Genomic DNA, 43,970 nt, shown 5'->3' with positions numbered 1-43,970 from the left:
TGGGCAAATATCATCACTGCACGATAAATCGTGCCGCTACGGGTTGGGCAAATATCATCACTGCACGATAAATCGTGCCGCTACGGGTTGGGCAAATATCATCACTGCACGATAAATCGTGCCGCTACGGGTTGGGCAAATATCATCACAGCGCGATAAATCGTGCCGCTACGGGATGGGCAAATATCATCACTGCACGATAAATCGTGCCGCTACGGGTTGGGCAAATATCATCACTGCGCGATAAATCGTGCCGCTACGGGATGGGCAAATATCTGTAGCGGCGCGATTTATCGCGCGATCCGGTTCAGGATTTATCGCGCAAAAAAAAGCGCCGGTTAAGGCGCCTTTTATTATCGCGTTAGCGCAATTACTTCGCCATACGCTTGTACTTGATACGCTTCGGCTCCAGCGCTTCTGCGCCGAGGGTGCGTTTTTTGTACTCTTCGTATTCGGTGAAGTTACCTTCAAAGAACTCCACTTTACCCTCATCCTGGTAATCGATGATGTGGGTAGCGATACGGTCAAGGAACCAACGGTCATGCGAGATAACCATCGCACAGCCAGGGAATTCCAGCAGGGCGTTTTCCAGGGCGCGCAGGGTTTCGATGTCGAGGTCGTTGGTCGGTTCATCGAGCAGCAACAGGTTGCCGCCAACCTGCAACAGTTTCGCCAGGTGCAGACGACCACGCTCACCACCAGACAGCTCGCCCACGCGTTTGCCCTGGTCGGTGCCTTTGAAGTTAAAGCGACCAACGTAAGCGCGGCTTGGCATTTCGGTGTTGCCGATACGCATGATGTCCTGACCGCCGGAAACTTCTTCCCACACGGTTTTGCTGTTATCCATCGCATCACGGAACTGATCGACGGACGCCAGTTTCACGGTTTCGCCCAGCTCGATGGTGCCTGAGTCCGGCTGCTCCTGACCGGACATCATACGGAACAGGGTAGATTTACCCGCGCCGTTCGGTCCGATAATCCCGACAATCGCGCCTTTCGGCAGCGAGAAGGAGAGATCGTCAATCAGCACGCGATCGCCGTAGGATTTACGCAGGTTAGCGACTTCCAACACTTTGTCACCGAGGCGTGCGCCTGGCGGAATAAACAGTTCGTTGGTTTCGTTACGTTTCTGGTATTCGGTGCTGTTCAGTTCTTCGAAGCGAGCCAGACGGGCTTTGCCCTTCGACTGACGGCCTTTCGCGCCCTGACGCACCCATTCCAGCTCTTTCTCAATGGACTTGCGACGTGCCGCTTCGGCAGAGGCTTCCTGCGCCAGACGCTGATCTTTCTGCTCCAGCCAGGAAGAGTAGTTACCTTCCCACGGAATACCCTCGCCACGGTCCAGTTCCAGAATCCAGCCCGCCACGTTATCGAGGAAGTAACGGTCGTGGGTGATCGCCACGACAGTACCTTCGAAGTCGTGCAGGAAACGCTCCAGCCAGGCCACGGATTCTGCATCCAGGTGGTTGGTGGGTTCGTCGAGCAGCAGCATGTCTGGCTTTTCCAGCAGCAGACGGCACAGCGCAACGCGGCGGCGTTCACCACCGGACAGGTTAGCGATTTTGGCATCCCACTCTGGCAGACGCATGGCATCCGCCGCACGGTTCAACTGGGTTTCCAGGTTGTGACCATCATGGGCCTGGATCACTTCTTCCAGACGGCCCTGCTCAGCGGCCAGTTTGTCGAAATCGGCATCCGGGTCAGCGTACAGCGCATAAACTTCGTCGAGGCGCTTCAGCGCACCGACCACTTCAGACACCGCTTCTTCTACGGATTCACGCACGGTGTGTTCCGGGTTGAGTTGCGGTTCCTGCGGCAGATAGCCGACTTTGATACCCGGCTGTGGGCGGGCTTCCCCTTCGATATCTTTATCGATGCCCGCCATGATACGCAGCAGGGTTGATTTACCCGCACCGTTCAGGCCGAGGACACCAATTTTGGCTCCAGGGAAAAAGCTGAGAGAGATATTCTTCAGAATATGACGCTTCGGCGGAACCACTTTGCCGACGCGATGCATGCTATAGACGAATTGAGCCACGTTGTAATGAGCCTCTTGGTCTGTGGAGGTGGACGTCAGATGCTGAAGTTTAGCCGTTTTCCCGATCCAATCACAGCGACACAGCGGGGAAACTTCTGGAGCTGGCGCGATAAACGGATAACTGTTTGATTCTCACTCAGCCATCGGACTATGCTGGCTTTTTGCCTTAAAACGGGAGGAGGTGCGATGAGAGTGCTGATTGCTGCGGATGAACAGGCCTGGGGCGGTTTAATCCCGTCGATTCGTCAGATGTTACCCGATGTGGAGTTTGTTGCGTCAGCGGGTCATGCGGCCGAGAGCCTCGCCGGGTTTGATGCATTGGTGCCCGGTATGTGCCGGGTCGATGCGCGGCTACTGGCAACGGCTGATCGCCTGAAGCTGATTCAGCAGGCAGGCGTCGGGCTGGAAGGCGTTGATATCGCTGCGGCAAAGAAGGCCGGCATCATGGTGGCAAATGTCCCCTCTGATCACTCCGGCAACGCCGATTCTGTCGCAGAGCTGGGTATCTGGATGATGATCGGCCTGGCGCGCCGTCAGCAGGAAATCGCGCAGTGCCTGGCGCAGCAGTTGCTCGGACAGCCGATAGGCATGGGGTTGATGGGCAAAACCGTCGGCCTGGTCGGGTTGGGCGGTATCGGTAAAGCGCTGGCAAAACGCCTCGCGCCTTTTGGTATGCGGATGATTGGTGTGAAACGCGAAGCAGATGCAGCCTTTGCCCGTGAGCATCAGCTTGACTGGGTAGGCAGTATCAGCCAGTTGCCGCAACTGTTGGCCGAGTCTGATTTTGTGGTGTTAAGTCTGCCGCACAGCGCGGAAACCCATCAGATTATTGATGCGGCGGCACTGGCGCAGATGAAGTCCACCGCTTTCCTGGTAAACCTTGGGCGTGGCGGGCTGATCGACAAAGCGGCGTTTCTCTCCGCGCTTGAGAATCAAACGCTGGCCGGAGCCGGTTTAGATGTGTTCTGGCAGGAGCCGCCTGATCCCAACGATGCGGTGTTTCAGCATAACGTGATTGCCACACCGCATATTGGCGGTGTCACCGATATCTCGCTGGCAGGGAATATCAAAGGCGTGTGCGATAACCTGCGCCGTCTGCGTGACGGCGAGGCGGTGATTGATCGCTGGGCCTAACCGCAGCACAGCTTAACCCCGGCCACCTGCATCACCTTCAACAACGCAGGTGGCGGCGGGCTGTCGCTCAGCAGAATATCGAATAACGAGAAATCGCCGATCCGGGCGGGCAGCACTTTGCCATATTTGCTGCTGTCGCCCACCACGATACATGTCTGCGCCCGTTGCAACGCCAGATGTTTAATCGGTAACTCATTCAGGTTGTAGCAGGTGGCACCCTGACGTACATCCATTCCGGCGGCAGAGATAAAGGCCTTGGTCGGACAAAGCGCGTCCAGTACCGTCACTTGTTCCAATGGCGTGAATACCGCGTTGTCGGCATGAAACTCCCCACCCGATAAAATCACCCGGCAGTTAGGCTTCTCTTTCAACGCCAGAAAGGTATTGATGGCGCTGCAAATGGCGGTAAACGGCAGCTCGTCATCAATGGCATCAATCACCAGCGGCAGCGTGGTGCCACAGTCAAAAAAAACCGTGTCGTTGGCCTCAATCAGGGCCGCCGCATGCTGCGCCAGCTGCTGTTTTTTGCTGACGTTGAGATTTTGCTGGTCGCTGACAAAGTAATGCGCGATGTTCTGACGCGGATCGCGCATGATGTAGCCGCCCAGCAGCACCACGCCGTTTGCCGGTTCGGTCAGATCGCGGCGGATGGTCATCTCGGACACGCCCAGCAGCTGTGCCGCTTCCTTCAGATGCAGTTTATCGGTGCGTTTCAGCGCCAGCGCCAGGCGGGTGATACGATCAAAGCGGCGGGTTTCCATCTCTCGGTTTTTCCTGGAAAAAACATGCGCCATGTTAACCAGAAATCACCTCAGATCGCCACCAGTCCACGCACCCCATCCGCTTCCATTGTTTCCCCACGGCCACGCTGCACGATTTCACCGCGTGACATGACGAGGTAGTTGTCGGCCAGCTCAGCGGCGAAGTCGTAAAATTGCTCCACCAGCAGGATCGCCATATCACCGCGTTGTGCCAACTGACGGATCACCGCGCCGATCTCTTTGATCACCGACGGCTGGATCCCTTCGGTGGGTTCATCAAGGATCAGCAGTTGTGGTTTGGCGGCGAGAGCGCGGCCAATCGCCAATTGTTGCTGCTGTCCCCCGGAAAGATCGCCGCCGCGTCGCGCTTTCATCTCCTTCAGTACCGGGAACAATTGATAAATCTCCTCCGGCACCGCTTTGGCCTGTGCACCTGAGAAGCGCGCCAGTCCCATTAACAGATTCTCTTCTACCGTCAGACGCGGAAAAATTTCCCGGCCCTGGGGAACGTAGGCGATGCCAGATTGCACCCGCTGATGCGGTTTGCGCTGGTTGATCACCTTATCTTGCCAGCGGATCTCGCCGGACTTAGCCGGTATCAACCCCATCAGGCACTTCAGCAACGTGGTTTTGCCTACGCCGTTACGTCCCAGCAGACAGGTGATTTCGCCGGGTTTGGTTTCAAACGACAAGCCGCGCAGAATGTGGCTGCCACCATAATATTGATTCAGATCCGATACCTGTAACATCTCAGCGCCCCAGATAAACGTCGATTACCCGATCGTCGGCCTGTACTTCGCGCAACGATCCCTCGGCCAGCACCTGGCCCTGATGCAGCACCGTCACATGGTCGGCAATGGTTTCGACAAACCCCATATCGTGTTCCACCACCATCAACGAATGCTGACCGGCGAGGCTGCGGAACAATTCTGCGGTGTACTCGGTTTCCGCATCGGTCATGCCCGCTGCCGGTTCATCCAGCAACAACAGGTGCGGGTCCTGCACCAGCAACATGCCAATCTCCAGAAACTGTTTTTGTCCGTGCGACAGCAGACCGGCTTTGCGCTGACGTTCGCCGCCCAAACGCAGCAGCTTCAGCACCTCGTCGATGCGATCCTGCTGCTCACCGTTGAGACGGGCGCGCAGGCTGGCCCACACCGATTTGTCATTTTTCAGGGCGATCTCGAGATTTTCGAACACCGTCAGCGCTTCAAATACCGTCGGCTTCTGAAATTTGCGGCCAATCCCGGCGCGGGCGATCTCCACCGGAGACAGGGCGGTCAGATCGGTGTCCTGATCGTAAATCACTCGTCCATTATCGGGTCGTGTTTTACCGGTGATCACATCCATCAGCGTGGTTTTACCCGCGCCGTTAGGGCCGATGACGCAACGCAATTCGCCAACGCCGATCTGTAACGACAGGTCGGTCAGCGCGCGAAAACCGTCAAACGACACGTTAATATTTTCCAGCAGCAGCACCGGATCACGTTGATCGCGATGGCGATCCGCCGGATGCGGTTGGGTAAACAGTTGTTCAGTCATCTTTCCTCCGGCGCAGCAGGCCAATCACGCCACGCGGCAGGAACAGCGTAACGAGGATAAACATCAGTCCCAGGAAGAACAGCCAGTACTCCGGGAAGGCGACGGTGAACCAGCTTTTCGCGCCGTTGACAATCGCCGCGCCGAGCAAGGGGCCAATCAGGGTGCCACGCCCACCCAGCGCCACCCAGATAGCGGCTTCGATGGAGTTGGTGGGGGACATTTCGCTTGGGTTGATAATGCCGACCTGCGGGACGTAGAGCGCGCCCGCCAGCCCGCACAGCACGGCGGAGAGGGTCCAGACGAACAACTTAAAACCACGCGGATCGTAGCCGATGAACATCAGGCGGTTTTCTGCATCGCGCACCGCCGTCAGCACCCGACCAAACTTGCTGCGCGCCAGGGCAAAACCGACGCCGATGCTGACCAGCAACAACAACACGGTGGCGACAAACAATCCGATGCGCGTACCGGTGGCGGTGACGTTAAAGCCGAGCAGGGTGGTGAAGCCGGTGAAGCCGTTGTTGCCGCCAAAGCCGGTTTCGTTGCGGAAAAACAGCAGCATGCCTGCGTAGGTCAGCGCCTGCGTCATGATCGAGAAATAAACACCTTTGATCTTCGAGCGGAAGGCGAAGAAACCGAACACCAAGGCCAACAGTCCTGGCACCAGCACGATCAGGCATAGTGCCCAGGCGAAGTGTTGTGTCCCGGCCCAGAACCACGGCAATTCATTCCACGACAGGAACGACATAAACGCAGGCAGGCCATCGCCGGACGCCTGACGCATCAAATACATCCCCATCGCATAACCGCCGAGGGCGAAAAACAGGCCGTGGCCGAGCGACAGCAGCCCGGCATAACCCCACACCAGGTCAAGCGCCACCGCGACAATGGCATAGCAGAGGATCTTGCCGACCAGCGTCAGCGTATAGGTCGAGAGCGCCAGCGGATGGCTGGCGGGCAGCAGCGCAAAGAACGGCATGATCAACAGCAGCAGCGCGATAAGCACGCCCAGGCTGAGTGTCAGACGCGGCGCTTTGCGCGCGGCGGTTAAGGTCAGTGGCTGGCTCATCAGTCAATCACCCTCCCTTTAAAGGCAAACAGCCCCTGGGGACGTTTCTGAATAAACAGAACGATCAACACCAGAATCAGGATCTTACCGAGCACCGCACCAATCTGCGGTTCCAGCACCTTGTTGAGAATGCCCAGCCCGAACGCGGCCACCACGGTGCCTGCCAACTGGCCGACGCCACCCAGCACCACCACGAGGAAGGAGTCGATAATGTAACCCTGACCGAGTTCAGGGCCGACGTTACCCAGCTGCGACAACGCCACGCCGCCCAGCCCGGCGATACCGGAACCGAGGCCAAACGCCAGCATATCGATGCGCCCGGTAGGAACGCCGCAGCAATCTGCCATCGCCCGGTTTTGCGTCACGGCACGCACGCTGAGGCCGAGGCGGGTTTTGTTCAGCAGCAGCCAGGTCAAACCCAGCACGGCGAACACGAACACGATGACCGCGATACGGTTATACGGCAGCACCAGGTTTGGCAGCAGCTGCATCCCGCCGGAGAGCCAGTCCGGGTTGGCGACTTCCAGGTTCTGCGCGCCGAACAGCATCCGCACCAGTTGAATCAACATCAGGCTGATGCCCCAGGTGGCGAGCAGGGTTTCCAGCGGGCGACCGTACAGATGACGGATAATGGTACGTTCCAGCACCATCCCCATCACAGCGGTGACCAGGAAGGCGACTGGCAGCGCCAGCAGCGGATACCACGCCAGCCATTGCGGCGCGAACTGCTGAAACAGGCTTTGCACCAGCCAGGTGGCGTAAGCACCCAGCATCAGCATTTCACCGTGCGCCATATTGATCACGCCGAGCAGACCATAGGTGATCGCCAGGCCGAGCGCCGCCAGCAGCAGGATCGAACCGAGCGACAGGCCGGTAAAGGCCTGGCCGAGCAGGTCGCCCCACATCAGGCGATGCTTGATTTGTTGCAGGCTGTCGCTGGCGGCGGCCCGTACCTGCGCATCGGGTTCGTTCGCCGCTTGCGTCAGCTGTTGCAGGCTGGCCTGCATATTAGGATCGCTGGATTCTCCCAACAGTTTTACCGCTTTCAGGCGTACCTGCGCATCGGGGCTGGTGAGTTGCAGGTTGGCGGCAGCCATCGCCAGGGTGGCGTGCACCTTGCTGTCTTTTTCGCTGGCGAGACGTTGTTCAATCAGCGGTAATTGGTCGGCAGCGCCGTCGTTTTGCAGTTGCTGCGCGGCACGCAGGCGAATGGCAGGGTCGGCACTGACCAGCTGATGTGCGGCGAGCGCACTGGCGATCAACACGCGCAGCCGGTTGTTCATAAAGAGTTTTTTGGTTTCGCCACTCGGCTGTTGCGCGCTGTCGAGCGGCTGGAATTTATCGTCCTGTTTACTGAACGGTTGTTTGTGTTCATCAATGACCACGGTTTCATTGCGCAGTGCCTCCAGCAGCGGCAGGCGACTGGCCTGTGGCGCGGCGGCCCATTGCTGGAGCAGCGTGGCCTGCTGCGTACGACTGGCGGCAGCGAAATCTGCGCCATCGCCCGCCTGGGCCAGCCAGGGCAGGAGCAACAGCAGACAGCAGAGATAGCGGCGAATTGTCATGGTTCTGGCCCTGTGGTTGGGGTGGGTAATGGGGGGAAGGTGCGTGCTGTTACCCTCACCCCGGCCCTCTCCCATAAGGGAGAGGGAGGTGTGCTACATGCAAACGCTTGCTCGATCTGTCCCCTCTCCCGCTTGCGGGAGAGGGTTAGGGTGAGGGCACAGGCCGCACCTTACTGCGTTGATTTCACCGGATAATCAGGCTTCTTATCGTTACCGGCGATATACGGGCTCCACGGCTGGGCGCGAACCGGTTTGTCGGTCTGCCACACCACGTTGAACTGACCGTTCTCTTCGACTTCACCGATCATCACCGGCTTATGCAGATGGTGGTTGGTTTTGTCCATAGTCAGGGTGAAACCGTCCGGCGCTTTAAAGGTTTGTCCGGCCATCGCGGCACGTACTTTATCCACATCGGTAGTACCGGCTTTCTCTACCGCCTGCGCCCACATATGGATGCCGACATAGGTCGCTTCCATCGGGTCGTTAGTCACTACGGTGTTGGCGTTCGGCAGGTTATGCGCTTTGGCATAGGCTTTGTAATCGGCGACAAACTTCGCGTTGGTCGGGTTATCGACTGACTCAAAGTAGTTCCACGCCGCTAACTGGCCGACCAGCGGTTTGGTATCGATACCGCGCAGTTCTTCCTCGCCCACCGAGAAGGCGATCACCGGAATATCGGTGGCTTTGATGCCCTGGTTCGCCAGCTCTTTGTAGAACGGCACGTTGGAGTCGCCGTTGATGGTGGAGATCACCGCAGTTTTGCCACCCGCAGAGAATTTCTTAATGTTGGAGACGATGGTCTGGTAATCGCTGTAACCAAACGGCGTATACACTTCCTGGATATCTTTGTCCTGTACCCCTTTCGAATGCAGGAAGGCGCGCAGGATCTTGTTGGTGGTGCGCGGGTAGACGTAGTCGGTGCCCAGCAGGAAGAAGCGTTTAGCGCTGCCGCCGTCTTCGCTCATCAGATATTCCACCGCCGGAATCGCCTGTTGGTTCGGTGCCGCACCGGTGTAGAACACGTTCGGCGACATCTCTTCCCCTTCGTATTGCACCGGATAGAACAGCAGGCCGTTCAACTCTTCAAACACCGGCAGCACCGATTTACGCGATACCGAGGTCCAGCAGCCAAACACCACCGCGACTTTGTCCTGCGTCAGCAGCTGACGGGCTTTCTCGGCAAACAGCGGCCAGTTGGAGGCTGGGTCAACTACCACCGGTTCCAGCTTTTTGCCCAGTACGCCACCTTTGGCGTTAATTTCATCAATGGTCATCAGCGCAACATCTTTCAGCGGTGTCTCCGAAATGGCCATGGTGCCGGAGAGCGAGTGCATAATCCCCACTTTGATGGTATCGGCAGCCTGGGCACCAAAGGCAAAGCCCATGCTGACAACGGTAGCGGAGAGAGCGAAAGCCTTAAGCAACGAACGTCTTTTCATCGTTTAAACCCCTAAATGTGTAATGTGTTGTTATTCAATGGGTTGAAGCCGGGCCTGCTGTAACATGTGTAAAGTGATTTTTCTGACCTCTGCTTTGCTGACGGCGATATGGTCGGTCAGAATGCGCTGTGCCTCCTCGGTATGTTGCTGAAATATCGCCCGTAAAATCTGAGCGTGCTCGCGGTACGTGGCATCGACCCGGTCGTCGCGCGTGAAGTCGAGACGACGGATGATGCGAATTTTTTCGGTCAGTTCGGCGTGCACACGGGCCATTTCCCGGTTGCCAGTGGCGCTGACCAGCGCCATATGAAAGGCTTCGTCGTGCAGCGACACGGTTTTGCCATCTTCCAGACGCGGGTTATCGATCCAGAAAATTTTCAGCTCGGTCAGGGTTTCCGCGCACTGCAACGGCGGCAGCGAGCAGAGACGGCGCACCGCTTCGCGTTCCAGCACGGTGCGGAAATCGTATAGCTCCTCGAAGTATTCAAAGTTGAACGGCTTAACCTGCCAGCCGCTGCGGAACCAAACCTCGACATAACCTTCCCGCTCCAGCCAGAAAAGCGCCTGACGCACCGGCGTGCGGCTGACCTCCATCCGTTCGGCGATTTCGCTTTCGCTAAAGCGGTCGCCGGGCATCAGGCGAAACTCGAAAATATCGTTCTTCAGCGCCTGGTAGACTTTCTCTGCCAGCGCTTCCGGACGGCCTTTGCTGCGTTGCGGGCTGGTACTCATGGGCATTCCTTATTCCAGCCACAGCAGGGTGTCGCCCGGACTCACCGGACGCCCCGCCTGGCAGGCGATACGTTTCACGCGACCCGCCTCGGGTGCGACAATAGCCAGCTCCATTTTCATCGCCTCGACGATGATCAGCGTCTGACCGGCGGCCACTTCATCACCCGGCTGCACCAGCACTTTCCAGATGTTGCCGTTCATATCGGCGCTCACCGCCAGTGCGGAGTCGTCCTCTTCCGCCACCACCAGCGTCTCTTCACTGGTCAGCGGTGCGTTCTGCTCCTCCTGCGCCCACAGCGTCACTTCCTGTTCAAAGGCGGCGGCCTGGCGGGCACGGAACTCGGCGATTGAATCGGCGTGCTCAACCAGGAATTGCTGGTGGGCAGCGAAGTCGAACAGCGTCTCCTCGATGCGGATACGTGCACGACCTTCGCGGAAGTCGTCGCGTAACTGTGTCAGTTCTGCTTCGCTTACCGGGTAGAAACGCACCTGATCGAAGAAGTGCAGCAGCCAGGGCTCGTCGGCCGCGAACTGATCGTTTTTCAGGAATTTGTTCCAGATGGGCAGCGTGCGGCCGACCAACTGGTAGCCACCGGGGGAGTCCATGCCGTAGATACACATGTACATGCCGCCAATGCCTACGGTGCCTTCAGCGGTGAAGGTACGCGCCGGGCTGTATTTGGAACTCAGCAGGCGATGACGCGGATCGACCGGCACCGCGCAGGGCGCGCCGAGATAGACATCGCCCAGACCGAGGATCAGGTAGCTGGCATCGAAAATGGTATCGCGCACTGCTTCACGGCTCTCCAGGCCATTAATACGCTGGATAAAGTCGACGTTGTTCGGCAGCCACGGCGCAGTGGCGCGCACGGTTTCTTTGTAGCGTTCCACCGCGCCGAGCGTGGCGCTGTCTTCAAATGCCATCGGCATCCAGACAATGCGCGACGGCACTTTCAACTGGCTGACATCACCCAGTCCGGCTTCCAGTTCCAGCAGCAGCGCCATCAGTTGCGGCTGGCTGAGGATCAGGCTGTCGTAGCGCACCTGCAACGAACGCACGCCGGGTGACAACTCTTCCACACCAGGCACGGCGCGATCCCGCAGTGCTTGCATCAACAGATGCACGCGCAGGCGCAGTGCCAGATCCAGCACGTTGTCGCCGTACTCAATCAGCACGTATTTATCACCGGCCTGGCGATATACCACTGCCGGGGTGCTGGTGGTGGCGGGTAATGCCGCCAGCAGCGTCGCCGAGCCGATGTCGCTGGCCGCCAGTGACGGTACGTCAAACGCAGGTGCATGGGCAGAACGCAGGGTCGCGACGCTATGGGCCTGGGCTTTCTCCAGCGCCACCGCTTCGTCGGCGCTGATCGGGTGGAATCGGATACGATCACCCGGCTTCACCTGACCAACTTTCCACAGCTCGGCTTTGGCGATGGTGACCGGGCAGACGAAGCCGCCGAGGCTTGGGCCGTCATGGGTAAGGATCACCGGGAAGTCACCGGTGAAGTTCACCGCGCCGATGGCATATTCACAGTCGTGCACGTTGGAAGGATGCAACCCGGCTTCGCCACCGTTGGCACGCGTCCAGCTCGGTTTCGGACCTACCAGACGCACACCAAGACGGTTGGAGTTGTAATGTACCTGCCAGTCGCTGGCGAAGAATTCATCGATAGCGGCCTGGGTGAAGAAATCCGGTGCGCCGTGCGGTCCGTAGAGTACGCCGATACGCCATTCGCTGCCGTAGTGCGGCACCAGTGCGTGATCGAGCGCCTGGGGTTCGCTGACCGGGGCAGGCGTGGTGCAGGCCGCAAGCAGAGGTTGGGAGATTGGCAGCATATCGGCGACGCGTAACGTACGTCCGGCATGGCCGCCAAACTGGCCGAGTGAGAAGGTTGAACGGCTGCCGAGATACTCCGGTACATCAAAACCGTTACGCACGGCCAGATAGGTGCGACAACCGCTGTGGGCGCGGCCCAGTGTCAGTGTCTGTCCTGCCGTGACCTTAACCGGTTGCCAGTAGCTAACCGGCTCACCGTCGAGATCGGCCGGACAATCGGCACCGGTCAGGGCAATCAGCGCGTCGCTGTGAAAACGCAGCGTCGGGCCTTGCAGGGTGAATTCCAGACCGGCAGCGGCTTCGTGGTTGCCAACAATACGGTTGGCAAGACGGAAGGCGAAATCATCCATCGGGCCAGATGGCGGCACGCCGATATCCCAATAGCCGAGGCGACCCGGAAAATCCTGAATGCTGCTGAAGGTGCCGGGTTGCAGCACTTCAATCACGCTGGCCGCCGGGGTGAAGCTGTCGAGGTAACGTGTCCAGACCTTGCCGCTGCGGAACGCCTCGGTGGCAACGATCTGACGCAGATAATCCAGGTTGCTGGCGATACCGTGCAGTTGGGTGGCCCCCAGCGCCTGCTGCATTTTCGCCAGCGCGGCATCACGGGTGTCGGCATGGACGATCAGCTTGGCGACCATCGGATCGTAATACGCGGAGACTTCGGTGCCGGTATCGATCCAGCCATCAACGCGCACATCGTCCGGGAAGCTGACGCCGGTCAGCACGCCAGGGCTGGGCTGGAAGTTTTTCAGCGGATCTTCCGCGTACAGGCGCACTTCAATGGATGCGCCTTGCGGTGCCTGCTGCATTCGCGCCCAGTCGAGGCTGTCGCCCGCCGCCACTTGCAACATGCACTCCACCAGATCAAGACCGGTGACGCACTCGGTGACCGGATGTTCTACCTGGAGCCGGGTGTTGACTTCGAGGAAATAGAACGCGTCCTGTTCGGCGTCGTAGATATATTCCACGGTGCCTGCACTACGGTAGCTGACCAGCTCGCCGAGACGCACCGCTGAGGCCAGCAGCGCTTCACGCGTGGCCTGCGGTAGGTTTGGCGCTGGAGTTTCTTCCACCACTTTCTGATTACGACGTTGCAGCGAGCAGTCGCGTTCGCCCAGAGCAATTACTTTGCCGCTGCCGTCGCCAAAAATCTGTACTTCAACGTGGCGGGCGCGATCGATGCAGCGCTCAAGAAACACGCCTGCGTCACTGAAAAATTGTTCGCCGAGACGACGCACGCTCTCCCAGGCGTTGCGCAGCGCATCGGCGTCGGCGCAACGCGTCAGGCCGATACCACCACCACCGGCGGTGCTTTTCAGCATCACCGGATAACCGATGCGATCGGCAGCGCTCAGGGCTTCTTCCAGCGAGGTCAGCAACGCGGTGCCCGGCGTCATCGGCACGCCAGCACTGGCTGCCAGTTCACGGGCGCGGTGCTTGAGGCCAAACTCGCCAATCTGCTGCGCGGTCGGGCCAACAAAGGCGATACCGGCTTCTTCGCAGGCGGCGGCAAACGGCAGGCTCTCAGAAAGGAAACCGTAGCCCGGCCAGATGGCTTCTGCGCCGGTTTCTTTAGCGGCAGCAAGGATTTTGTCGATTCTCAGGTAGCTGTCGCTGGCTTTGTCGCCGCCAAGGGCAATCGCCACATCAGCCTCTTTCACATGGCGTGCGTTGCGGTCAGCGTCGGAATATACCGCCACACTTTTTACGCCAAGACGTTTCAGGGTGCGGATAGCGCGGCAGGCAATTTCGCCACGGTTAGCAATCAGAACGGTACTGAACATGATTATTTACTCCCCAGGGATGTCAGCCAGTTGCGCCAGCCGCCAAATTCGGTGATCTCCAGTGCCTGTTTCAGCACCATCGGTTCACAGATAAAACCTTTCACCACCCGGCCATCGGCCAGCGTCAGCGAGCCAATTCCCAGCGGCGGCGGGATTTCCGCCACAAACTCGCCAAAGCGTGCCAGCGGGATATCCCACAGCTCGACGGTGATCGCTGCCCCATGTTCATCGCGCAGCAGGCCCGGTTTTTTGATCGGCCCATCCAGCAGCGCAAACAGACGGTAATGGCTGGCGGTGGTGGTTTCCTCCACCAGCACCGCCTGGCGGGTGGTGAGCTGGAAGTTGAGCGGCATACCGGTGAGGTGAGCACCAACGACTGCGACGCGCACATGATCGGCGGAAGGCGGCAGGGCGCGATGCTGCATTGGCTGCGCTTTGCCGGTGGCACCGAGCGGCAATGCCAGCTGCTGCTGCCAGCGCAGGCCGAATTCCACCAAGGCACGATCATGCCAGGCGGGGGCGATCAGGGTGATGCCCGCCGGCAGGCCATCGGCACGGAACGGTGCCGGTAGCGCCAGCGCGCTGAGGTCGGCCAGATTGGTGAAGTTGGTGTAGGTGCCAAACTGCGAGTTGTAGCGCACCGGCTCCTGCTTCATCTCTTCAATGGTGTGGATGGTGGGGGAGGTCGGCACCACCAGCGCATCGAACTGCGCCAGCGTTTGCTGAATTTGGCGCGTCAGTTCCGCGCGCAGATATTCGGCTTTGAAGGCATCGACCGCGCTGTAATCCAGACCGCTTTTCACGATGCCATAGACCACCGGGTCCATCTCTTCCGGGCGGTTGATCATCTCGCCCACCGCCACGGTGCGCTCCGTTACCCACGGGCCGTAGTAGAGCTGCTCGGCCAGTTGCTGGAATGGGGTAAAGTCGATGGGGTGCAGCGTAGCACCGCTGGCGAGCAGGCGTTCCAGTGCACTGTCCCAGGCGGCTTCTGCTTGCTTGTCATCAAAGAATTCCGGGTTGGCCGGAATGGCAAAGTCGGGGTGCGCCTTGATGCTGGCGGGCGCAGTATGCGGATTGCTGCGCGAATAGGCATCGGCCGCGTCATAACCGCCAGCGGCGCTGGCGACGGCAAAGGCATCTTCCACCGTCAGGGCAAATACGGAAATGGTGTCGTTCAGGCGGCAGGCGGGCAGCAATCCACTGGCCGAGAACCAGCCTTTGGTCGGTTTCAGGCCCACCACATTATTGAAGCCAGCCGGTACGCGACCGGAACCGGCGGTATCGGTGCCGAGCGAGAAGCCTACCAGACCGCGTGCCAGTACCGACGCCGAGCCGGAACTGGAGCCGCCGCTGACGTAGTCGGCATTAAAGGTATTACGCACCGCACCATAAGGGGAACGGGTGCCGACCAGACCGGTGGCATATTGGTCGAGGTTGGTTTTGCCAATTACCACCGCGCCGGCGGCTTTCAGTTGGGCGACGACAAAGGCATCTGCGCTGGCGGTATAAGTCAGCGCCGGGCAGGCGGCGGTCGTCGGCCAGCCCGCGACATCGATATTGTCTTTGACGGCAAAAGGTACGCCAAATAACGGCAGTGCCGCCGGGTTGCGCAGATAGCTGGCTAACAGCGGCTCAATTTGTGCCTGAAGTTGTGCCGGGGTGGCGAGATACAACCACGCATTATCCTGGTTATCGATAGCTGCGAGGTGTGCTTCCAGCAGGGCGGTGATCTGCTGCGGTTCCTGTTGGTAACGCTGTTGCCAATCCTGAAGCGTGTAGCCAAAAGTCGATGCCATGAGTGAATTCCAACTGGTATACAAGATGGAATTCAACAGAGCAAAGGCCGTGCCATATTTGTAACAGAATGATTATGCGAAATTAGTTCCAGTACGATAAGTTTTTGTGATGAATAAGTGCACAATGGCGGCGCAGCATCTGGTCGATAGCGGTGCATGATCGTAAATTTTATGAAGAACATGGCAAGAGCGTGTTGGCCTGGTTAGCATGAAGAAAGTCTGGCATGCAGCTGGATCGCAGCACAAAGAGGAGAGTGAAGTGGATAAGTGGCGTAACTGGATTATAGGGATCTGCCTGGTCAGTGCGGCCAGCAGCGTGTGGGCCGATTCGCTAGACCAGCAACGACAGCGTTATGCCCAGATAAAACAAGCCTGGGATAACAAGCAGATGGACACCGTGGCACAGTTGATGCCAACGCTACAGGATTACCCGCTCTATCCTTATCTGCAATACCGTATGCTGGCGCAGGATCTCGATCAGGAAACGCCGCTGGCGGTGAAGAATTTTATTCAACAATACCCGACGTTACCGCCTGCGCGTGCGCTCTCCACCCGTTTTGTCAATGTGCTGGCACACCGTCAGGCATGGCAGGAATTGCTGAATTTCAGCCCGGAAGCACCGCAACCGGTACAGGCGCGTTGTAACTGGTATTACGCCAAGTGGGCCACCGGCCAGCAGCAGGTGGCGTTTGATGGCGCGAAAGACATCTGGCTACGCGGGACATCGCTGCCTAATGATTGCGACCAGTTGTTCTCAGTGTGGCAATCTGCCGGGCAACTCTCGCCGATCACCATCCTTGAGCGTATTCGCCTGGCGATGAAAGAGGGTAACGATAGCCTGGTCAATTATCTGGCAAAGATGTTGCCAGCGGATTATCAAACCATCGCCACGGCAGTGATGACGTTGCAGCAGAACCCGCAAACCGTCACCAGCTTTGCCAGCAGCGTTGGGCCGACGGATTTTACCCGCCAGGCCACCAACTTTGCTTTCGCCCGTGTGGCACGTCAGGACGCAGAAAATGCGCGCCTGATGATTCCGGGACTGGTGCAGTCGCAGAAGATGGGACCGGCAGATGAGCAGGCGCTGAAAGAGATCGTCGCGTGGCGTCTGATGGGCAACGATGTGACTTCTGAGCAGGCGCGCTGGCGCGATAACGTGGTGATGAACAGCGAATCCACCACGTTGATTGAGCGCCGGGTGCGACTTGCGCTGGGTAATAACGACCGGCGGGGACTGAATACCTGGATTGCTCGCCTGCCGGTCGAGGCCAAAGAGAAAGATGAGTGGCAATACTGGCAGGCCGACCTGCTGATTGAGCAGGGACGTAAAGATGAAGCCGACGAAATCCTGCGCAAGTTGATGCAGGGACGGGGTTTCTATCCGATGGTGGCGGCCCAGCGGTTGGGCGTCGACTATCCGTTGCAGGTGAATCCGGCTCCGGCACCGGAGAGCAATCTGGTGCAGGGTGCGGAACTGGCACGGGTGCGCGAGCTGATGTACTGGGGGCTGGATAACCTGGCGCGCAGCGAATGGGCTAACCTGATTTCCAGCAAAACCCGTCAGCAGCAACAGATGCTGGCGCGCTACGCCAATGAGCAGGACTGGTGGGATCTGAGCGTGCAGGCCACCATTACCGCCAAAATGTGGGACAGTCTGAAAGAACGCTTCCCGCTGGCATGGCGCAATCTGTATCAGCAGTACACCAGCGGCAAAGCGATTCCGCAAAGTTATGCCATGGCAATTTCGCGTCAGGAGAGTGCGTGGAACCCGAAAGCGCGTTCGCCGGTGGGGGCCAGTGGGCTGATGCAGGTGATGCCCGCGACCGCCACGCATACCGTGAAGATGTATAACATTCCCGGTTATGTGAACAGCGGCCAATTGCTTGATCCACAAACCAATATCCAGATTGGTACGCAATATCTGGATTATGTCTATCAGCAGTTTGAGCAGAACCGTATCTTTGCCTCGGCAGCTTACAACGCCGGACCGTCGCGAGTGCGTAGCTGGCTGAACAACAGTGGTGGACGTCTGGATGCGGTGGCGTTTATTGAAACCATTCCCTTCTCGGAAACTCGTGGCTACGTGAAGAACGTGCTGGCGTATGATGCCTACTATCGTTACTTCATGGGACAACCCGATAAGATTCTGGCAGATAGCGAGTGGAATCGCCGCTACTGACTGTGCTATGCTTCCGTACTCGTTAATGAGTACGGAAGCCCTTCATGAGCCAACCCCTTTCTTCCCAGCCTGTTGAAGATAACTGGCTGCGTTTTGTTGACCTGATGCAAAATGCCTTCGCCGATGGCGTCGCCTTACCGTTGCTGCAATTGATGATGACCCCGGATGAGCGGGAGTCTTTTGGCACGCGTCTGCGCATCATTGAAGAGTTGATGAACGGAGAGATGAGCCAGCGTGAGCTGAAGAATGAGCTAGGCGTTGGTATTGCCACCATCACCCGTGGCTCCAACAGCCTGAAAGAAGCCCCGCCGGAGCTGAAACGTTGGCTGGAAGCGCGTCTGGGACGCGCCTGATCACTGCTGGTACAACGGATGGGTGAACGGGCAAAGCGCCAGAATCAGCGCCTGATGATAGACGCTGGAACGCGTCAGCAGCCCGTGGGTAAAGGCACCAATCGCTCCGCCTTTCTGTTTGATATTTTCCACGCCGGTTAAGCGCGCCATTTCATCACCCAACTCATGACCGGCGCTCAAACCTGCCATCACCACCGCTGGTAGCGTAAAGCTGGCGGAACGTGATTCACCGCGCTGCTGCGCATTTTCCACCACCATCCACGCGAAGGCGCTGTCGCCTTCAATTCCGGCTTCAATGGCCACCCAAAAATCGGCATCCGCTTTTTTGGCGCGTGCGTTGGCAACACGCTGACGTGCGCCAGTTCGCGTTTCGACATCCGTCAGCGGCTGGGCTGCAACGCCGCTCTCGACCTCGACCCCTTCAATATGGCAGGATCCTTCGCCGAAAACGTCGTTGAACGCTTGTGCAATCGCGCGGATTTTTGCCGGATTGATGGTGGCTGCGACAACATGGTACATAATTGTTTGAACCCTCAAGGCAAATTTGTCGCAGTATAACGGAAATTAAGCATGCTACAGGTCTATCTTGTTCGTCACGGTGAAACGGTTTGGAATGCGGCCCGACGCATTCAGGGGCAGTCCGACAGTCCGCTGACGGAGAAAGGTGAGCAACAGGCCCATCAGGTGGGTGAGCGCGTTAAATCGCTGGGGATTACCCATGTGATTGCCAGCGATTTAGGACGTACTCGTCGCACTGCGGAAATTATCGCGGATGCCTGCGGTTGTGCGGTAACGCTTGATGCGCGCCTGCGCGAACTCAATATGGGGGTGCTGGAACAGCGCCCAATCGAAGGGTTGACGGCGGAAGAAGAGAGCTGGCGGAAAACCCTGGTGGATGGCACCGAAAACGGTCGCATTCCTGGCGGTGAGTCGATGGCGGAGATGGCGGCGCGGATGCACGCGGCGTTAAATGATTGCCTCGGATTACCGGCAGGCAGCCGTCCACTGATTGTCAGCCACGGTATGGCACTCGGCGTGCTGGTCAGTACCATTCTTGGTTTACCGGCACATGCCGAACGCCGTTTGCGTCTGCGTAACTGCTCCATCTCTCGCGTTGACCATCAGCAGAGCGCCTGGCTGGCAGCGGGCTGGGTGGTGGAGACGGCCGGGGATGTGTCACATCTGGATGCACCAGCGCTGGATGAACTGCAACGCTGAAGCGCAATATGAAAATGCCGTCATGACGACGGCATTTTGCTGTTAGCGTTCTTGCACCGGACGTATCGGAATCAGATACTCGCAGCGAATCTCGGTAGGTGGCTCGCTACGCTTCTTGCCACCGTGGGTGAAGAAACGTTCGATATCCTGCCCCTGACGACGTACCAGGCCCAGCGTGGGCATGCAAGTCCCGTACAGCAGCAGAATAAATTCCTGCAACGCGGTACGCGGTCCGTTATAGGTGAACTGCACATAATCACCCGCTTCCAGAATCACGCTCTGATTGGATTGCATGCTTTTTGCCAGTTGATCGGCAGGCACCGCGGTGGTGTAGAGAATCTCCTGCTCGTCATCCTTTTCATGGCTGGCGCGTACCTGATGCAAGCCATACAGCACCGGTGGCACGGTATCGGTTTCCAGCAGGAACTGTTTCCAGAAATGCACGCGCATTTCGTCGCGATAGCTGGAAATCTGCTCCAGCGTGCAGCTGTAGCTTTGGGTTTGACCCACCAACACCGTTTCCGGCAGCGTGACAAACTGCGGCTCAGGCATGTGGTTATCTTCCAGACGGATCGGCGGGCGGATACCGAAGGAGTTCCAGTCTGACGAACGACGATACCAGGCGGGCGTCTGATTGAACTGCTTTTTAAACGCACGGGTAAAGGTCTGCTGGGAATCGAAACGGTATTGCAGGGCGATGTCGAGTATCGGGCGGCTGGTGAGGCGTAACGCCACCGCGGCCTTAGACAGCCGGCGAGCGCGGATATAAGCGCCGATCGCGTGGCCTGTCACGTCCTTAAACATGCGCTGCAGATGCCATTTGGAATAGCCCGCTTTCAGGGCGACATTATCCAGTGAAAGGGGTTGATCCAGATGGCTCTCCAGCCAGACAAGCAAATCGCGAATGATACCGGCTTGGTCCATAAAACATCCTCATAACTCTCTGGTGGCGCAACTTATGAAGTCGTCGAATAATAGCACGAAATGCAAAAAGGCGAGAGGGCGGTTTTGTAAGTCGACTGTGCTACATCAATGCGGGTTGTTACCCATTTGGTTTGGTTCTGTTATCGATTGCCAGTACATTACATTCTCATCTATTCCGTTTGCAATGGTAACTCCATGACAATAGCTCGCCTTCTTATAGTCACCCTGGCAACATATGCCTTCGCGGGATCCCTCCAGGCAGAGGAGATCGGCTCAGTTGACACGGTTTTCAAGATGTTTGGCCCCGATCATAAGATCGTGGTGGAAGCCTTTGATGACCCCGATGTAAAAAATGTAACCTGTTATATCAGCCGGGCGAAAACCGGTGGGATCAAAGGCGGATTAGGTCTGGCCGAGGACACTTCCGATGCGGCGATTTCCTGCCAGCAGGTAGGGCCGGTTACGCTGAGCGATAAAATTGCGCAAGGTAAAGCGCAGGGGGATGTGGTGTTCCAGAAGCGCACATCGCTGGTTTTTAAGAAGCTACAGGTTGTACGCTTTTATGATCAAAAGCGCAACGCGCTGGTCTACCTGGCTTACTCAGATAAAGTGGTGGAAGGCTCGCCAAAAAACGCGCTGAGCGCTGTGCCGATTATGCCCTGGCATTAACAACAGGCTGGCACCTATTCGTAGCGGCGCGATAAATCGCGCCGCTACAGAACAGATATGTGCAGATTAGTCCTGCAACTCACCGCAGAAGCGATAACCTTCGCCATGAATAGTGGCGATGATTTCTGGGGTATCCGGCGTAGATTCGAAATGCTTACGGATACGGCGGATGGTGACATCCACGGTGCGGTCATGCGGCTTCAGCTCGCGACCGGTCATTTTTTTGAGCAGGTCAGCACGGGTCTGAATTTTGCCTGGGTTTTCGCAGAAGTGCAGCATGGCGCGGAATTCACTGCGCGGCAGCTTGTACTGCTCGCCGTTCGGGCTGATCAGTGAGCGGCTGTTGATATCCAGCTCCCAACCGTTGAAACGATAGCTTTCCACCTGACGACGCTCCTCATTGGGCATCGCCAGATTCATGGTACGCGACAACAGGTTACGCGCACGGATGGTCAGCTCACGCGGATTAAATGGCTTGGTGATGTAATCATCCGCGCCAATTTCCAGACCAAGGATTTTATCCACTTCATTATCACGGCCGGTGAGGAACATCAGCGCTACGTTCGCCTGCTCACGCAGTTCACGCGCCAGCAACAAGCCGTTTTTGCCCGGCAGGTTGATGTCCATAATCACCAGATTGACGTCGTTTTCCGTCAGAACCTGATGCATTTCGGCGCCGTCGGTGGCTTCATAGACCATGTAACCTTCAGCCTCAAAGATGCTTTTGAGGGTGTTACGCGTGACCAGTTCGTCTTCAACGATAAGAATGTGCGGGGTCTGCATGTTTCGCTACCTAAAATTTGCCAACAAATCGAAAACAGGGCGTACGGCGGTTGCACTTACTGTTAATCGTAACAGCATGCCGTTCGCAACCGGTGTACGAAATAATCTTCGGAATACACCATCCATCTACGTCAACTTCAGTGTTAGCTCAGCCAGTCAGGATGAATATTTGCGTGCCCCGTGGGTATCGGACTGGCGCTTATCCTAACCGTATTAACAGCAACCTAACAGCACCAACAACAACCGATAAGCATAAAAACAACGCTTCGTTGACTTATATCAAATGCAAGTGTAGCACGTTAACACTTTTATGAAAAACTTCTCCAGGAATGCCAGCTTAGCTCACAAAAAGCAGCATTTTTGCTACATTCCGGCTGCATAATAGCAAAACAAAAACTTGCCGGAAATTATATTTCAATAAGATGATATCTAATGCTTTTATAATAAAATGGTACGGAAATTTAGCTTTAATACGTTAATTTATGCTACCTCGCGATTTTATTCCGTTTTAACATCCTTAACATCTTATTTTCTTATATCCGCATGGTTGGTATTTTCCGGTGTGCATGCCAACATACGCTGAGTTGTTAACAGTTCGATGGAAAAATCATGCATTTCCCCCTCATTCTTGTCTCTCCCGCCCGACCAGAAAATATCGGTGCCGCCGCCCGTGCCATGAAAACCATGGGTTTTAGCGAGTTGCGTATTGTCGCCAGCGATGCCTGGCAGGATCCGGCGGCCCGACGCGTGGCGCACGGCGCAGGCGAAATCCTTGATAGCGTAAAAACTTATGACACGCTTAGTGACGCACTTCAGGACGTGGACTTCTCGGTCGCGACCACGGCGCGCAGCCGGGCGAAGTTCCGTTACTACGCCACACCCGCACAAGTGGAAACCATTTTGCAGGAGAAACGCCAGTGGCTGAGCCGGATAGCGTTGGTGTTTGGCCGCGAGGATAGCGGATTGACCAATGAGGAGCTGGAACAGGTGGACCTGCTCACCGGCATTCCGATGGCAAACGACTATCCCTCGCTCAATCTCGGGCAGGCAGTGATGGTGTATTGCTACCAACTCTCTGCGCTTAATCAGGTGGCGGCCCAGCCGGCGGCGATGGCGGATGCGCAGCAGTTGCAGGCGTTGCGGGTGCGTTTCCAGCAATTGTTGGTTCGTCTGGCAGTGGACGACGATGCCAAGATGGTGGACTGGATCGATCAACGTATCGGTTTGCTGGAACAACGTGACAGCGCCATGCTGCACCGTCTGCTGCACGACGTAGAAAAAAAACTTATAGATAATAACTCGGGTAAATCCTGACTTTGCAGTGACAGATCGGGAGTTGTGGCTATTTGCTGAACGATCCCGATGGCATTTTCCGGGCAAAGCGCAGCACTGCGTAGTGGCGAAAAATCCGCCTTAGGACAAATTCGTTGACTTAACGTGCGCTTTGCTTTAATTCTGGAAGGCAGACGGACAATCAAGACAGACAGAAAAAAATCTCAATGCGTACAAACAGCCTGAACACCACCATTATTATTACCACCACCATTACCACAGGTAACGGTGCGGGCTGACGCATACAGGAAAAACAAAAAAGAAGCCCGCACCTAACCAGTGCGGGCTTTTTTTTCGGCATAAATTCAGGAGAGCTTTAACCATGCGAGTGCTGAAATTCGGCGGGACCTCGGTAGCCAATGCGGAACGTTTTCTCCGCGTGGCAGACATTCTGGAAAGCAATGCGCAACAGGGACAGGTTGCAACCGTACTCTCTGCGCCAGCGAAAATTACCAATCATCTGGTGGCGATGATTGAGAAAACCATTAGCGGGCAGGATGCGTTGCCGAATATCAGCGATGCCGAACGTATTTTTGCCGAGCTGTTGCAGGGGTTGGCCGATGCACAGCCGGGCTTCGATTATGATGGATTGAAGACTCGCGTTGACCTCGAATTTGCCCAACTGAAGCAGGTGCTGCATGGCATCAGCCTGCTGGGACAGTGCCCGGATGCGGTCAATGCTGCCATCATCTGCCGGGGTGAGAAGCTGTCCATCGCCATTATGGAAGCGCTGCTCCAGGCGCGCGGCTACAAAGTGACGGTCATCGATCCGGTGGAAAAACTGCTGGCCGTTGGTCACTACCTTGAATCTACCGTGGATATCAATGAATCCACCCGCCGTATCGCCGCCAGCCAGATCCCTGCCGATCATATGATCCTGATGGCCGGTTTCACTGCCGGAAACGAGCGTGGCGAACTGGTGGTGCTGGGCCGTAACGGTTCTGACTATTCGGCAGCGGTACTGGCGGCTTGTCTGCGTGCTGACTGTTGTGAAATCTGGACTGACGTCGATGGCGTCTATACCTGTGACCCGCGTCAGGTGCCGGATGCGCGCCTGCTGAAGTCCATGTCCTATCAGGAAGCAATGGAGCTGTCGTACTTTGGTGCCAAAGTGCTGCACCCCCGCACCATCGCCCCGATTGCCCAGTTCCAGATTCCCTGCCTGATTAAAAACACCGCTAACCCGCAAGCACCCGGCACCTTAATTGGTGGCGAAGGTGAGCATGATGAAAACCCGGTTAAAGGCATCACTAACCTCAACAACATGGCGATGTTTAACGTCTCCGGACCGGGGATGAAAGGCATGGTTGGCATGGCGGCACGCGTGTTTGCTGCGATGTCGCGCACCGGTATCTCGGTGGTGTTGATTACCCAATCCTCTTCCGAGTACAGCATCAGCTTCTGCGTGCCGCAGAACGAGCTGGCGCGCGCGCGCCGCGTGCTGGAAGATGAATTCTACCTCGAATTGAAAGACGGCTTGCTGGACCCGCTGGAAGTGGTTGAGCAACTGGCGATTATCTCGGTGGTCGGTGACGGCATGCGCACCCTGCGTGGCATCTCTGCCAAGTTCTTCTCCGCGCTGGCGCGAGCCAATATCAATATAGTGGCCATTGCCCAGGGTTCCTCGGAGCGTTCCATCTCTGCCGTGGTGAGCAACGATGAAGTCACTACTGGCGTGCGTGTAGTGCACCAGATGCTGTTTGCCACCGATCAGGTGATTGAAGTGTTCGTGGTCGGTGTCGGTGGCGTCGGCGCGGCGTTGCTGGAGCAGCTGCATCGTCAGCAGGCGTGGCTGAAGCAAAAGCATATCGATTTGCGGGTGTGTGGCATCGCTAACTCGCGCGCGTTGCTGACCAACGTGCACGGCATCGATCTCAGTAACTGGAAAGGGGCGCTGGCGGAAGCCAAAGAACCGTTCAATCTTGGTCGTCTGATCCGTCTGGTGAAAGAGTATCACCTGCTGAACCCGGTGATTGTCGATTGTACTTCGAGCCAGGCGGTGGCCGATCAGTACGCGGATTTCCTCGCGGATGGTTTCCATGTCGTGACGCCGAACAAAAAGGCCAACACCTCTTCATGGAATTATTACCAGCAGATGCGTGCGGCAGCGGAGAAATCGCGCCGTAAGTTCCTGTATGACACCAACGTGGGTGCAGGTTTGCCGGTGATCGAGAACCTGCAAAATCTGCTGAATGCCGGTGATGAGCTGATCAAATTCTCCGGTATTCTTTCCGGCTCGCTGTCGTTTATTTTCGGCAAGCTGGATGAGGGCGTTTCCCTGTCTGAAGCGACCAAAATGGCGCGTGACATGGGCTTCACCGAACCGGACCCGCGTGATGACCTGTCGGGCACCGATGTGGCGCGTAAGCTGCTGATTCTGGCGCGTGAAGCGGGACATCAACTGGAGCTGAGCGATATCGAGATCGAACCGCTGCTGCCTGCCAGCCTGACGGAGATTGCTGACGTTGAGCAATTCATGCAGCGTTTGCCGGAACTGGACAACGCCTTTGCGGCGCGCGTTGCCAAAGCGCGTGATGAAGGTAAAGTGTTACGCTTCGTCGGTGCCATCGAAGAGGGGGGTGCCTGCAAAGTGAAAATTGATGCAGTGGACAGTAACGATCCGCTGTTTAAAGTCAAAAATGGCGAAAACGCCCTGGCGTTCTATAGCCGTTATTATCAGCCGATCCCGCTGGTTCTGCGTGGATACGGTGCCGGGAATGATGTGACCGCAGCCGGTGTGTTTGCCGATCTGCTGCGCACGCTGTCGTGGAAGTTGGGAGTTTGATGATGGTAAAAATTTATGCACCGGCCTCGATAGGTAACGTCAGCGTCGGCTTTGATGTGCTTGGCGCGGCGGTTTCGCCGGTGGATGGCACCCTGCTGGGTGATTGTGTGTCGGTCGAGGCGGCCGACCGCTTTAGCCTGGTAAACAAAGGGCGCTTCGTCAGCAAACTGCCGGACAATCCACAGGAAAACATTGTTTATCAGTGCTGGCAGCGTTTTTGTGAAGCGATTGGTAAAGAAGTGCCGGTGGCGATGACGCTGGAAAAAAACATGCCGATCGGCTCGGGTCTTGGCTCCAGTGCCTGCTCGGTGGTGGCTGGCCTGATGGCGATGAACGAATTTTGCGGCAAGCCGTTGAATGACACCGAACTGCTGGCGTTGATGGGCGAGCTGGAAGGACGTATCTCCGGTAGCGTGCATTACGACAACGTTGCGCCGTGCTTCCTTGGCGGCGTGCAGTTGATGATTGAAGAGAACGGCATTATCAGCCAGTCAGTGCCGTCGTTTGACGAGTGGCTGTGGGTGATGGCCTATCCGGGCATCAAAGTCTCCACCGCTGAAGCGCGTGCGATTCTTCCGGCGCAGTATCGTAAACAGGACATCATCAAACACGGTCGTTTACTGGGCGGTTTCATCCATGCCTGTCATACTCAGCAGCCAGAACTGGCCGCGAAGCTGATGCAGGATGTGGTGGCGGAGCCGTATCGCACCAAACTGCTGCCGGGCTTTGCGGAAGCACGCCAGGCAGCAGCCGATATTGGCGCGCTGGCCTGCGGTATTTCGGGTTCCGGCCCGACACTTTTCGCCGTTTGCAACGAGATGGCAACGGCACAGCGGATGGCAGACTGGCTGAGCCAGCACTATCTGCAAAATGAAGAAGGTTTCGTCCATATCTGCCGTCTTGATACGGCTGGCGCACGTAAATTGGGATAACGCATGAAACTCTACAACCTTAAGGATCATAACGAGCAGGTGAGCTTCGCTCAGGCCGTGAAGCAGGGCCTTGGCTCGCAGCAGGGGCTGTTTTTTCCGCTCGAACTGCCGGAATTTGAACTGACCGACATCGATGCGATGCTGGAGATGGATTTTGTTACCCGCAGCAGCAAAATCCTCTCGGCTTACATCGGTGACGAAATTGCCGCACATCAGTTGGCTGAGCGCGTGAAAAACGCGTTTGCGTTCCCGGCCCCGGTGGCAAAAGTGAGCGACGATGTCGCCTGCCTCGAACTGTTTCATGGCCCGACGCTGGCGTTCAAAGACTTCGGCGGCCGTTTTATGGCGCAGATGCTTTCGTATGTCAGCGGTGCCGATGAAAAAATCACCATTCTGACCGCCACGTCTGGCGATACCGGCGCAGCAGTAGCCCATGCGTTTTACGGCATGGAAAACGTGCGCGTGGTGATCCTCTATCCGCAGGGCAAAATCAGCCCGTTGCAGGAAAAATTGTTCTGCACCCTGGGGGGGAACATCGAAACCATCGCCATCGACGGCGATTTCGATGCCTGCCAGGCGCTGGTGAAACAAGCCTTTGATGATGAAGAACTGAAAAAGGCGATCGGCCTGAACTCAGCCAACTCCATCAACATCAGCCGTCTGCTGGCGCAGATTTGCTACTACTTTGAAGCTGTGGCGCAACTGCCGCAGGAAAAACGCAATCAGCTGGTGGTGTCGGTGCCAAGCGGTAACTTTGGTGACCTGACCGCAGGCCTGCTGGCGAAATCACTCGGTCTGCCGATCAAACGCTTTATCGCTGCCACCAACGCCAACGATACCGTGCCGCGCTTCCTCGCCAATGGCGAATGGACGCCGCATGCCACCGTTGCCACGCTGTCCAACGCCATGGATGTGAGCCAGCCGAACAACTGGCCGCGCGTGGAAGAGTTGTTCCGCCGCAAAACCTGGCGTCTGGGCGATCTGGCCTATGGTGCGGTGAGCGACGAAACCACCAAAGCGACCATGCGTGAGCTGGCAGAAATCGGTTATCTGTCTGAACCGCATGCGGCGATTGCTTATCGTCTGCTGCGCGATCAGTTGCAGGAAGGTGAGTACGGCCTGTTCCTTGGCACTGCGCATCCGGCGAAGTTCAAGGAGAGCGTGGAAGCGATTCTGGAGCAGACGCTGCCGCTGCCGGAAGCACTGGCTGAGCGTGCCGACCTGCCGCTGCTGTCGCATAATTTGAAAGCAGATTTCGCCGCGCTCCGCGCGTTCTTGCTGACGAAATAATGAAAAATGGCTGGCATTTGCCAGCCATTTTTTTATCTGTCGTAGCGGCGCTATTTATCGCGCAATTACGTGCACGGTGTCGGAAAAAATCGCGCCGTTACGGGTTATTGCTGCTCGTGGCGTTTAAACACCAGTTCGTTTTCGCTGCTTTCAGCCGCAGCAAAGAAATAACCATCCACATCGAATTTCTTCAATTGCTCCGGTTTGGTCAGGCGGTGCTGAATCACATAACGGCTCATCAGGCCACGCGCTTTCTTGGCGTAGAAGCTGATCACTTTAAACTTGCCGTTCTTCTCATCCAGGAACACCGGCTTAATCAGTCGCCCGGCCAGTTTTTTCGGCTTGATAGCTTTGAAATATTCATCTGACGCCAGGTTAATCAACACGTCATCGCCTTGTTCCGCCAGCGCAGCATTCAGTTTTTCCGTCAGCAAATCACCCCAGAAACCATAGAGATCTTTCGCCGCCGGGTTCGTCAGTTTGATCCCCATTTCCAGCCGGTAGGGCTGCATTAAGTCGAGCGGGCGCAGCAAACCATACAAACCCGACAGCATACGCAGATGCTGCTGGGCGAAAGCAAAATCTTTTTCGCTAAAGGTTTCCGCCTGCAAACCGGTGTAGACATCCCCTTTGAACGCCAGAATCGCCTGACGCGCATTCTCCAGCGTGAAGGGGGGCTGCCATTCGTTAAAACGTTCTGCGTTCAGATGGGCCAGTTTGTCGCTGATGCCCATCAGCGAGGCGATTTGCGCCGGTGACAGATCACGGGCGACATCAATCAGCTGTTGTGACTTTTCTAACAACGCCGGTTGAGTGAAGGTTTGCGTCGCAAGCGGGCTTTCATAATCCAGCGTCTTGGCTGGCGAGATGACCATCAACATTGTTTCGTCCTCGGTTGACCCGCAGGTTTATCAGGGTATTAACGGAAAATTTGTTCGGCGAGTGTAGCAAAAAAGCGTGACGGATCGGCAAATCGTTCCCATTTGTCCGTGCTATCGGAAAGGGCACGCCGCGACCTTGCACCGTGGTTACCGCGTGATATTATCGCAACAGCCTTTTTCACCCTGACAGTCAACCTAAGAGAAAAGAGAACCATGACGGACAAACTTACTTCCTTGCGTCAGCTGACTACTGTGGTCGCCGACACCGGTGATATCGCGGCAATGAAGCTGTATCAACCGCAAGATGCCACCACCAACCCTTCTTTGATCCTCAATGCCGCTCAAATTCCTGAATACCGTAAACTGATTGACGAAGCCATTAGCTGGGCACGTCAGCAGAGCAGCAACAAAGAAGAGCAGTTACAGCTGGTTTCTGACAAGCTGGCCGTCAACATTGGTCTGGAAATTCTCAAACTGATCCCGGGTCGTATCTCGACTGAAGTCGATGCGCGTCTGTCTTATGACACCGAAGCAAGCATCGCCAAAGCACGTAGCCTGATCAAACTGTACAACGATGCAGGTATCAGCAACGATCGCATCCTGATCAAACTGGCTTCAACCTGGCAGGGTATCCGTGCCGCTGAGCAGCTGGAAAAAGAAGGTATCAACTGTAACCTGACCCTGCTGTTCTCCTTCGCGCAGGCGCGTGCTTGTGCTGAAGCGGGCGTGTTCCTGATCTCTCCGTTCGTAGGTCGTATCCTCGACTGGTACAAAGCGAACACCGACAAGAAAGAGTACGCTGCGCACGAAGATCCGGGCGTGGTTTCTGTTTCTGAGATCTACAACTATTACAAGCAACACGGTTACGAAACCGTGGTAATGGGTGCCAGCTTCCGTAACGTCGGTGAAATCATCGAGCTGGCCGGTTGCGACCGTCTGACCATCTCCCCGAACCTGCTGAAAGAGCTGGCTGAGAGCGAAGGCGCTGTTGAGCGTAAACTGAGCTACAGCGGCGAAGTGAAAGCGCGTCCGGCGAAAATGACCGAAGCCGAGTTCCTGTGGCAGCACAACCAGGACCCGATGGCCGTCACCAAACTGGCGGAAGGCATCCGCAACTTTGCCATCGACCAGGGCAAACTTGAGAAGATGATCGCTGAACTGCTGTAAGTGATGACACCGTGGCGGCACTGCCCGCCACGGTTTAATCCCCGTCATAATTCGAGTTGCAGATGCGTTGGCTGCACTCATTCACACCGGTCACTTACTGGTGTAAGCTCCCGGCGATTCATTCATTTGCCGCCTTCCTGCAACTCGAATTATTTAGGGTATTAGCATCTCCCTATATTATTCTTATTTTTATCCCCCTCATGCACCACAGCGATAACTCTATGGATACATTACGTATTGGATTAATTTCTGTTTCCGATCGCGCGGCGAACGGCATTTATCAGGATCAGGGCATTCCGGCGCTGGAAAGCTGGCTTGGCAGCGCATTAACGACGCCATTTGAGATTGAAACCCGGCTGGTGCCGGATGAACAACCGATGATCGAACAGGCGATTTGCGAGCTGGTGGATGAATTGTTCTGCCATCTGGTACTGACCACGGGCGGTACGGGGCCTGCGCGCCGTGATGTGACACCTGATGCGACCCTTGCGGTTGCCGATCGTGAGATGCCCGGTTTTGGCGAGCAGATGCGCCAGATCAGCCTGCAATTTGTCCCGACGGCGATCCTGTCACGTCAGGTGGGGGTGATCCGTAAACAGTCGCTGATCCTCAACTTGCCGGGGCAGCCGAAATCGATCAAAGAAACGCTGGAAGGACTGAAAGGAGATGACGGCGTGGTGAAAGTGCCGGGCATCTTCGCGGCTGTACCGTATTGTTTACAGCTGCTTGACGGGCCTTATGTCGAGACTGACCCGGTAGTGGTAGCAGCATTTCGGCCAAAAAGCGCGAGGCGTGAGACAAACGTCTGAATATCGCCGTTTTCAGGCATAAAATTCAGACGTACTGGTGTGGCAAAAAATTGACGGTATAGTAAGCGTAACTTTACAACTAGATTTTTTTGCCTCTGGATACCGCTACGTTATGGATTCGCTCGCAACTCGTCGCCTCAACCGACAGGATTATAAAACCCTGTCGCTGGCCGCCCTTGGCGGGGCGCTGGAATTTTACGACTTCATCATCTTTGTGTTCTTCGCTGCGGTGATCGGCCAACTCTTCTTCCCGGCGGATATGCCGGAATGGCTGCGTCAGGTGCAGACCTTTGCCATCTTTGCCGCAGGTTATCTGGCGCGCCCGCTTGGTGGCATCATCATGGCGCACTTTGGTGACAAAGTTGGCCGTAAGAAGATGTTTAGTCTGAGTATCCTGCTGATGGCTCTGCCGACGTTGGCAATGGGGGCGTTGCCGACTTACGACAGCATTGGTATCGCTGCGCCGCTGTTGATGCTGCTGTTGCGCGTGTTACAGGGGGCCGCGATTGGTGGCGAAGTGCCGGGCGCATGGGTGTTTGTCGCGGAGCATGTGCCAGAAAAACGCGTGGGTTTTGCCTGTGGCACGTTAACCGCCGGTTTAACTGCCGGGATTTTGCTCGGCTCGCTGGTGGCAACCATCATCAATACTTCGCTCTCTCCGGCGGCAATTGCCGCGCATGGCTGGCGCATCCCGTTCTTTCTCGGTGGCGTGTTTGGTTTGCTGGCGATGTATTTGCGCCGCTGGCTGCATGAAACGCCAGTGTTTCAGCAAATGCAGCAGCGCAAGGCGCTGGCGGATAAGCTGCCACTGCAAACCATCCTGGCCCAACACAAACGCGGCATCGTGATTTCCATGCTGCTGACCTGGTTGCTCTCCGCCTGCATCGTAGTAGTGATTCTGATGGCTCCGACGCTGATGCAAAAACAACACGCGATTCCGGCGGCGCTGAGCTTACAGGCCAATAGCCTGGCTACGGTGATGTTGCTGTTTGGCTGCGTGATTGCGGGTTGGCTGGTGGACCGTATCGGAGCGGCGCGTACCTTGATGATCGGTTCGTTGCTGTTGGCGATCGGTAGCTGGAACTTCTTCCATCAATTAGGAAGTGCGCCGGAGATGTTGTTTGTCTGGTATGGTCTGGCGGGGCTGAGCGTTGGCGTGGTGGGGGTTGTACCGTTTGTGATGGTTCGGTCCTTCCCGGCAGCGGTGCGCTTCACCGGTATCTCCTTCTCCTATAACGTCGCCTACGCCATTTTTGGCGGCCTGACGCCGATTAGCGTGACCTTGATTATGCGTCTGACACCGATGGCACCGGCATGGTACGTGTTGGCGTTGGCGGTAATTGGATTTGCAGTAGGGGTGTGGCTGTTACGTGATAACCGGCAGGAAAGCGTGCAGTTTGAGACATCCATTCATTCTTCATAAATGATTACGCGGAGCCTCCAGGCTCCGCGTTGCGATTCAGCGTGGTTGACCAATCGGCAGCACGGTGCGGCCCCATTGTTCATTCAGCACTTCACCCATCGCCAGATAGATGGCGCTACCACCACAGATCAGACCAACCCAACCGGCAATGCGCACCAGCAGCGCGTTATCCAGCAGATGTCCAATCGCCAACAAGGCAAACAGCACCGTCAGGCTGGCAAACACAAATTGCAGCATAGTCGGGCCGGTGAGGGTGCCAAAGAATAAAAACAGCGTGAACACGCCCCATAGGCCAAGGTAAGCCCCGAGGAAATGACTGTCAGCGGCTTCCGACAGCCCCATTTTCGGCAGCAGCAGAATCGCGACCAGCGTCAGCCAGAAGCTGCCGTAAGAGGCAAATGCCGTCAGGCCGAAGGTGTTACCTTTCTTAAATTCCAGCAGACCGGCAAAGATTTGCGCGAGGCCGCCATAAAAAATGCCCATCGCCAGGATGATGGTATCCATCGCGAAGAGTCCGGTGTTGTGTAGATTGAGCAGAATGGTGGTCATACCAAAGCCCATTAAGCCCAGTGGCGCAGGGTTCGCCAGAGTGATGTTACGCATAGTTCCTCAAAGGTAATTATTAATATCTGAATGTTGTCTTATCCCGTTAGTCAGACGGGGCGCAGCATAATAATCAGCCAGCTACCCGGCATCTTTGATCTGAGTGGGGAGAGATAATTAAAATTTTTTTAGTTTTAACCCTTGATGCGCTTCGAAGCGGCCCCATCTAGTTGTCATCGAGAGTTGTGGTGCAGGAAAAAAAGCCTGCTCAGGCAGTTGAAAGCGGCGAAACATGCCCGCATCTCTGCTTCACAACCCAATTTGGCAAAGAATTTAAGTGGGAGACGTTTAGATGGGTAAGATTATTGGTATTGACCTGGGTACAACCAACTCTTGTGTTGCGATTATGGACGGCACCAAAGCACGCGTGCTGGAAAATGCCGAAGGTGATCGTACCACGCCTTCAATTATTGCTTATACACAGGATGGCGAAACTCTGGTCGGTCAACCGGCTAAACGTCAGGCGGTGACTAACCCGCAGAACACCCTGTTCGCGATTAAGCGCCTGATCGGCCGTCGTTTCCAGGACGAAGAAGTGCAGCGTGATATCAAAATCATGCCGTACAAAATCGCCGCAGCTGACAACGGTGATGCCTGGCTGGAAGTGAAAGGCCAGAAAATGGCTCCGCCGCAGATCTCTGCTGAAGTGCTGAAAAAAATGAAGAAAACCGCGGAAGATTTCCTCGGTGAGCCAGTGACTGAAGCGGTTATCACCGTACCGGCGTACTTCAACGATGCACAGCGTCAGGCAACCAAAGATGCCGGCCGTATCGCGGGCCTGGAAGTGAAACGTATTATTAACGAACCGACTGCGGCGGCGCTGGCTTACGGCCTCGACAAAGGTCAGGGCAACCGCACCATCGCGGTGTACGACCTGGGCGGCGGTACCTTCGATATCTCTATCATCGAAATCGATGAAGTTGATGGCGAGAAAACCTTTGAAGTTCTGGCAACCAATGGTGATACCCACCTGGGTGGTGAAGACTTCGACAGCCGCCTGATCAACTACCTCGTTGCGGAGTTCAAGAAAGATCAGGGCATCGATCTGCACAACGATCCGCTGGCGATGCAGCGTCTGAAAGAAGCGGCTGAGAAAGCGAAAATCGAGCTGTCTTCTGCTCAGCAGACTGACGTTAACCTGCCGTACATCACTGCTGATGCGACCGGTCCTAAGCACCTGAACATCAAAGTGACCCGTGCGAAGCTGGAATCGCTGGTCGAAGATCTGGTTGCGCGTTCTATCGAGCCGCTGAAAGTCGCTCTGCAAGATGCTGGCCTGTCGGTTTCTGACATCAACGATGTGATCCTCGTCGGTGGTCAGACCCGTATGCCGCTGGTTCAGGCTAAAGTGACAGAATTCTTTGGCAAAGAGCCGCGTAAAGACGTGAACCCGGATGAAGCCGTTGCCGTAGGTGCTGCGGTACAGGGTGGCGTGCTGGGTGGTGACGTGAAAGACGTCCTGCTGCTCGACGTAACCCCGCTGTCACTGGGTATCGAAACTATGGGTAGCGTGATGACTTCGCTGATCAGCAAGAACACCACCATCCCGACCAAACACAGCCAGGTGTTCTCAACTGCTGAAGATAACCAGTCTGCCGTGACCATTCATGTGTTGCAGGGTGAGCGTAAACGTGCCAGCGATAACAAATCACTGGGCCAGTTTAACCTCGACGGTATCCAGCCTGCACCGCGCGGTATGCCGCAGATTGAAGTGACTTTCGACATCGATGCGGATGGTATCCTGCACGTATCAGCGAAAGACAAAAACAGCGGTAAAGAGCAGAAGATCACCATCAAAGCGTCTTCTGGTCTGAACGAAGAAGAGATCGCGAAAATGGTACGTGACGCTGAAGCGAACGCCGAAGCCGACCGTAAATTTGAAGAGCTGGTGCAGACGCGTAACCAGGGCGACCAGATTGCGCACAGCACCCGTAAACAGCTGGATGAAGCGGGTGACAAACTGTCTGCCGATGACAAAGCCCCGATTGAATCTGCGCTGAACGATCTGAACACTGCGCTGAAAGGCGAAGACAAAGCTGACATCGAAGCGAAGATGCAGGCTCTGATGCAGGTTTCCAGCAAGCTGATGGAAATGGCACAGCAGCAGGCTCAGGCTGGCGCAGCAGACGCTGGCGACGCTTCCGCGAAGAAAGATGACGACGTTGTCGACGCTGAATTCGAAGAAGTTAAAGATAAAAAATAATTGCCCCTGACCGGGCGCGACGGCTGGCCTGACAGCCGTTGAAACCAGCACGGGCGTAGGAGATCTCTCCACGCCCGTGCGATCATGTTAAGGGCAGAAGATGGCGAAGAGTGATTTTTACGAGATCTTAGGCGTCTCTAAATCGGCAGATGAGCGCGAAATCAAAAAGGCGTACAAGCGCCTGGCGATGAAATATCACCCGGACCGTAACCCGGGCGATAAAGAAGCCGAAGCGAAATTCAAAGAGGTTAAGGAAGCCTACGAAATTCTGACCGACGCGCAGAAGCGTGCGGCCTACGATCAGTATGGTCATGCGGCCTTCGAACAGGGCGGCATGGGTGGCGGTGGATTTGGCGGCGGCGGCTTCGGTGGCGGTGCTGACTTCAGCGATATCTTTGGCGACGTATTTGGCGATATCTTTGGTGGTGGTCGCCGTCAGCGCGCTGCCCGTGGCGCCGATTTACGCTACAACATGGACCTGACGCTGGAAGAAGCGGTACGCGGCGTGACCAAAGAGATCCGCATTCCAACCCTGGAAGAGTGTGATGTTTGCCACGGCAGCGGGGCGAAAGCCGGGACTCAACCGCAAACCTGTCCAACCTGTCATGGTGCAGGCCAGGTGCAGATGCGTCAGGGCTTCTTTACCGTACAGCAGGCGTGTCCGACCTGTCATGGCCGTGGCTCGGTGATCAAAGATCCGTGCAACGCCTGTCATGGCCACGGTCGTGTTGAACGCTCGAAAACCTTGTCAGTGAAAATCCCGGCAGGTGTTGATACCGGCGATCGTATCCGTCTGAGCGGCGAAGGGGAAGCGGGCGAGCATGGCGCACCGGCGGGCGATCTGTACGTTCAGGTGTCAGTGAAAAAACACCCGATCTTCGAGCGTGAAGATAACAACCTGTACTGTGAAGTACCGATCAACTTTGCGATGGCTGCACTGGGTGGCGAGATTGAAGTGCCGACTCTGGATGGCCGTGTGAAGCTGAAAGTACCGTCAGAAACGCAAACCGGCAAGCTGTTCCGCATGCGTGGTAAAGGCGTGAAATCAGTGCGTGGTGGTGCCGTGGGCGATCTGCTGTGCCGCGTGGTGGTGGAAACTCCGGTCAGCCTGAACGACAAACAGAAAGCGCTGTTGCGTGAACTGGAAGAGAGTTTTGGCGGCCCGACCGGTGAGAAAAACAGCCCGCGGTCGAAGAGTTTCTTCGATGGCGTGAAGAAGTTTTTTGATGATTTAACCCGCTAAGTCTGCGCGACTTACCTGAAAGCCAGCGCTGCGTCGCTGGCTTTTTTATTTCCTGATCGCCACGATCATTCGGTTTTTTCGAACCCGACCTAATAAATAATCTGTTTTTTTCGATCTAATATTGTCGCTAAGCTAACCGCCTTTTCATTATTCGCTCTGCGACAAGGAACCTGGACGTGAATATCCGATTGAAAAAACTCCTGAATAGTGACGCCACCAGCGGGGTGGTGCTCATCATCGCCGCAGCCATTGCCATGTTGCTGGCCAACAGCACCAGCACCCAGCAGGGCTATCTTGACCTGCTTGAAATCCCGGTGGAGTTTCGTTTTGGCTCACTGGATATCAGTAAAAACCTGTTGCTGTGGATCAACGATGCGCTGATGGCGGTGTTCTTCCTGATGGTCGGTCTGGAAGTGAAGCGCGAAATGGTCATGGGGGCACTGGCACGCCGCGACCAGGCGATTTTCCCGCTGATTGCTGCCGTTGGCGGCATGCTGGTACCGGGACTGCTGTTCCTGTTGTTTAACGCCGGGGATGCGGCCACGCGCAGCGGTTGGGCGATCCCGACGGCGACCGATATCGCTTTTGCCCTGGGTATCCTGGCGCTGCTGGGTAGCCGTGTGCCGCCAGCGTTGAAGATCTTCCTCATGGCGCTGGCGATCATTGACGATCTGGGCGCTATCGTGATTATTGCGCTGTTCTACACCAATGATCTGTCGATGGTATCGCTGGGGGTAGCGGCTGGCGCGATTGCGGTGCTCGGCATCATGAATTTGCTGAATGTACGTAATACCGGCCTCTATCTGCTGGTTGGGCTGGTGTTGTGGACGGCGGTATTGAAATCCGGTGTGCATGCCACGCTGGCGGGCGTGGTGGTGGGCTTCCTGATCCCACTGGAGAAGAAAAATGGTCACTCCCCGGCAATCCACCTGGAACACGCGCTGCATCCGTGGGTACGCTGGCTGATTCTGCCGTTGTTTGCCTTTGCTAACGCAGGGGTATCGCTGGCCGGGGTGACACCAGGCAGCCTGTTCTCGTTGCTGCCGCTTGGCATCATGCTCGGCCTGTTTGTCGGTAAACCGCTCGGCATTACCTTATTCTGCTGGCTCAGCGTTAAAACCGGGTTGGCAAAATTGCCGGATAACACCTCGCTACGTGATATCGCGGCTGTCGGCGTGTTGTGTGGCATTGGCTTTACCATGTCGATCTTTATCGCCTCGCTGGCATACGGTGAAGCCGCGCCTGAGCTGATTACGCTGGCGAAGTTGGGCATTTTACTGGGTTCGATAATCTCGGCGGTGGTCGGTTACTTGCTGCTGTGGCGGCGTCTGCCGCGTCAGGCGGCGTAACCTAATACAAGGCGGTAGCCAGATGTCACATATCAACTACAACCATCTGTATTACTTCTGGCATGTGTGCCGTGAGGGTTCGATTGTCGGAGCGGCAGAGGCACTGTTCCTCACACCACAAACCATCACCGGGCAGATCAAGGCGCTGGAGGAGCGTCTGCAAGGCAAATTGTTCCGTCGGCAGGGCCGCGGTCTGGTGCCGACTGAGCTGGGGCAACTGGTGTTCCGCTATGCCGACCGAATGTTTATGCTCAGCCAGGAGATGCTCGATATCGTCAACTATCGCAAAGAGTCAAACCTGCTGTTTGATGTGGGTATTGCGGATGCGCTCTCCAAGCAACTGGTGAGTCAGGTGCTGGAGGCGGCAGTGGTCGCGGATGAGAAGATTCATCTGCGCTGCTTTGAATCGACACATGAGATGCTGCTGGAGCAATTAAGCCAGCATAAGCTGGATATGATTGTCTCGGACTGCCCGATTGATTCAACGCAGCAGGAGGGGCTGTTTTCGGTGAAGCTGGGGGAATGCCCGGTGAGCTTCTGGTGTTATGCCCCGTGGCCGGAACAGACTTTTCCCGCCTGCCTTGAACAGCGTCGCTTGCTGATCCCCGGTCGTCGTTCGATGTTGGGACGTAAGCTACTCAACTGGATTCACAGTCAGGGATTACAGGTCGAAATTCTGGGTGAATTTGATGATGCGGCGCTGATGAAAGCGTTTGGCGCGCAGCACAACGCGATTTTCGTGGCCCCCACGTTGTATGGTGAAGCGGTCTACCGCGATGAGGCTATCCAGGAAATTGGTCGTCTGGATGCGGTGATGGAGGAGTATCATGTGATTTTTGCCGAGCGCATGATCCAGCATCCGGCGGTACAACGCATCTGCCATCGCGACTTCAGCGCGTTGTTTAGCGGCAAATCGCAGGCATAAAAAAACCGGCTTAACGCCGGTTCTTTCACAAAGCGATTAACAGACGGGCGATTAAGCCAGTTTGTTGATCTGTGCAGTCAGGTTTGCTTTATGACGTGCAGCTTTGTTTTTGTGGATCAGACCTTTAGCAGCCTGACGGTCCACGATCGGTTGCATTTCGTTGAATGCGTTCTGCGCAGCAGCTTTGTCGCCTGTTGCGATAGCCGCGTATACTTTCTTGATGAAAGTACGCATCATAGAACGGTTGCTCGCGTTATGCTTGCGACGTTTCTCAGATGTTACGGCGCGTTTCTTAGCTGATTTGATATTAGCCAAGGTCCAACTCCCAAATGTGTTCTATATGGACAAATCAAAGGCCGAGGACTATGCCTTTTGTGCCTTCTTTTGTCAATGGATTTGTGCAAATAAGCGCCGTTTTACAAACGACACCCGGTTACGTAATTGATGGCGCAAGATTCTACCAGCAACACCGCGCTGAATACAGTATTTCACAACAAAATTCTTCAGATCGCCGCTAAGCTACTGCCTGCACGCGGAATAAGCGGCAACAGAAGCAGGAAAGGCACGCAGACGGGTTAACCTGAACGCTATTCGAGGGTATAATCCGCCGATTTCCACCGGTTTGAGTCAGCCATGAAGTTTATCCGCGGTATTTACAATCTCACTCAGCAGCATCGCGGCTGCGTCCTGACCATTGGTAATTTTGACGGTTTTCATCGTGGCCATCAGGCATTGATGGCGGAGCTGGTCGAAGAGGGACGTAAGCGTCAGCTGCCGGTGATCGTGATGCTGTTCGAACCGCAGCCGCTGGAGCTGTTTGCGGGCGATAAAGCCCCGGCTCGTCTGATGCGTCTGCGTGAAAAGCTGAGGTATCTTAAGCAGGCCGGCGTCGATGCGGTGTTATGTGTTCGCTTCGATCGTCGTTTTGCTGCCCATTCAGCACAGGTTTTCATCTCTGAACTGCTGGTGGAGAAACTGAACGTTAAATTTCTCGCTGTTGGTGATGATTTCCGCTTTGGCGCTGGTCGCCAGGGGGATTTCCTGTTATTACAGAAAGCCGGTGTGGAATATGGCTTTGATGTCATCAGCACCCAGACATTTTGTGATGGCGGCAAACGCATCAGCAGTACTGCGGTGCGTCAGGCGCTGGCGCAGGATGATTTTGTCCAGGCGCAGGCGTTGTTAGGCCATCCCTTCAGCATTTCAGGCCGTGTGGTGCATGGTGATGCCCTGGGCCGTACCATTGGTTTTCCCACCGCCAATCTCCCTTTACGCCGCACAGTAACGCCGGTGAAAGGCGTATTTGCGGTTGAAGTACTGGGCCTGGGTGAACACCCGATCCCCGGCGTTGCCAACATTGGTACGCGTCCGACGGTAAAAGGTCTGCGTCAGCAGCTTGAAGTTCACCTGCTTGACACACATATGAATCTCTATGGACGCCACATTGATGTGGTACTGAAACAGAAGATTCGCGACGAACAGCGTTTCGCCTCGCTGGACGCGTTGAAAGAACAAATAGCGAAAGATGTGGTGACGGCCCGACAATTTTTTGGGCTAAAAACACCGGTTTAATGACCGAAATACGGAACCGAGAATCTGATGAGTGACTATAAATCTACCCTGAATTTGCCGGAAACGGGGTTCCCGATGCGTGGCGATCTGGCCAAACGCGAACCGGGAATGCTGCAACGTTGGTATGATGACAACCTGTACGGCATCATCCGCGAAGCCAAAAAAGGGAAAAAAACCTTTATTCTGCATGATGGCCCTCCCTATGCGAACGGCAGCATTCATATTGGTCACTCCGTTAACAAGATTCTGAAAGACATTATCGTTAAGTCGAAAGGCATGGCGGGCTTTGATTCGCCTTACGTTCCGGGCTGGGACTGCCACGGTCTGCCGATTGAACACAAAGTTGAGCAGATGATTGGTAAGCCGGGCGAGAAAGTCAGCGCGGCTGAATTCCGCGAAGCTTGCCGCAAGTACGCGGCGGAGCAGGTGGAAGGGCAGAAAAAAGACTTTATCCGTCTTGGCGTGCTGGGCGACTGGGATCGTCCCTACCTGACCATGAACTTCCAGACCGAAGCCAACATCATCCGTGCGCTGGGTAAAATCATCGGCAACGGCCACCTGCACAAGGGCGCGAAGCCGGTGCACTGGTGTCTGGACTGCCGCTCAGCACTGGCGGAAGCGGAAGTCGAATATTACGACAAAACCTCCCCCTCCATCGATGTGATGTTTAACGCGTTAGATGCCGATGCGGTGCGCGCCAAATTTGGCGTATCTGCTTCTGAAGGCCCGGTTTCTCTGGTGATCTGGACCACTACCCCGTGGACCATGCCCGCTAACCGTGCCATCTCGCTGCACCCGGAATTCGACTACCAACTGTTGCAGATCGAAGGCCGCAGCCTGATCCTCGCCAAAGATCTGGTGGAAAGCGTGATGAAACGCGCGGGCATCAGCGACTGGCGTGTGCTGGGCGAATGCAAAGGCGCGGCGCTTGAGCTGCAACTGTTCCAGCATCCGTTCCTGGAGCAGATCCAGTCGAAAGTGGTGCTGGGCGAGCACGTCACCCTTGAAGCTGGTACGGGTGCAGTGCATACCGCGCCTGGCCACGGTCCGGACGACTACGTTATCGGTCAGAAATACGGTATCGAAACGGCTAACCCGGTTGGCCCGGATGGCACCTACCTGCCAGGTACCTATCCGACGCTGGATGGCGTCAACGTGTTTAAAGCCAACGATATGATCGTTGAGCTGCTGAAAGAGAAAGGTGCGCTGCTGCATGTGGAAAAACTGCTGCACAGCTACCCGCACTGCTGGCGTCATAAAACGCCGATCATCTTCCGTGCCACCCCACAGTGGTTTATCAGCATGGATCAGAAAGGTCTGCGTGCGCAGTCGCTGAAAGAGATCAAAGGCGTGCAGTGGATCCCGGACTGGGGCCAGGCGCGTATCGAAGCGATGGTCGCCAACCGCCCGGACTGGTGTATCTCCCGTCAGCGCACCTGGGGTGTGCCGATGGCGCTGTTCGTGCACAACGAAACCGAGCAGCTGCACCCGGATACGCTGGAGCTGATGGAAAAAGTGGCGCAGCGTGTCGAGCAGGACGGAATTCAGGCGTGGTGGGATCTGGACCCGCGCGACCTGATGGGCGATGACGCCGACAACTACACCAAAGTGCCGGATACGCTGGATGTCTGGTTCGATTCAGGATCAACCAGCTATGCCGTCGTTGATGCGCGCCCGGAATTTGAAGGCCATAGCCCGGATATGTATCTGGAAGGCTCGGATCAGCATCGCGGCTGGTTTATGTCTTCACTGATGATCTCCACGGCGATGAAGGGCAAAGCACCGTACCGCCAGGTACTGACGCACGGTTTCACCGTGGATGGTCAGGGCCGCAAGATGTCGAAATCTATCGGCAACACCGTGGCACCGCAGGACGTGATGGATAAGCTGGGTGCTGACATACTGCGTCTGTGGGTGGCATCAACCGACTACTCTGGCGAAATGGCGGTGTCCGATGAAATTCTGAAGCGTTCCGCAGATGCCTATCGTCGTATCCGTAACACTGCGCGCTTCCTGCTGGCGAACCTGAACGGCTTTAATCCGGCGACCGATAAAATCAGCCCGGAAGAGATGGTGGTGTTGGATCGTTGGGCCGTTGGCCGTGCGCTGGACGCGCAGAAAGATATCGTCGCGTCATACGCCAATTATGATTTCCATGAAGTGATTCAGCGTCTGATGCAGTTCTGCTCAATTGAGATGGGGTCGTTCTATCTCGACATCATCAAAGACCGTCAGTACACCGCTAAAGGCGACAGCCTGGCGCGTCGCAGCTGCCAGACGGCACTGTGGCATATCGTGGAAGCGCTGGTGCGCTGGATGGCACCGATCATGTCTTTCACCGCTGACGAAATTTGGGGCTACCTGCCGGGCGATCGTGCGCAATACGTCTTCACCGAAGAGTGGTACGACGGTCTGTTTGGTCTGGCTGATGATGAAACCCTCAACGATGCCTACTGGGCTGAGCTGCTGAAAGTGCGCGGCGAAGTCAACAAGGTGATTGAGCAGGCGCGTAGCGACAAACGTATCGGTGGTGCGCTGGAAGCAACGGTGACGTTATACGCAGATGCAGAGCTGGCGGCGAAATTGCAGGCGCTGGGTAACGAACTGCGCTTTGTCCTGCTGACTTCCGGCGCGACCGTGGCAGATTACGCCACCGCGAGTGATGAAGCGCAGCAGAGCGAATTGCTGAAAGGTCTGAAAATCGCGCTGCATAAAGCAGAAGGCGAGAAATGTCCGCGCTGCTGGCATTACACTACCGACGTCGGTCAGAACCCGGAACATGCGGCGGTCTGCGGACGTTGTTATACCAACGTAGCCGGTAACGGCGAAGAGCGTAAGTTTGCCTGATGAGTAAAGCGATTTTCTCAACCGGATTGCGCTGGCTGTGGCTGGTGCTGGTGGTGATTGTGGTCGATTTCGCCAGTAAGCAGTGGGTCATGAACAACATGATGCTGCACGAAACGCGACCGCTGATGCCGTTCCTGAATCTGTTCTACGCGCACAACTATGGCGCGGCGTTCAGTTTCCTGGCGGATAAAGGCGGTTGGCAGCGCTGGTTCTTTGCCGGTATCGCCATCGCGATTGTGGTGTCGTTGCTGGTGATGATGTATCGCAACCCGGCTCGTAACAAATTAACCAACATTGCCTATGCGCTGATTATCGGCGGGGCATTAGGTAACCTGTTTGATCGCGCATATCACGGTTTTGTGGTCGATTTTATCGACTTCTATATCGGTGACTGGCATTTCGCGACCTTTAATATCGCTGACTGCGGCATCTGTATCGGTGCCGCGTTGGTGGTGCTGGAGGGCTTCTTAAGCCCAAAAGGCAAACAGGTTAAAGATTAAGGGTAAATGATGACAGACTCTGTACAGCGCGATAGCGCGTTGCTGGTGCATTTTACGCTGAAGCTGGAAGATGGTTCGACAGCGGAATCGACGCGCGCCAATGGCAAACCCGCGCTGTTTCGTCTCGGTGATGGCAGCCTGTCGGCGGCGCTGGAGCAGGAGTTGCTGGGACGTAAAGTGGGCGACAAGCACAGCTTTACCCTGGCACCGGAAGATGCCTTTGGTGGCATCAGTCCGGACCTGATCCAATACTTTTCGCGTCGTGATTTTATCGATG

Annotated in this window: 37 protein-coding genes and 1 other annotated feature (1 of these 38 cut by a window edge); of the genes, 21 read left to right on the top strand and 16 right to left on the bottom strand. The window is 56.1% G+C overall.

The window, feature by feature from the left end; all coding sequences use genetic code 11:
* Positions 1 to 370: 370 nt before the first annotated feature.
* On the bottom strand, positions 371 to 2,038 hold the full coding sequence (gene ettA, locus L579_RS13640; protein WP_071783592.1) for an energy-dependent translational throttle protein EttA: 1,668 nt from the start codon (positions 2,036 to 2,038) through the stop codon (positions 371 to 373).
* 186 nt (positions 2,039 to 2,224) lie between these two features.
* Between ettA and L579_RS13635 the strand changes: the two genes are divergently transcribed.
* Entirely contained in the window at positions 2,225 to 3,172 is a 948-nt protein-coding gene (locus L579_RS13635) for a 2-hydroxyacid dehydrogenase (protein ID WP_021184805.1), read from the top strand.
* On the opposite strand, the gene deoR is transcribed toward L579_RS13635, so the two are convergent.
* From deoR to atzF, 9 genes are all read right to left on the bottom strand, one after another.
* The gene (deoR, locus tag L579_RS13630) at positions 3,169 to 3,933 is read right to left on the bottom strand and encodes a DNA-binding transcriptional repressor DeoR (RefSeq protein ID WP_021184804.1); all 765 of its coding nucleotides are present in this window, start codon (positions 3,931 to 3,933) and stop codon (positions 3,169 to 3,171) included. The genes L579_RS13635 and deoR overlap by 4 nt on opposite strands.
* 50 nt (positions 3,934 to 3,983) lie before the next feature.
* Entirely contained in the window at positions 3,984 to 4,682 is a 699-nt protein-coding gene (urtE, locus tag L579_RS13625; RefSeq protein ID WP_021184803.1) for an urea ABC transporter ATP-binding subunit UrtE, read from the bottom strand.
* A 1-nt stretch (position 4,683) separates the two neighbouring features.
* Positions 4,684 to 5,475, bottom strand: coding sequence for an urea ABC transporter ATP-binding protein UrtD (gene urtD / locus L579_RS13620; protein ID WP_021184802.1), 792 nt, complete (start codon positions 5,473 to 5,475; stop codon positions 4,684 to 4,686).
* A complete protein-coding gene (gene urtC, locus L579_RS13615) occupies positions 5,468 to 6,544 on the bottom strand; it encodes an urea ABC transporter permease subunit UrtC (RefSeq protein ID WP_021184801.1) in 1,077 nt (358 codons plus the stop codon). The genes urtD and urtC overlap by 8 nt, the downstream gene beginning before the upstream one ends.
* On the bottom strand, positions 6,544 to 8,109 hold the full coding sequence (gene urtB, locus L579_RS13610; RefSeq protein ID WP_021184800.1) for an urea ABC transporter permease subunit UrtB: 1,566 nt from the start codon (positions 8,107 to 8,109) through the stop codon (positions 6,544 to 6,546). Before urtB ends, urtC begins: the two co-directional genes overlap by 1 nt.
* 170 nt (positions 8,110 to 8,279) lie before the next feature.
* The gene (gene urtA, locus L579_RS13605; protein WP_021184799.1) at positions 8,280 to 9,548 is read right to left on the bottom strand and encodes an urea ABC transporter substrate-binding protein; all 1,269 of its coding nucleotides are present in this window, start codon (positions 9,546 to 9,548) and stop codon (positions 8,280 to 8,282) included.
* 30 nt (positions 9,549 to 9,578) lie between these two features.
* A complete protein-coding gene (locus tag L579_RS13600; RefSeq protein WP_021184798.1) occupies positions 9,579 to 10,280 on the bottom strand; it encodes a GntR family transcriptional regulator in 702 nt (233 codons plus the stop codon).
* A 9-nt stretch (positions 10,281 to 10,289) separates the two neighbouring features.
* A complete protein-coding gene (gene uca, locus L579_RS13595; RefSeq protein WP_021184797.1) occupies positions 10,290 to 13,907 on the bottom strand; it encodes an urea carboxylase in 3,618 nt (1,205 codons plus the stop codon).
* Between the two features lie 2 nt (positions 13,908 to 13,909).
* The gene (atzF, locus tag L579_RS13590) at positions 13,910 to 15,706 is read right to left on the bottom strand and encodes an allophanate hydrolase (RefSeq protein ID WP_021184796.1); all 1,797 of its coding nucleotides are present in this window, start codon (positions 15,704 to 15,706) and stop codon (positions 13,910 to 13,912) included.
* A 259-nt stretch (positions 15,707 to 15,965) separates the two neighbouring features.
* Between atzF and sltY the strand changes: the two genes are divergently transcribed.
* Complete coding sequence (sltY, locus tag L579_RS13585; protein ID WP_036626663.1) at positions 15,966 to 17,885, top strand: murein transglycosylase; 1,920 nt, start codon at positions 15,966 to 15,968, stop codon at positions 17,883 to 17,885.
* A gap of 44 nt (positions 17,886 to 17,929) precedes the next feature.
* Positions 17,930 to 18,238 (top strand): trp operon repressor, encoded by a 309-nt coding sequence (trpR, locus tag L579_RS13580; protein ID WP_013507794.1) that lies wholly within the window; start codon positions 17,930 to 17,932, stop codon positions 18,236 to 18,238.
* Here trpR and yjjX read toward each other — a convergent pair whose 3' ends face one another.
* Entirely contained in the window at positions 18,239 to 18,757 is a 519-nt protein-coding gene (gene yjjX / locus L579_RS13575) for an inosine/xanthosine triphosphatase (RefSeq protein ID WP_021184794.1), read from the bottom strand.
* Positions 18,758 to 18,808: 51 nt separating this feature from the next.
* On the opposite strand from yjjX, the gene gpmB reads away from it, so the two are divergent.
* On the top strand, positions 18,809 to 19,456 hold the full coding sequence (gpmB, locus tag L579_RS13570; RefSeq protein ID WP_021184793.1) for a 2,3-diphosphoglycerate-dependent phosphoglycerate mutase GpmB: 648 nt from the start codon (positions 18,809 to 18,811) through the stop codon (positions 19,454 to 19,456).
* Between the two features lie 42 nt (positions 19,457 to 19,498).
* On the opposite strand, the gene robA is transcribed toward gpmB, so the two are convergent.
* Entirely contained in the window at positions 19,499 to 20,380 is an 882-nt protein-coding gene (gene robA / locus L579_RS13565) for an MDR efflux pump AcrAB transcriptional activator RobA (protein WP_021184792.1), read from the bottom strand.
* 195 nt (positions 20,381 to 20,575) lie between these two features.
* On the opposite strand from robA, the gene creA reads away from it, so the two are divergent.
* Positions 20,576 to 21,049, top strand: coding sequence for a protein CreA (gene creA, locus L579_RS13560; protein ID WP_013507798.1), 474 nt, complete (start codon positions 20,576 to 20,578; stop codon positions 21,047 to 21,049).
* 66 nt (positions 21,050 to 21,115) lie between these two features.
* On the opposite strand, the gene arcA is transcribed toward creA, so the two are convergent.
* The gene (gene arcA / locus L579_RS13555) at positions 21,116 to 21,832 is read right to left on the bottom strand and encodes a two-component system response regulator ArcA (protein ID WP_013507799.1); all 717 of its coding nucleotides are present in this window, start codon (positions 21,830 to 21,832) and stop codon (positions 21,116 to 21,118) included.
* Positions 21,833 to 22,441: 609 nt separating this feature from the next.
* Between arcA and L579_RS13550 the strand changes: the two genes are divergently transcribed.
* From L579_RS13550 to thrC, 5 genes are all read left to right on the top strand, one after another.
* On the top strand, positions 22,442 to 23,146 hold the full coding sequence (locus L579_RS13550; protein ID WP_021184790.1) for a tRNA/rRNA methyltransferase: 705 nt from the start codon (positions 22,442 to 22,444) through the stop codon (positions 23,144 to 23,146).
* Positions 23,147 to 23,331: 185 nt separating this feature from the next.
* Positions 23,332 to 23,403: a thr operon leader peptide gene (gene thrL, locus L579_RS23355; protein WP_071783593.1), complete on the top strand. Its 72-nt coding sequence runs from the start codon at positions 23,332 to 23,334 to the stop codon at positions 23,401 to 23,403.
* Positions 23,339 to 23,460 (top strand) — a sequence feature (Thr leader region). (Overlaps the previous gene by 65 nt.)
* Before the next feature lie 26 nt (positions 23,461 to 23,486).
* Positions 23,487 to 25,949 carry a bifunctional aspartate kinase/homoserine dehydrogenase I gene (gene thrA / locus L579_RS13545; RefSeq protein ID WP_021184789.1) on the top strand — a complete coding sequence of 821 codons (2,463 nt, stop codon included), beginning with the start codon at positions 23,487 to 23,489 and terminating at the stop codon, positions 25,947 to 25,949.
* 2 nt (positions 25,950 to 25,951) lie between these two features.
* Positions 25,952 to 26,881, top strand: a complete 930-nt coding sequence (gene thrB / locus L579_RS13540) for a homoserine kinase (RefSeq protein ID WP_021184788.1) — start codon at positions 25,952 to 25,954, stop codon at positions 26,879 to 26,881.
* A gap of 3 nt (positions 26,882 to 26,884) precedes the next feature.
* A complete protein-coding gene (gene thrC / locus L579_RS13535) occupies positions 26,885 to 28,171 on the top strand; it encodes a threonine synthase (protein ID WP_021184787.1) in 1,287 nt (428 codons plus the stop codon).
* A gap of 104 nt (positions 28,172 to 28,275) precedes the next feature.
* On the opposite strand, the gene yaaA is transcribed toward thrC, so the two are convergent.
* Entirely contained in the window at positions 28,276 to 29,052 is a 777-nt protein-coding gene (gene yaaA, locus L579_RS13530; RefSeq protein WP_021184786.1) for a peroxide stress protein YaaA, read from the bottom strand.
* A gap of 213 nt (positions 29,053 to 29,265) precedes the next feature.
* Between yaaA and tal the strand changes: the two genes are divergently transcribed.
* The 3 genes from tal (at position 29,266) to L579_RS13515 (ending at position 32,451) form a co-directional block, all read left to right on the top strand.
* A complete protein-coding gene (tal, locus tag L579_RS13525; protein ID WP_013507805.1) occupies positions 29,266 to 30,219 on the top strand; it encodes a transaldolase in 954 nt (317 codons plus the stop codon).
* Between the two features lie 221 nt (positions 30,220 to 30,440).
* Entirely contained in the window at positions 30,441 to 31,028 is a 588-nt protein-coding gene (gene mog, locus L579_RS13520; RefSeq protein WP_036626658.1) for a molybdopterin adenylyltransferase, read from the top strand.
* Between the two features lie 112 nt (positions 31,029 to 31,140).
* Entirely contained in the window at positions 31,141 to 32,451 is a 1,311-nt protein-coding gene (locus L579_RS13515; RefSeq protein WP_021184784.1) for an MFS transporter, read from the top strand.
* Positions 32,452 to 32,487: 36 nt separating this feature from the next.
* Here L579_RS13515 and satP read toward each other — a convergent pair whose 3' ends face one another.
* Positions 32,488 to 33,054, bottom strand: coding sequence for an acetate uptake transporter (gene satP / locus L579_RS13510; RefSeq protein WP_021184783.1), 567 nt, complete (start codon positions 33,052 to 33,054; stop codon positions 32,488 to 32,490).
* Positions 33,055 to 33,346: 292 nt separating this feature from the next.
* On the opposite strand from satP, the gene dnaK reads away from it, so the two are divergent.
* From dnaK to nhaR, 4 genes are all read left to right on the top strand, one after another.
* On the top strand, positions 33,347 to 35,257 hold the full coding sequence (gene dnaK / locus L579_RS13505) for a molecular chaperone DnaK (RefSeq protein ID WP_013507809.1): 1,911 nt from the start codon (positions 33,347 to 33,349) through the stop codon (positions 35,255 to 35,257).
* A 100-nt stretch (positions 35,258 to 35,357) separates the two neighbouring features.
* Entirely contained in the window at positions 35,358 to 36,500 is a 1,143-nt protein-coding gene (gene dnaJ / locus L579_RS13500) for a molecular chaperone DnaJ (protein WP_013507810.1), read from the top strand.
* 176 nt (positions 36,501 to 36,676) lie between these two features.
* Positions 36,677 to 37,849, top strand: coding sequence for a Na+/H+ antiporter NhaA (nhaA, locus tag L579_RS13495; RefSeq protein ID WP_021184782.1), 1,173 nt, complete (start codon positions 36,677 to 36,679; stop codon positions 37,847 to 37,849).
* A gap of 22 nt (positions 37,850 to 37,871) precedes the next feature.
* Complete coding sequence (gene nhaR / locus L579_RS13490; protein WP_021184781.1) at positions 37,872 to 38,774, top strand: transcriptional activator NhaR; 903 nt, start codon at positions 37,872 to 37,874, stop codon at positions 38,772 to 38,774.
* A gap of 51 nt (positions 38,775 to 38,825) precedes the next feature.
* Here the strand turns inward: nhaR and rpsT are convergent, their stop codons facing one another.
* Positions 38,826 to 39,089 carry a 30S ribosomal protein S20 gene (gene rpsT / locus L579_RS13485; RefSeq protein ID WP_013507813.1) on the bottom strand — a complete coding sequence of 88 codons (264 nt, stop codon included), beginning with the start codon at positions 39,087 to 39,089 and terminating at the stop codon, positions 38,826 to 38,828.
* A 318-nt stretch (positions 39,090 to 39,407) separates the two neighbouring features.
* Here rpsT and ribF point away from each other — a divergent pair, with 318 nt between their 5' ends.
* The 4 genes in view from ribF to fkpB are tightly spaced (at most 27 nt apart) and all read left to right on the top strand, a layout consistent with a single transcriptional unit that may run on beyond the window.
* On the top strand, positions 39,408 to 40,346 hold the full coding sequence (gene ribF / locus L579_RS13480; protein WP_021184779.1) for a bifunctional riboflavin kinase/FAD synthetase: 939 nt from the start codon (positions 39,408 to 39,410) through the stop codon (positions 40,344 to 40,346).
* Positions 40,347 to 40,373: 27 nt separating this feature from the next.
* Complete coding sequence (gene ileS, locus L579_RS13475; RefSeq protein WP_021184778.1) at positions 40,374 to 43,193, top strand: isoleucine--tRNA ligase; 2,820 nt, start codon at positions 40,374 to 40,376, stop codon at positions 43,191 to 43,193.
* Entirely contained in the window at positions 43,193 to 43,693 is a 501-nt protein-coding gene (gene lspA, locus L579_RS13470; protein WP_036626641.1) for a signal peptidase II, read from the top strand. The genes ileS and lspA overlap by 1 nt, the downstream gene beginning before the upstream one ends.
* Positions 43,694 to 43,702: 9 nt before the next feature.
* Positions 43,703 to 43,970 carry the 5' portion of an FKBP-type peptidyl-prolyl cis-trans isomerase gene (gene fkpB / locus L579_RS13465; protein ID WP_021184777.1) on the top strand. 203 nt of this gene lie beyond the right edge of the window, so the window shows 268 of its 471 coding nt (coding positions 1-268); it begins with the start codon at positions 43,703 to 43,705; the stop codon falls past the right edge of the window.

Origin of the sequence: Pantoea sp. AS-PWVM4 (genome assembly GCF_000468095.1) — a bacterium.
Taxonomy (GTDB): domain Bacteria; phylum Pseudomonadota; class Gammaproteobacteria; order Enterobacterales; family Enterobacteriaceae; genus Pantoea; species Pantoea phytobeneficialis.
This window is presented reverse-complemented; position numbering and strand designations above follow the sequence as displayed.

What these genes read in the sequence shown, in the direction of transcription:
- nhaR (WP_021184781.1), top strand. Translation starts at nt 37,872, where the DNA reads ATGTCACATATCAACTACAACCATCTGTATTACTTCTGGCATGTGTGC.
- deoR (WP_021184804.1), bottom strand. Translation starts at nt 3,933, where the DNA reads ATGGAAACCCGCCGCTTTGATCGTATCACCCGCCTGGCGCTGGCGCTG.
- yjjX (WP_021184794.1), bottom strand. Translation starts at nt 18,757, where the DNA reads ATGTACCATGTTGTCGCAGCCACCATCAATCCGGCAAAAATCCGCGCG.
- lspA (WP_036626641.1), top strand. Translation starts at nt 43,193, where the DNA reads ATGAGTAAAGCGATTTTCTCAACCGGATTGCGCTGGCTGTGGCTGGTG.
- urtC (WP_021184801.1), bottom strand. Translation starts at nt 6,544, where the DNA reads ATGAGCCAGCCACTGACCTTAACCGCCGCGCGCAAAGCGCCGCGTCTG.
- L579_RS13550 (WP_021184790.1), top strand. Translation starts at nt 22,442, where the DNA reads ATGCATTTCCCCCTCATTCTTGTCTCTCCCGCCCGACCAGAAAATATC.
- urtA (WP_021184799.1), bottom strand. Translation starts at nt 9,548, where the DNA reads ATGAAAAGACGTTCGTTGCTTAAGGCTTTCGCTCTCTCCGCTACCGTT.
- urtB (WP_021184800.1), bottom strand. Translation starts at nt 8,109, where the DNA reads ATGACAATTCGCCGCTATCTCTGCTGTCTGCTGTTGCTCCTGCCCTGG.
- trpR (WP_013507794.1), top strand. Translation starts at nt 17,930, where the DNA reads ATGAGCCAACCCCTTTCTTCCCAGCCTGTTGAAGATAACTGGCTGCGT.
- L579_RS13515 (WP_021184784.1), top strand. Translation starts at nt 31,141, where the DNA reads ATGGATTCGCTCGCAACTCGTCGCCTCAACCGACAGGATTATAAAACC.
- robA (WP_021184792.1), bottom strand. Translation starts at nt 20,380, where the DNA reads ATGGACCAAGCCGGTATCATTCGCGATTTGCTTGTCTGGCTGGAGAGC.
- ribF (WP_021184779.1), top strand. Translation starts at nt 39,408, where the DNA reads ATGAAGTTTATCCGCGGTATTTACAATCTCACTCAGCAGCATCGCGGC.
- urtE (WP_021184803.1), bottom strand. Translation starts at nt 4,682, where the DNA reads ATGTTACAGGTATCGGATCTGAATCAATATTATGGTGGCAGCCACATT.
- atzF (WP_021184796.1), bottom strand. Translation starts at nt 15,706, where the DNA reads ATGGCATCGACTTTTGGCTACACGCTTCAGGATTGGCAACAGCGTTAC.
- thrB (WP_021184788.1), top strand. Translation starts at nt 25,952, where the DNA reads ATGGTAAAAATTTATGCACCGGCCTCGATAGGTAACGTCAGCGTCGGC.
- thrC (WP_021184787.1), top strand. Translation starts at nt 26,885, where the DNA reads ATGAAACTCTACAACCTTAAGGATCATAACGAGCAGGTGAGCTTCGCT.
- L579_RS13635 (WP_021184805.1), top strand. Translation starts at nt 2,225, where the DNA reads ATGAGAGTGCTGATTGCTGCGGATGAACAGGCCTGGGGCGGTTTAATC.
- dnaJ (WP_013507810.1), top strand. Translation starts at nt 35,358, where the DNA reads ATGGCGAAGAGTGATTTTTACGAGATCTTAGGCGTCTCTAAATCGGCA.
- arcA (WP_013507799.1), bottom strand. Translation starts at nt 21,832, where the DNA reads ATGCAGACCCCGCACATTCTTATCGTTGAAGACGAACTGGTCACGCGT.
- creA (WP_013507798.1), top strand. Translation starts at nt 20,576, where the DNA reads ATGACAATAGCTCGCCTTCTTATAGTCACCCTGGCAACATATGCCTTC.
- L579_RS13600 (WP_021184798.1), bottom strand. Translation starts at nt 10,280, where the DNA reads ATGAGTACCAGCCCGCAACGCAGCAAAGGCCGTCCGGAAGCGCTGGCA.
- mog (WP_036626658.1), top strand. Translation starts at nt 30,441, where the DNA reads ATGGATACATTACGTATTGGATTAATTTCTGTTTCCGATCGCGCGGCG.
- tal (WP_013507805.1), top strand. Translation starts at nt 29,266, where the DNA reads ATGACGGACAAACTTACTTCCTTGCGTCAGCTGACTACTGTGGTCGCC.
- yaaA (WP_021184786.1), bottom strand. Translation starts at nt 29,052, where the DNA reads ATGTTGATGGTCATCTCGCCAGCCAAGACGCTGGATTATGAAAGCCCG.
- gpmB (WP_021184793.1), top strand. Translation starts at nt 18,809, where the DNA reads ATGCTACAGGTCTATCTTGTTCGTCACGGTGAAACGGTTTGGAATGCG.
- satP (WP_021184783.1), bottom strand. Translation starts at nt 33,054, where the DNA reads ATGCGTAACATCACTCTGGCGAACCCTGCGCCACTGGGCTTAATGGGC.
- urtD (WP_021184802.1), bottom strand. Translation starts at nt 5,475, where the DNA reads ATGACTGAACAACTGTTTACCCAACCGCATCCGGCGGATCGCCATCGC.
- dnaK (WP_013507809.1), top strand. Translation starts at nt 33,347, where the DNA reads ATGGGTAAGATTATTGGTATTGACCTGGGTACAACCAACTCTTGTGTT.
- ileS (WP_021184778.1), top strand. Translation starts at nt 40,374, where the DNA reads ATGAGTGACTATAAATCTACCCTGAATTTGCCGGAAACGGGGTTCCCG.
- thrA (WP_021184789.1), top strand. Translation starts at nt 23,487, where the DNA reads ATGCGAGTGCTGAAATTCGGCGGGACCTCGGTAGCCAATGCGGAACGT.
- uca (WP_021184797.1), bottom strand. Translation starts at nt 13,907, where the DNA reads ATGTTCAGTACCGTTCTGATTGCTAACCGTGGCGAAATTGCCTGCCGC.